Below are 54,844 nucleotides of genomic sequence, written 5' to 3'. Positions count from 1 at the left end.
GGAGCGGCGACTGCCAGCAATACCGCCGGCAGCCAGGCGAAGGCGCTGCGAAGGCTCCTCATGCCACCTTCCTTTCCGGCTCGGGAGCCGGCGGAGCGGACGGAGCGGCGGCCGCAGCGGGCCTGGCCATCTTGTGGTCGACCCTGTTCTCGCTGAGGAAGGCGCTCATCGCGCCATAGGTCCGCGCATAGGCCGCGTTGAAGCGGTCGAAGAGCGTCTGGTCCCAGTACTCTTCCAGCCTGAACGGCTTGTCGCCGAAGACGTCGACGCTCGGGATCTGGAAGGTCTCGGCGAATTCGACGGTGCGGCTGTCATAGGTGAAGTAGATCGAGGGCGTGCCGTTGGCGAGCGCCATCAGATTGCCGTGCAGGCGATAGCCGAGCACGAGATCGAGCTTGCGGACGAGCTGCTCGTAGCCGGCGACGACATCCGAATAGAACATCCGGTCGCGGTAGAGGCCTTCCATCTGCTCATCGAGATACCAGGCCATCGCCCAGCCGTTCTCGCGCAGGGCGGCCATACCCTCCTGCTTCTGCTCGGGCGTGCCGAGAGCGAGCTTTTTCTCCTCGACCTCACCCTGCGACATCAGCGTGACCTCGAAGCGGTCCGCCATCGCCTTCACCAGGTCGCGGTGGAAGGTCAGGTAGCGCTTGATGTCCTTGGCGTAATGCTTGGAGACCTCGCGGCGCAGCGTGACGCCGACCTGTTTCACCGCATCGAGCGCCGGCAGGCGGATGGCGAGGTCCGGCCGGTTGTTGCGGAAGGCGGTCGGGCAGCCGATGATCCGCGCATTCTTGATGCCGAGCTCGTGCATCACCTCGGCCGAATAGGTGCCGCGCACGCCCACCGAAGCGGTCGAATCCGAGATCAGCTTGAGGACGGTCTTGCTGTCCTCGCTGAGCTCGAGCTTGCCGCTGACCGGGGCCTGCGCCCCGATGCCGAAGGCGAGCACCGGCAATTTCAGCCGGCGCAATACCTCGGCGGTGCGGCTCCAGTTCATCCCGGCATGGACATAGTTCGAGCCGCGCAGGAAGACGTAGTCGAACTCGGCGTTGAACCGGTCGATCTGCTGGGGATCGATGCTGGTGATCGGCAATTCCTCAAGCTTCTCGAAGTTGAGCAGCTTCAGCGAGGAATCGAAGACGAAGGCGTCGCCGATATTGTGATAGTGGTTGATGTGGCTCTGCAGGTCGGCGTGCCGGTACCAGCGGACATTGTCGTGGTCGTAAACCTCGCCCGAAGGGCTGATAACGAGGATGCGGGCCATGGTTGCGTTCTCCCTTCTTGTGTCCGCGCGGCTCACGCGATCATCGGCGCGGCGGCGCGATTGGCCGGAGCCGGCATGCCCCGCTCGGCGATCAGGCGCTGGTAGAGCGCAAGATGCTGCTCGGCGCAGTCGACATGGCTGAGCGGCTTCTTGATGCCTGCGCGCAGGCGCTCCCAGAGCCCGGGCTCGCTCAGCGCCCGGGTCATGCAGTCGACGAGGTCTTCCGGGCTGCCGGAGCGGAAATGCAGCCCATCGACCTCGTCGGTGATCTTCTCGGCCATGCCGCCGAGATTGCTGGAGAGGATCGGGCGGCCGTGGAAGAAGGCCTCCTGGATCACGATCGGCGAGTTCTCCCACCAGACCGAGGGCATCACCACCCAGTCGACCGAACGCATCAGGTTCGGCATCTCGTGGTTCTGAAAGGGGCCGCAGAAGCGTACGCGTCGCCCGGCCGCCTCGACCAGATCGGTGAACTTCTTCTTGTAGGCCTCGGGCTGGCGGTCGAGGTTGCCGCCATAGACAAGCAAGACACTGTCCTCGCCCCAGACGGAGTCCGGGATGCGGGTGACGGCGTCGATCAGCACGTCGGCGCCCTTATAAGGCGTGAGCTGGCCGAAATAGGCAAAGCGCGAACGCCGTCCGTTCGCTTCGGGCCCCGGCCGCGGCGGCGCGACCTCGGCGACGTCGATGCCGTTCTCGATCACCGAGAAGCGCTCGGCCGACAGGCCCCATTGCTGGTAGCGCTCGGCCAGGAAACGGCTCGGCGAGATGAAATGGTCGGCGAGGTTGAGGATGCCCTTGATGAAGGTCTCGCGGGCAAGGAAGCGCGACGGCGAGATGTCCGGGAAGCAGGCATTGCAGTCGCTCGGCGAGGCCCGGTAGCAGAGCTTGAAGGCGCCGGTCTTCACCATCTGGCCGTGATGGTGGCAGATCGAGAGATATTCGTGGAAGGTCACCACGATCAGCGCATCCGGCAGCGTGTCGCGCACGGCAAACAGGCATTCGAGGCCGAGGCCGATGAAATGGTGAAAGTGCACCACGTCGGGCTTGAGGTCGCGCAAGACGCGGACGAAGTCGCGCTCGATCTCGTCGGTGGCGCGGTTCGAGAGCAGGAAGTGGTCGTACTCCTCGGCATAATAGAGCAGTTCGCCGCCGCGCTGGCGCAGGCTCATCAGCGCCGTGCCGGCATGGCGCGGCGTCGGCGCGCCGACCCGGGCGAGGTAGTGCGTGTCCACCTCGCTCTTGGCCTGGAAGCCCTTATGCAGGTTGTAGGAGGCGACTTCGGCGCCGCCAAGCGAGAAGGAAGGGTGGCCGTGCGAGACGACGAGGATACGCATGCTCATCCTCTCATGTTGGAAATGGCCAGCGCCCAGCGCCGGTCAAAACTGGTGCGGTCGGCAAGGTTGATCAGCGCGCCGACATGCGGACGGGTCTCGGCGTCCTCGACGACATAGACCTCGACCTCGGGCACCCAGAGCGAGGGGACGCCGTTCATCCGCAGCTTCAGGCAAAGATCGAGGCCCTTCTCACTGGGCGTGAAGTAGCTGCGAGAGAAACCATCGACCTCGAGGAAGGCGTTGCGCGACATCACGCAGCATTCGGTGGCGCCGGCGGCGACCTCCATCGGCCCGAGGCTGCCGATTGCATCCAGGGGATAGCCGACGAAGCGGTTGTAGACGCGCCGGTTGGCGCCTTCGCCTTCGAGCCAGGCGCCGGCCCAGCGGATCGAATTGTCCTCGAACAGCAGGGTCGGGCTGGCGACGCATTGGCCGCCGCGGCCGCGATAGGCGCGTTCGAGCCGTCCGAGCCAGCCGGGCATACGGATCTGGGCCGCGCCGGAGAGCAACGCCACCGTCTGGAAGCGGCTGGCGCGCACGCCCGCCTCCAGCGCGTCGCAGGTATCCTCGACTCCCTCGACCACGATGAGCCGGACCTGGAGCCCGTAGAAGCGCGCAAGCCGGCGCGCTTCGGCACCGAGCCGGTCGAAGCTCTCGCCGGGGGCGGCGACCACGATCGGCAGCGACCTGATTTCCGGGTCGATCGCGAGCAAGGCGAACAGGCTGGAGAGCTCGCGCTGGCGCTGGTCGAGGCCGATCACCAGGCCCATGGCGGCATCGGCATTGAAGCGGCCGATATCGTGCGTCTCGATCGCCTTGGGCGGCGTGATCTCGGCGGCTTGCAGAGCCGGGGCGATCTGCTTCTCGACCACGGCGGTCGCGGTCGAGGAGCGTGGGTCGAGCAGGCCGAAGACCCGCTCCAGTGCGCGCCGCGCCGGGTTGCGTCCAGGCGCCAGCGGCAGGAAGGCCGGGCCGTGACCTTCGACCTCGAATTCGAGATAGAGCGGCTGGCCGGGCTCCGGCAGCAGCTTCGGCGCGAAGACGATGAAGCCGTGGCTGTTGCGCCGGCTCGCCATGGCCGGCCCGAAACGCGGATCCTCGGCAAAGGCGGCGGTGACGTCCGGTCGCACGGCGCGCGTCCAGATCGCGTCGATGGCGCAGGACTGCGTGCCGCTGCGCAGAACGACATTGCCGACCTGGCGTTCGGGGTCGAACAGCCAGCCGATGATCAGGACGCCGCTGCCCTCGACGATGGTGGCGTCGTCGATGCCGGCGCGCACCGGCTGCTCGAGGAAGGAAATGGTATCGCGCCCGTCGAAGCGCTGCGACGCATGTTTCAGCTTCTCGGTCGTCGCCGGCGGCGCGGTGCCACGCTGTAGGCCGTCGCGCAGATGGCCGGGCACGGTGATCTGCTCGAGCAGGACATGGCGGTCATAGACCTCGAGCGCCCGCCAGCCGTCATTGGCGCGAAAGAACAGTCGCTCGATCTCGCTGGGATGGCGGATGGCGCAGTCTTCCAGCAGGCCAAAGAAGCCGCAGGCGCCCTCGCCGAGATCATCGCGCTCGAAGGTTCCGGCCTCCAGCACGGCAGGCGACAGCCCGCCATGGGCGATCAGCAGCTTGGTCCGCCCGGCCGTAAAGTTCGAGGTCCAGCCTTGCAGGAAGATGCCCTCGTCGAGCGGGCCCATCACCTCGACGAAGCCGCCGGGCTTGGCGACGGATTGCAGCAGCATGCCGACGGCACGCAGGCGGCGCGGGTTCGATTTGCCGGCGAGCAGCACCTCCAGCAGCCCGTCGACGACGGTCGGGAAGGCCTGGCCGGCCTCGTCGGCGAGCGCGGCGAGGAAGGCCTGCAACGGCATTGGCTTCGGCGCCAGGATCAGGCGCAAGGGGCGGCCGGGCCGGCCGAGCAGGATCGCGCCGGAGCCGGCACGGTCCGGCGACGGAGCCGGCGCAAGGCAGAGGAAGCCGGTGGCATGCGCAGCATCAGCCTGCGGCCGACGCCAGGTCAGCGCCATGGTCTCGACCCGGTTGCGCGGATTGCCGTCGACCGCGACCGGCACCTTGCCGGGCAGCGCGTCGCAGGCGCTCATCACCAGGATCGCGTTCTCGCCGAGCGGGGTCCAGGCGACGGTCGGCGCCGGGCTGAGCATGGTCCGCTCGGGGATAATGACCTCGTTCATCGCCTCACCTGCCCATCAGCATGACGGTGAGCGTGACGAAGGAGAGCACCGCCGACAGGCCCGAGAGGAAGCCGAGCACGACGGTGACCTGCCGGAGCGGTGCCTTCGCCTCCTTGCGGATCGCGACGAGCCGGTCGTCGAAGGCGCGCAGCGTCTGGTCGAAGCGCATCTGGAAGACGTCGATCTCGCCGAGGCGAGACGCGATCGCGCCATTGCCCTCGACCTCCTCCGATTGCCTCACCTCGGCCTCGCGCTGGCGATGCTGCGCCAGCTGCACGCCGAGCTCGCCGACCTTGTCGAGCAGTTCCTTCTGGGTCAGCTGCGAACGCCGCTGCAGCGCGATCAGCGCCTCGACCCGGTCGAAGAAGCGGGCGAGCGGCACGGCGATCGCCGCTTCCGCCGCGAGCTCCGCCGCCGGCGGCAGGCGCAATTCGAGCTCGGCGCCGGTGCTCGGCGAGATGCCGACGATGGTCAGCGCCTCGCGTGCCGCCGCCGTGCGGTCGTCGAGCTCCATGGCGAAGGCGTGCCGGCCGTCGCCGATGCCGTTGCGTCGCAGGTCGATGCGGCCCTGGTCGGCGACAGCTTCCTGCACCTTGAGCCCGTTGCGCATCAGGCGCACGGTCAACCGTTCCTCGGGACGGGCCTCGTCCCAGATCCAGCCATGCAGCCGGTTGCCGTCGAGCGCGTCGACGCGCCCGTTGAGTTTCGCCGGGGTCTCGCTCGCTTCGCTCACGGTACCGTCCGGACTGTGCATCGTCGTCATGCTGGTCATGCCGCCTCCGCCAGTTTGAGTTGATCGAACAGGACAAGATGCGCCTGCGCGCAGTCATCCATGCCAGGTTGGGAATCGATGCCGTCGACAAGGCGGCGCCAGAGCCCGTCCTCGCTTGCGGCGCGGCGCATCACCTGCGCGAGCTGGCGCGGATCGCCGGGGCGGGCGTGCAAACCGTCGACGCCGTCGCGCACCATCTCGGCCATGCCGCCGATATTGCTGGTGATCACCGGCCGCAGGTGCTGGAAGGCTTCCTGGATGACGAGGGGGGCGTTCTCGTACCAGATCGAGGGCATCACCACCCAGTCGACCTCGGCCATCAGCGCCGGCATCTCGTCGCGGCGATAGGGGCCGCAATGCGTAACTTCCGCGCCCGCTTCTGCGAGCGCCTTGTCGAGCGCGGTGGTGAAGGCTTCGCTCTGGAACGGCGCGCCGCCATGGATGCGCAGTTCGAAGCTGTCAGCGCCCTCGTCACGTAGGAGCTTCGCCGCCTGTAGCAGCGGCAGCGCGCCCTTCCAGGGATTGAGGTTGCCGAAATAGCCGAAGCGGTTGCGTGGGCCGTGAGTATGCCGGTGCGGCACTGGCATCTGCGCCGGCCGGGCATTGGCGACGACCTCGATCTTCTCAGCCGGCAGGCCCCAATCGACATAAAGCTGGCGCAGGAAACGGCTCGGGGCGACGAAGCGGTCGACGGCCGCCAGATGCGTCTTGAGGAATCGCTCGCGCAACAGGAAGCGGTCCGGGCCGATCTCCGGGAAGCAGCCATGGCATTTGGCCGGCGAAGCGCCGGTGCAGCGCTGCCTGTCGCTGGCGCGCACCATCAGCCCGTCATGGTGGCAGATCGAATAGTAGTCGTGCAGCGTCATCACGATCGAGGCCTGCGGCAGCAGCCGCCGCGCCAGCGCCAAGAACTCGGCGCCGATCAGCACGAGATGATGGATGTGGATCACGTCCGGCCGGAACTCGGTCAACAGCGAGCCGAGGTCCTGCAAGGTGCCGTAATGGTCGATCTGGCTGAGATGGAAGCGGTCGAAATGGCCGCTCCACAACAGCAGGTCGCCATCCGCTCCCGTCGCCTGGAAGGCGGTGCCGGGATGTGGCTGGCGATGGATCGCATTGGTCGCACCGAGGAACAGCACCTCGCAGCCTTCGCTGCGATAGGCGCTCGCCAGGTCATGGGCGAAGATCTCGGTGCCCCCCGGATGCAGGTCGGGGTGGTTATGGGCGATGACGAGGATGCGCCGGCTCATCGCTGGACTCCCGGCTTCACCGCGATCAGCAGGTCCTGGTAATGGGCCGCGCTCTGGCCGCGCCAATGGCCGGGGTCGAGCCGCTCGACCGCGAGGCCGGCTTGCGTGGCATGCTCAAGCAGGAAGCCAGCATCGATCCCGGCGGCGGCCAGCGGCGCCTCCTCGATCGCGTACCAGCCGGGTCCCTCCCCCCAGCGCCGGAACTTCAGCCGTTCCTGGCCGGTGCTCTGGCCGTCGAGCGCGAAGGCGGTGAGGAAGAGCCGTCCGCCCGGGGCGAGCAGCCGCGCCGCCTCGCCAAGATAGACCACCAGCTCGTCAGGCGGCAGATGCGTCGCCACCGAGGTCATGGTGATGAAGTCGAAGCTCTGGTTGGCGAAGCCGAAGCGCACCTCGTTGCCCGGCAGCGAGCCCTGCGGGTTGTAGAGGGGGTGGGCGATGTCGAGGCGCTGGAAACGGAAGCGCGGATAGGCCGGCGTGATCGTCTGGGCGCACCAGAGGATGCCGTCCATCACCGGATCGACGCCGTCATAGCTGCCGCGCTCGGGGTCGAGATACTGCGTCAGCGGCACTGCCATGCGGCCGATGCCGCAGCCGATGTCGAAGACGCGCTCATGCGGCTTCAGCCGGCCGATCCGGACGAAATGGCCGAGGAACTCGGCGCCGATGGCGCGATAGTCACCGTCGCCGACGAAGATCGAATCCGGCGGCGGATGCGGCAGGAAGCGATTCGTCTGGACATGGGCCATCAGCCAGGCGAGATCGGGCGTCATCGGCCCGATCGCGGGAGCTGCTTCCAGAGTGGTCTGTCGCAGGGCGAGGGTCGCCGTCATGCCGCTGTCGCCCTTCTGAGATTGGCGCGGGAGAGGAAGAATTCGGGATCGGGGCTCAAGGTCGGCGCCGGCGCAGGCTCCTGCGCCGCCGGCTTGTCGACCGCCGCCATCAGCGCTTCGATCTCACTGTCCCAGCGCCTGGTCTGGAGCCATGAATTGTGCTGCGAGGCGACCCCGCGTGTGTAGTCGAGGCTCTTCGAGATTGACTGGCGCTCGAGATGGTAGAGCTGGACGCTCGGGACATAGACGATGCCGAGCCCGGCCCGGGCAATCTTGAGGCAGAGATCGCTGTCCTCGTAGTCGCCGATCACGTAAGCGTCGTCGAAGCCGCCGATCTCCATGAACAGCGCCCGCGGCATGACGATGCAGGCGCCGGTGACGCCGGGCACCGGCCGCTCGACATTGGCCGGCGCGTAGCCGCTCGGCATGCCCTTGAAGTAATGATGGTTGAGCCAGGTGCCTTTACTGTCGCGCTTGAAGTAGAGCCCGGCATGCTGCAGCGAACCGTCGTCATAGAGCAGCTTGGGACCGACCGCGCCGGTGCGCCGATGCGGTTCGAGCCGCTGCAGAAGCGCCGGCAGCCAGCCCTCGCTGTCGGGAATCACGTCGGAATTGACCAGCGCCAAGGCCTGGCCGCGCGACGCGGCCGCACCGGCATTGCAGGCGGCCGAGAAGCCGCCATTGCGGCCCATGACCACGAGCTGCATCGGCAGCCCGTAGGCGAGGAAGAGCCCGCCGAGCAGATGGGCGACCTCGGCTTCGTGCTCGGGCGAATCGAGCACGTAGACCAGCTCGGCCTTCTCGGCGAACCAGCGATCGGCCGCGAAAGCGCAGATCTGGACGCGCAGGAAATCGTAGACGCGGTAGAGCGGGATCACCACCGAGACGGCAGGGCTTGCCGGTCCCTTGCCGAAGCTCTTGATCCGCGGCTCCGGCAGGCTCACCCGCAGCGCCTCCTGGCAGTCGGCGAGCACGGGCGCGATCGTCCGCTCCAGCATCCGGGCGGTCAGGTGCTGCGGCGGGATTGCGGCCAGCGCCCGGGCGCGGATGGCGACGGCGTCCGCCGGCTGCACATTCGGACGCAGCGACAGCACGGTACCGGATTTCAGCTTGAGCTCGAGCCGCGGCTGCAGCACTGGCGCGCCGGCAGCATAGCCCGGAATGAGTGCCGCAAAGCCGGTGGCGCGCTTGACGTCACCATTGGAGCCGGCCGGCAACAATGCGGGGAAGTGTTCCAGTCGCTCCAGCACCGGCGTCGGCTCGCCCTCGGAGCGATGCAGCAGCATCTCGTCGAGCAGGCCTTCGGCGTCGCGATACCAGCCGCCGAGCAGGAGCCCGGCCGGCGTCGTGACGGCAAGGTCGAGCTCGGCCGAGGGCAGGTCGTCACTGCGGCGCACGGTCTGGACCGCAAGCGGCAGCCGCCGCTGCATCTCGATCGCCAGCAGGCGGCCCTGCTCGGAGAGGCCGGAGAGCTGTTCGACCAGCCAGCTGCGCAGACCATCGCGCTGGCTGGCCTTGCCGGCCCACCAGCGACCGAGCGAGGGGATGTCCTGCCGGGCGGCGACGGAGCGGACGATGAGGCCGGATTCAGCCTGCAGGATCAGCAGGCCGCCGGCCTGCGGCGGAAAGGCGTCGACGATCAGATGCAGCGGCCGGTTGCCGGCACGATCGGCGCGGCCAAGCCGCGGCCGGCCTGGCAGGCGCGCGAGCCCGCCGGTATCGAGCCGATAGGCGGTGCGAATGCCCGAGAGGCGGCCGGGAACCGCCGCTTCCAGCAGGACCTTGCCTTCGGTGAGCCGTGAGACCGGTGTCGCAGCGGAGGGCTTGCGGGCGAGAATCAGCAGGAACTGGCGCAGGAAACCGAGATAGCCGGCGGCCTGGCTGAGCCCGAACAGAGTTGGCCAGTGACCGACCAGGGCGTTGGCGAGCATGCGGCGCGCGTCCGGCGTGGCGTCCCGGACGAGATCCTCCGCATCGGCCATGCCGTGGACGAGATCGGGATCGAAACGCGCTGTGGTGTCGCCGCCCGGGCTGTCGTCGGACAGGGTCGCGACGACCTCGCCGGCACCGCCGTGACGGAAGACGACGACGACGCGCATGCGCCCATCGGCGAGAGGAAGGACGACCGAACCGGAAGCAAGGCGCTTCTCCTGCGCCGCGAGCATGATGCGCGGCCGCGAGAGCACGGGAGCTTCGATGGTCCAGCTCAGCAGGAAGACCGAGCCGCTCAGCCTGGAGAGATGCAGCTGCGGGCTCAGGCCGTCCGCCACCGGCGCGGGCGCGAGAGAGAGCATGAATACCATGTTCCGAAAGAGCAGGAGGGTGGCGCCGGCCAGAACGAGGCCGGCGCCGTAGTTTCGTCAGGCGACCGAGAAGTAGGAGTTCGGGTCGGCCTGGATGTCTTCGGCGGTGACACCGACGATGGTCACGGTGTCGCCATTGCCGAGATCGACGACGGCATTGCCGCCCACGGTGGTGGCACGCGCCGCCACGTCCTCGGCCGAACCGATATCGGTGCCGTTGATGCCGCTGGAGATCTGCAGCAGGTCATGGCCGGCATCGAAGTCGAGCACGACATCGTTGCCGCCGCCGCCGTTGAAGATGAAAACGTCGTCGCCGGCGCCGCCGGAAAGGATGTCGTCACCCGCGCCGGCGAAGAGCAGGTCGTCGCCCGCGCCGCCCTGGAGGACGTCGTTGCCGGCGCCGCCTTCGAGCACGTCGCTGCCAGCGCCGCCCTGCAGGACGTCATTGCCGGCGCCGCCGAGCAGGATGTCGTCGCCCGGTCCGCCCTGGAGCAGGTCGTCGCCGTCACCACCACGCAGCACGTCGTCGCCGGCATTGCCGCGCAGGATGTCGTCGCCGGCGCCGCCGTCGAGAACGTCCTCGCCCTCGCCGCCGAACAGGCTGTCATTGCCTTCGCCGCCGGTGAGCACGTCGTCACCCTGGCCGCCGAAGAGGGCATCATTGCCCTCACCACCGGACAGGAAGTCGTTGCCGCCGTCGCCGTACAGCAGGTCGTCACCCTCTTCGCCGAAGAGAGAGTCAACCTGGTTGCCGCCATGGACGATGTCGTCCCCGGCGCCGGCAAGGATCACGTCACTGAAGCGTGTCCCTATCAAGAAATCGTCGAATGCACTGCCTTCGATCGTGGCCATTCGTCACCTCCTCGGTGATCTAAGAGCACCACCAGATATGCGGAGAACGTCCGCCGCTCGTTCTGGGTCACGGTGCGTTTACAACAGCGATCAAAAGGATCGCCATCGTGCGACGTTCGAGAGAGTAGCCAAGAAGTATAGCGTATCAAGCAATATATTATGACCATTTTGCGATGCAGCAAAGTTTATGGCATTTTATATATTGTTCACGCGAGGATTATACTGAGAACTTGATACGGATTTCGAAGTATATTGTTTCGAGTTGGAATCGGGCGGCGATGCGGCTCGATCCCGGCAGCCGGATCAGCCGAGCTCAATCCTCCCTGAAGGCGCGGTTGAAGCTGTCCCTGATCGGCGAGAGCAAATAATCCGCCGCGAAACGCCGGCCGTTGACGATCAGCACCTCGGCCGCCATGCCGGCATGCAGCGTCACCTTGTTCTCCTTCAGGCTCTGCGGCGTGATCTCGGCACGGACGATGAAGAAGGCGTTTCCGGTCTTGTCGTCGATCAGCTGGTCCGCTGCGACATAGCTGACCTTCGCCAGAAGCGGGGGCATGATCCGGGCGTTGAAGGCCGTGAGCCTGACCTGCGTGTCGGCGCCGACCCGAACCGAATCGATGTCGCGCGGATCGACCTTGGCCTCGACGACCAACGGCTCCTGCTCGGGCACGATGTCGAGGATCGCCTCGCCGGCCGTGACCACGCTGCCGGCGGTGCGCATGCGGATATTGGCGACGATGCCTTCCTGCGGCGCGGTCACCACCAGCCGGCGCAAGATATCCTGCGCCTGGACGATGCGCTCGACCACCTCCGAGAGCTGGAGCTGGCTGTCCTGCAGGTCCTTGGCGATCTCGCTCTGGCGATCGAGGCTGATCGCCTTGATCTCGAGCTCGGCGCCAGCGACGGCCTGCTCGGCCTTGGCCTTGCGCGCCTTCATCTCACCGGCACGGCCGGTGAGCTCGCTCTGGCGGGTCTGCAGTTCGACGAGCTGGGAGCGCTTGGCGTAACGCTTCTCGTAGAGCTCCGCGATCGTCTTCACCTCCTCGTCGATCAGCGTGCGCTGGTTGCGCACGGCATCGATCTGCGCCTGCAGCGCCTCGGACTCGGCCTGGTGCTGCTCGATCACGCGCTGCTGGATGCGGGTCTTGCCGTCATAGACCTGGGCGCGGGCGCGGAAGAGCGCGCGCTCGGCGTTGATCACCTCGCGAGCGATCGGCGTTCGGGCCTTCTCGATATCATCCGGGAAGTCGATCTGCGTCGCATCGCTCTGCTCGGCGCGCAGCCGGGAGAGCCTGGCTTCGAGGCCGACGCGCTTGCCTTCGAGCTGCTGCAGCTCGGCGCGGGCACGGGCGTCCTCCAGCCTGAGCAGCGGCTCGTCCTGGGCGACGCGCTCGCCCTCCGCCTTGAGCAGGGTCTTGAGGATGCCGCCTTCGAGATGGCTGACGGTCTTGCGGCGGCTGTCGACGATCACGGTCGCCTGCGCGACGGCAGCATTGTCGAGCCGCGCCGTCACCGCCCAGGCGCCGAAACCACCGAAACCGATCGTCACCGCGGCGACGCCGGCGAGGACGAGATTGCGCAGCGAGGGCATCCGCTCCTCAGGCTCCGCTTCGACCTTCATCGGTACGAGCGCACGGTCAGGCCGGCGCAGCATCGGAAGCTCGCTCATGCGCTCACCTCACGGGCAGGGGCTGGCTTTACCGGCTCGAGCTCGACCACGCCGCCAGGGGTGATCATGCCGGAAATCGCCGAACGCGGACCGAACTGGGCGACGCGGCCCTCGCGCAGCACCAGGATCTTGTCGACGATCTGCATCACCGAAGGGCGATGCGCGATCAGGATCACGATCGCACCACTCTCGCGGGCAGCCTGGATCGCGCGGATCAGGCTCTGCTCGCCCTCGGTGTCGAGATTGGCGTTGGGCTCGTCGAGCACGACGAGGCGCGGCATGCCGTAGAGCGCCCGCGCCAGGCCGATGCGCTGGCGCTGGCCGCCCGAGAGCTTGAAGTCGCTGTCGGCGACATTGGTGTCGTAGCCCAGCGGCAGGCGGCCGATCAGTTCGTGCACGCCGGCGATGCGCGCCGCCTCGAGGATGGCGTGCGGATCGGGCTTGCGCATGCGGGCGATGTTCTCGGCGATGGTGCCGTCGAGCAGCGAGACCGATTGCGGGAGATAGCCGACCATGTCGCCGAAGGAGCCGCGCTCCCACAGATAGGTGTTGTGGCCGTCGAGATAGACGCCGCCGACATTCGGCTTGAGCACACCGACGATCAGCCGTGCCAGCGTCGATTTGCCGGCCCCGGACGGCCCGACCAGGCCGAGCACATCGCCCGGCTCGAGCGTGAAGGAGACGCCCTTGATCACGGTCTGCTCACCGCCCTTGGGCGCGTAGACCAGCCTGTCGATGACGAGGTCGCCCTCGGTCGCCGGGGTCGGCACGCTCTGGCGCTGCGAGCTCTGCGACTGCAGGAGGTCGCGCACGCGCTTCCAGGCCGCGGCGGCGAGCACCCATTGGCGCCAGTCGGTGATCATCGAATCGAACGGTGCCAGCAGGCGGCCGAGCAGGATGCTCGCCGCCATCAGCGTGCCGGCCGAGACCTCGTGCCGGATGATCAGCACCGCGCCCGTCGCATAGATGGCAAGCTGCATGGTCATGCGGCTGGCGCGAGTGATGGCGGCGATGAACTTGCCGCGGCGCGTGCCGAGGTCGAGATGCTCCAGCATGGCGATCTGCTTGGCCCGCCAGCGACTGGACAGGGCCGGCAGCATGCCCATCGCCTCGATCGTCTCGGCATGGCGCAAGGTGGCGCTGATCTCGTTGATCGAGGCGACGCCCTCCTCGTTGGCCTCCTTGAGCGCCCGCCGGGTCAGCATGTCCGAGACGACGCCGAGCAGCAGCAGGATCAGCAGCGAAGCCAGGCCGACCAGGCCGTAGATCCAGTGGAAGGCGAAGAGCACGGCGAGGAAGATCGGCGACCACATCGCCTCGAGCGGCGTTGCGATCGCCGAGCTCGCGATGAAGTAGCGGAGTTCGTTGAGGTCGCGGATCGCCTGCGTCGCCTGGCCGGACCCCTTTTCCAGCGAGGTCGAGACGGCGGCCTGCAATGCCGGCAGGTTGAGCCGGCGGGCGAGGATGCTCGCCATGGCCTGGAAGGTGAGGGAACGGATGAATTCGATCGTGCCATAGAGCGCCAGCGCCCCGACTGCGATCACCAGCAGCATGGTCAAGGTATCATAGCTGCGGCTGACGATGACGCGGTCCTGAACCTGCAGCATGAACATCGGCACGGTCAGCAGCAGGATGTTGACGCAGAAGCTGAGGAAGGCGGCATAGGCCAACCCGCCGGCAAAACCGCGCTGCAGACCGCGAATCAAGACGTCGGCAGGCTGGGTCGCAACCTTCATGCAAGTCTCCAGACGGGGGTGGCCATCAGATGGCGTCGAACGCGCCAGAGCCAATAAGGCATTTCAAGAGCGTTATTGAAAGGGTGCCATGAAGGTCGTGTCTATATTATGACAGATGATGCCTTGTTAAATAGAGACAATTGCGAGGAATATGGCAGAACGGTGCTATATTTCAAAATTTGAAACAGTTCATGACTATGTCGACTCCGATAAAATCTTAAATTCATCCCGTTTGGGGTGGCATGTGCTTTGCGTATAGGCTATTCGTCAGCCATAGGGGCTCGGAGGGCTGACTGCTCATTTCGAGATCAGGCGGAGTAGGGAATGCATCTAAAACCCCATGACGGCGCTCGATTCCTAGGCAATACCTTCAACGGAGATCACCCTGACGGCGTCCGCCGTCTCGAAGCCGAATCAAGCCCGACGCGGGCACCGGTGTCGCAGCTCGACCTCGCACGCATGGTCGAGCGGATCAGCCGGCGCTTCCTCGACTATCTCAGGCTCGAGCTGACCAAGCTCGGCGTCGACGACATCTCGCCCTCGCAGGTGATGGTGCTGTTCACCATCGGCTCCGGGGAGATCGCGGTGCGCGACCTGCTCGACCGCGGCCACTATGTCGGCTCGAACGCTTCCTACAACCTCAAGCAGCTGGTCGAGAGCGGCTATCTGGAGCGTGGGGCTTCGCCGCGCGACCGCCGCCTCGCCCGGATCTCGCTCTCACCGAAAGGCCAGCTTCTCGTCGAGCGCCTGAAGCTCCTCGACGAGACCAGCCAGTTCAGCCAGGGGCTCGACGGCGATCTCGTCGCCGATCTCCAGGCCACCCACGATACGCTGCGCCGGCTCGAACAATGGTGGGGCGATGCGTTGCGCTATGGAGGGATCCTGCTCGCCTCATGCACGTCCTATTCGTTCATCGTTCAGGATCTGGTCAGTTCGCTCACCTGATCCAGCGCCTCGTCGCCGAGGGCGGCGAGGTCACGCTGGTGACGGAGCGGCCTGAGCCGGAGCGCCCAGGAGTGAGGCAGATCGCCTATTCGGTGGGCGAGCCTGCGACCACACATCCGACGCTGGCCGCCACCGACTACCATGTGCGTACCGGTGAGGCGGTTGCCGCTGAGTTGAGCAGATTGCACCAGCACGACCGGCCGGACGTCATCCTCGGCCATGTCGGCTGGGGCGGCATGCTCTTCGCCAAGGACGCGATGCCGGGCGTGCCGCTGATCGGCTATTGCGAGTATTTCTACAATGCCGCCGGCTCCGATCTCGACTTCGACCCGGCCTTCAGCGTGCCTGAGGCGGAGCGGCGCCGCATCCGCATGCGCAATGCTGCCCAGCTGGTGACACTGCAGACGCTCGACTTCGCCTATGCGCCGACCCGCTGGCAGCAGCAGCAGTACCCGCGCGCTTTGCAGCAGCGCATCGCCGTCTGCCATGACGGCATCGACATCCATTTCTGCCGCCCGGATGCGCAGGCAGCATTCACCTTGCCGGACGGGCGCGTGCTGCGCCCCGGCGATCCCGTCGTCACCTTCGCCGCCCGCGATCTCGATCCCTATCGCGGCTATCCGCAGTTCATGCGGGCGGCGGCGAAGATTGCGCAGGAGCGGCCCGAGGTGGTCTTCGTCGCGGTTGGCGGCGATGGCCCCGGCTATGGCCGGCCGCGTCCGGACGGGCGGTCCTGGCGCGAGGTGATGCTGGAGGAGACTGGGCTCGGCGACCGCATCGTCCACATCCCCTGGCTCGCCCATGCCGACCTCGTCAGGCTGTTCCAGGTCTCGGCCGCCCATGTCTATCTGAGCGTCCCTTTCGTCCTGTCCTGGTCGATGCTGGAGGCGATGGCCTGCGGCGCGCTGGTCGTCGGTTCGGCGACGCCGCCGGTCCAGGAAGTGATCCGCCATGGCGTCAACGGCCTGCTCACGCCCTTCTTCGACGAGACCAGGCTGGCGAGGACCGTGATCGCCGCGCTTGACAGAAGCACGGAGGTGGCGCCGTTGCGGGCGGCCGCGCGCCAGACGGTCATCGCGCGCTATGAGCGCGAGACCTGCGTCGATCGCCAGCTCGGCTTCATCGGCCGGCTGGTTGCCGAGGACGACCTGCTCGCTGCGCAGTAGCCGGCAGCTTCAACCCGCGGCGGACGCATCCGCCGGCAGCGCTCCGAAGAAGCCGATGATCTGGGTGATCCGGCCGTCCTCGCCGATGACAGCGATATCGAGTCCTTCCGGCAGCCTGCTGCCGTCGGCCTCGATCACGCACCAGGCAAAGCGGGCAAAGCCGTGATGCTGCTGGACCGCGCTGGTCCTGACGACACGGGCGCCGGGACGCTGCTCCAGCACGCCGGCAATGTGGTTCAGAAGCGCCTCGGCACCGCGGGTATCGGCCCGCGGATCGGTGTAGCGCGCATCCTTCGCCCAGACGTCCGCGAGAGCCACGGCCCGAGCCGTTGGATCGGGAGCGGACCAGGCCTCGCAATAGCGGTCGATGATCGCCTCGATCGACATGGTCTGTTCCTTCGATGGAGATCAGGCTGCGTCCTGATAATCCCAGCTGCCGTGCGTCTCCAGCGCCGAGCGCACCGAATTGGCCAGGAAGCAGTTCGCGTGCGCGTCATGATGCAGAGCCTCGACGGCGGCCGCGTCCGGCACCTTCGGCCCGCTGAAGACGACATGCGGCTTGAGCGTCACCGTCGCCACCCATTCCTTGCCATCGGCATTGTTGAGCATCGCCCCTTCCGCGGCGTCGGCATAGCTGTCGATCCGAAAACCGCGCAGCGCCGCCAGGTTGAGGAACCAGAGCATATGGCAGCTCGACAAGGCCGCGACATAGGCCTCCTCCGGGTCGACATTGGCGGGATTGGAGAAGGGCACGCGCACGACATGCGGTGAGCTCGAGGCCGGCACCTCCAGCCCGCCGTCGAAACGCCAGAGATGGGCGCGGCTGTAGCGGTTATCGAGGAAGGCTTCCGCCTCGCCGCGCTGCCAGGTGATCGTCGCGCCATGCGTCGCCATCATTTCTCTCCCTGCTCGGAGCAGGCCGCGAGCACGACTGCCCGTGTCGCCTGCAGATGGTGTTCGAGGATCGTCTGGGCCGCAGCCGCGTCACCCGCCGCGACCGCTGCGATCAATCGGCGGTGCTCATCGGCCCAACCCTGCTTGCGCGAGCCTGGGCCGAGGGCCTGCACGCTGAACCGGTCAATCGGAGCACGCAGCTGCCGGAACAGGGCAAGGCTGCGCGGGCGCTGCGCCGGCCCATAGAGCGCATCGTGGAAAGCGATGTCGCCGGCGATCCAGCCGAGCCGGTCGTCGGCGTCCTCCAGAGCATCCTGCCGCCGCTTCAGTTCGCGCAGCGAGCGCTGGTCATGGTGGCGCAGCGCCCGCGCCAGCAGATCGCCTTCGACCAGGAGCCTGAGATCGAAGAGCTCGTCGATCTCCTCCGCCCGCAACCGGCTCACCCGGGCGCCGCGATAATGCACGACCTCGAGCAGACCCTCGTTCTGGAGCTGGGCCAACGCTTCGCGCACCGGAATGCGGCTGACGCCGTATTCCACGGCGATCTGCTCCTGGCGCAACAGCTCGCCGGGCTGCCACCGCCCGGCATCGATCGCCTCGCGCAGACGCTGGGCGAGGGCGGACGCGGTCGTGGCAGCGGTGAGCGAGGCAATTGACATAGGATAATTGTATCCAAAATTTTCCCGACGACAAGGGGCGTTGGCTTCGACACTGTTGTCAGGGGCTCGCCGGCCCAGCTACAAGCACGCCGAACGAGAGGTCGTTCGCGCATGACATTCGAGATCGCCGCCACGCCGCAGGAGGCCGTCGACCGGCTGGAGCTGCTCTACGAGCAGGCGCGGACGGCGCTGCGCAACGACTTGCAGCGTTTCTTCCTGACCGCGCAGCCCCCGACAATCGAAGAGCGGGCGCTCTATCGCTACCCAATGTTGCGCGTCAGCTACGAGCCGTCGAAACTGCCGGCGGCGACGCGGCGCGGCTATGCGAAATTCGCGATGCCGGGCATCTATTCGACCACGGTGACCCAGCCGGCCGAGTTCCGCGCCTATCTGCTCGACCAGCTCCAGCCGCTGGTCGAGGAATATGGCGCGACGATCGAGACCGGCATCAGTAGCCAGGAAATCCCCTACCCCTATGCACTCGACGGCGGCGACGAGCTCGGTCGCGGCACGGTCACGGCGGCCGAGCTTGCCCGGCATTTCCCGACGCCGCTGCTCGCGCTGGTCGGTGACGAGGTCGCCGACGGCACCTTCGAGATCATCGAGGGCGAGCCGCGCCCGCTTTCGCTCTTCGACGCGGTCCGCGTGGATTACTCACTGCGCCGGCTGGTCCACTACACCGGCACCGACTGGCGCGCCGTCCAGCCCTGGGTGCTGCTGACCAATTACCATCGCTATGTCGACCAGTTCGTTCGGCTCGCTCTGGCCGAGATCGAGGCCGGCACGGCGCAGGCGCTGGTCGCGCCGGGCGGCATCCGCATCGATCGCGACGGCATCGACGTCAGCGCCGCCGAGCGGGTTATGTCGGCGCCCTGGCACCGCTTCCAGATGCCGGCCTATCACCTGATCCGCGAGACCGGCGAGGGTGTCACCCTGGTCAATATCGGCGTCGGCCCCTCCAACGCCAAAAACATCACCGACCATCTCGCGGTGCTCAGGCCGAACTGCTGGCTGATGGTCGGCCATTGCGGCGGCCTGCGCCAGACACAGATCATCGGCGACTACGTCCTCGCCCACGCCTATCTGCGGCAGGACGGCATTCTCGACGAACTGGTGCCGCCGGACATTCCGATCCCGGCACTGGCCGAGGTCCAGGTCGCTCTGCAGCAGGCGGCAGCCGAGGTCACCGGCGAGAAGGGCGACCGGCTGAAGCAGCGCCTGCGCACCGGCACCGTGGTGACGCAGGACGACCGCAACTGGGAGCTGCGCTGGACCAAGGAGCGCAAGCGTATCAACCTGTCGCGTGCCATCGCGATCGACATGGAGTCCGGCACGATCGCAGCGCAGGGCTACCGCCTGCGCGTGCCCTACGGCACCTTGCTCTGCGTCTCCGACAAGCCGCTGCATGGCGAGATCAAGCTGCCGGGCGCCGCCAACGCCTTCTATGAGCGGGCGGTCGGGGAACACCTCAAGATCGGCCTCGCCGCGCTTGAGAAGCTGAAAGAAGCCGGCTCATCGATCCATTCGCGCAAGCTCAGGAGCTTCGACGAGCCGCCGTTCCGGTGATGCCGTCATGCTCGCCCTTGTGGCGAGCATCCACGTCTTGAACACCGCGTGTGATCAGCGATGCTAAGACGTGGATGGTCGGGACAAGCCCACCATGACGGTAAAAATCACCGGCTCAGATTACGCCGCCGGGCAGGCCGCCCCGCTGTCAGCCCAGGCCTGCATCAATTCGCCGAACTGCGCATTCGTCCCCGGCACCGGCTGGCGGCCCTTGCCGGGGTTCCAGCCCCAGAGCACCAGCGTGTCGGTGGTGACGTGCTTGACGATCGCCGCGAGGTCGCGGCTGCCGTTGCGGTTCTGGTCCTTGAGCTGTTCGCAGATCTGGCCCAGCGTCTTGCCCTCCCAGGCCATCGAGGCCGGGGCGAGCGCCCAGTGACCGTCGCCGGGAATGCCGGCCGGGTCGAAGTTCTGCTTGCCGTGGCAGGTGGTACAGGCGAGGCCGGGCGCGCCATGCCCGTCCTTGCCGCGCACCACCACCGGCTGATGCAGCCGCCCGGCATCGCTCTGCCGCGGCCGCTCCGTTGCCGGGTGGCAGTTCATGCAGCGCGGATGCTGCAGCACCTTGCCGATCTCGTTGAACAGGGCGACCGAGCGGTCGCGCTGATTGGCGATGTTGGCGAAGCTCGCCGCCGGGCGTAAGCCCGCCCCACCCGGCGCCGGCGCGGTCTGCGCCAGCGTCAAGGCACTGCCGAGCAGCAGGGTGACGGCCGCCACGGCCGAAGCGAGAGCGAGCGACCGCATCACACCGTCCCCCCGACCATCGGCAGCGACAGCGGGCGCTCGCGCCCGAGCCGCGCCAGCGCATTGGCGACTGCCGGTCCGATCGGCGGCACGCCGGGCTCGCCGACGCCGGTCGGCTTCTCGGTCGACGGCACGATCCTGACCTCGACCTCCGGCATCTCGTTGATGCGCAGCGAGCGATAGCTATCGAAATTGGTCTGGACCGGCCGGCCCTGGTCGAGGGTCAATTCGCCATAGAGGACATGGCCGAGGCCGAAGCCGATGCCGCCTTCGATCTGGGCCCGGATGATGTCGGGATTGACCGCGACACCGCAATCGATCGCGCACCAGACCTTGTGCACTTTGGGCTCGCCGCCTTCGCCGAGCGAGACCTCGGCGATCTGCGCGACATAGGATCCGAAGCTCTCGACCACGCCGACGCCGCGGGCCCGGCCGTCGGTCGGGCCCGGGCCGTTCCACTTGGCGAGGTCCGAGACGGCCCTGAGTACATTGGCGAGCCGCTGATGCTTGCCCATCAGGGCAAGCCGCCCGGCGACCGGATCCTGCCCGGCCTCCTGCAGCAGCCGGTCGATGAAGCACTCGACCGCATAGCCGGTATGGGTGTGGCCGACGGAGCGCCACCACAAGGTGGGCACGCCGACATCGACGGTGTGCAGATCGCAGCGGAAGTCGGCGACCTCGTAGGGCAGCTCGTTGGCGCCCTCGACCATCACCGGGTCGACCCCGTCCTTGATCATCGCCTCGAAGGGCGAGCCCTTCAGGAAGGACTGGCCGACGATCGCGGCACTCCAGGCGGTGATCTTGCCGTCCTTCACCGCGCCGCGCATGCGATGCAGGAAGAGCGGGCGGTAATAGCCGCCGGAGAGGTCATCCTCGCGGGTGCGCACCAGCTTGACCGGGCGGTTCGGCCCGATCGCCTTGGCTGCCTCGGCGAGCTCGACCGCGAGCTCGGAACTCGGCTGCGCCCGCCGGCCGAAGCTGCCGCCGCCGAGCATGGTTTCGACCTGGACCTTCTCCGGTCCGAGGCCGAGCACCTTGGCGATGACCTGATGGTCGATGGTCTGGAGCTGGCTGCCGAGGCGGGCAAGCGCGCCCTGGGCGTTCCATTCGAGATAGCCATCGAGCGGCTCCATCGGCGCGTGCGCCAGATAGGGGAAGACGTATTCCGCCTCGATCACCTTGTCGGCCTTGGCGAGAACTGCCTCGGCGTCGCCATGCTTGCCAGCGAGCGTGCCTTGCGTCCGGGCGAGCTTGCGGTACTCGGCGAAGAGCTCGCGGCTGCCGCGCTTCTCGGCGGCGCTCTCGTCCCAGGTCACCTTCAGGGCTTCGCGCCCCTTCAGTGCCGGCCAGGTTCCGGTCGCATAGACGGCGACGCCCGAGGGGATCTGCTGGACGTCGACGACGCCCTTGACCTTTTTCGCCTCGGTCGCGTCGAAGGAGGCGACCTTGCCTCCGAAGCGCGGTGGCCGGGCGACCACCACCGTCAGCATGTTCGGCGTATGGATATCGATGGTGAACTGCGCCTTGCCGGTCGACTTGCCAAGGCTGTCGAGGCGAGGCGTCGTGCCGTCCTTGCCGATCAGCCTGAACTGCGCGGGTTCCTTGAGCTTGACCTCGGCAGGAGCCTGCAGCTTCGAGGCGGCCTCGGCGAATTCGCCGAAGCGACCCTGCTTGCCGGAAGCGTGCTTCAGCACGCCCTTCTCTATGCCGATCTCGGCGGCCGGCGCCTTCCAGGCCTCGGCGGCCGCCTGCACCAGCATGGCGCGCGCCGTCGCGCCGGCCTTGCGCATCTGCTCATAGGAATTGGCGATCGCGGTCGAACCGCCGGTGCCCTGGATGCCGAAGGCGAGGTTGGCATAGAGCTTGGGATCGGAGGCGGAATGCTCCGCCCGCATCTGGGTCCAGTCGGCGTCGAGCTCCTCGGCGGCGAGGGTGGCGAGGCCGGTGAACGGGCCCTGGCCGAACTCGATATGCTTGACCAGCACCGTCACGGTGTCGTCGGCGGCGATGCGGATGAAGGCGTTCGGCGCGAAGGCGGCTGCACCGCCCGGCTTGAACACCTGGGCTGCACCCGATTGCGCCCGGCCGGCCGTCGGCAGGCTCATGCCGATGACGAGCGCACCGGCGCCCTTCAGGAGATTGCGGCGGGAGAGATTGATGTCGTGCGCGGTCATGATCAGCCCTCCAGCGTGCGCGCGGCGTCGTGGATCGCAGCGCGGATGCGGACATAAGTCGCGCAGCGGCAGAGATTGCCGTTCATCGCGAGGTCGATGTCGCGATCGGTCGGCTTGCGGATCTCTTTGAGCAGCGCGATCGCGCTCATCACCTGGCCGGACTGGCAATAGCCGCATTGCGGCACGTCGTGCTTGACCCAGGCCGCCTGCACGGCCTGCGCTTCCTTGCCGGCGAGCGCCTCGATCGTGGTGATCTTCGCGTCCCCGATACCCGACACCGGCATGGAGCAGGAGCGCAGCGGCTGGCCGTCCATGTAGACGGTGCAGGCGCCGCATTGCGCGACGCCGCAGCCGAACTTGGTGCCGGTCAGTCCGAGATTGTCGCGCAGGACCCAGAGCAGTGGGGTGTCGTCGTCGACGTCGACGCGATGCGTCGTGCCGTTGATATTGATCGAGTGGACCATGGCTGCCTCGCGAGATCGCTGGTCATGACGCAGCGCGGCACCATGGCAGCCGGATCGAGGCTCGCTCGCAGGCCCGTTCTGACATATCAGAAGGCGGGCGGTGATCCGTCGTCTTGGGTCGCGCGACTAGACGAGTTAGACGATTTGCGTCTAACTAGAATGGTCGCCGACAGTTTGGATTCTGTCAAGACTGCAAATGAGCGACCGCAGCGAAAGTTCCGTAGCGTCCAGCGAGGACGGCAAGGGCCGCATCGAGCAGATCGCGGAGGCGGCACTGCGCCTCTTCGCCCGCTATGGCTACAAACGCACCTCGATGGACGACATCGCGCGCGAGGCCGGGGTCGCCCGCGCCACGCTCTACCTCCATTTCAAAGGCAAGGACGACGTCTTCCGGGCCATGCTCGCCGGCCTCGGCAGCCAAGTCGAGACACGTTGCCGCGAGGCGCTGGCAGGGCCCGGCCCGTTCGCGCAGCGGCTCGCCGCGCTCATGGCGGCCCATCACGGCACTGCCTTCAGCGCCTTCAGCGCCGGCGAGCATCTCGGCGAGCTCAAGGCGGTGATGGTTGCGATCGCGGGGGCGGAACTCGCTGCGTTCGAGGCGATCTTCGTCGGGTTCGCCCGCCAGCTGTTCGAAGAGGCTGCTGCGCAGGGCGAGATTGCGATTGAGCGCAGCGGCCTTCCGCTGGACACGCTGATCGCGACGATGATGCGCGCCGCCGCCGGCGCCAAATACGGCGAGCAGCCGTCCTGCGAGGATTATCTGCTTCGCCTGCGCGAGATCGCCGCGGTCTTTGCAGCTGCGGTGGCCAGGGATGCGCCGCTTCGAGCCTGAGCGCGATTGAGTTTGGCCTTTCTGTGTAAGTCTTTCGTCTAGAAGCGAGAGCTTCGCTTGCCCAGCATGGGCTTTTGCGCACACCCGCGCCGTTGACATGGGCGATATGCGCGGTGCAGCATGCCGCCCGGGGAAACGAACAATCCAGCAATGACTAAGGTTAAGGGCGGATGTCTGAGGATATTATTCTATCGACCTCAGGCCTCACGAAAGAATTCGCTGGCTTTACAGCCGTCAATGGCGTCGACCTGAAGGTCAGGCGCGGGTCGATCCATGCGCTGATCGGCCCGAACGGTGCAGGCAAGACGACCTGCTTTAATCTGCTGACCAAGTTCCTGCCGCTGACGCGAGGCCAGATCGTCTACAACGGCCGCGATATCTCGCGCGAGAAGCCGGCCGAGATCGCCAGGCTCGGGCTGGTGCGCTCGTTCCAGATCTCGGCGGTGTTCCCGCAGCTCTCGGTCAAGACCAATGTCCGCGTCGCGCTGCAGAGGAAGCGTGGCGACTCGTTCGATTTCTGGCGTTCGGAAAGGGTCCTGTCCTCGCTCGATGCCGAGGCGCTGCGGCTCGTCGACGCCGTCGGCCTGTCGGCCTTCGCCGACCTGCCGGCGGGCGAGCTTTCCTATGGCCGCAAGCGCGCGCTGGAGATCGCGACCACGCTCGCGCTCGAACCCGAGATGCTGCTGCTCGACGAGCCGATGGCCGGCATGGGCCGCGAGGACATCGAGCGCATCGAGGCCCTGATCCGCAAGGTCTCGAAGGACCGCACCATCCTGATGGTCGAGCACAATCTCTCGGTCGTCGCCTCGCTCTGCGACCGTATTACCGTGCTCGCCCGCGGCCAGGTCCTGGCCGAGGGCGACTATGCCACCGTCTCGAAGGATCCACGCGTGGTCGAAGCCTATATCGGATCGGGAGTCGGCCATGGCCACTGAAGCCGTGCTGGAGCGCCCGGCCATGGCGGCCGGCGGCAAGCCGCTGCTGGCGGTGCGCGGGCTCGAGGCCTGGTATGGCGAAAGCCATGTCCTGCATGGCATCGAGCTCGATGTCGGCGAGGGCGAGGTTGTGACGCTGCTCGGCCGCAACGGCGCCGGCAAGACCACGACGCTGAAGTCGATCATGGGTGTGATCGGCAAGCGCAAGGGCTCGGTCAGCTTCGCCGGGCAGGAGACGATCTCGCTGCCCTCGCGCGCGATTGCCCGGCTCGGCATCGGCTATGTGCCGGAGGAGCGCGGCATCTACTCGACCCTCTCGGTCGAGGAGAACCTGATGCTGCCGCCGCAGGTGAAGCCCGGTGGGCTCCCGGTCGAGCAGATCTTCACGCTCTTCCCCAATCTCAAGGAGCGGCTGAAGAGCCAGGGCACCAAGCTCTCGGGCGGCGAGCAGCAGATGCTGGCGATCGGCCGCATCCTGCGTACCGGCGCCAACCTGCTCCTGCTCGACGAGCCGACCGAAGGCCTTGCGCCTGTCATCATCGACCAGATCGGCGCGACCATCCGCATGCTCAAGCAGAAGGGCTTCACCATCGTCCTGGTCGAGCAGAACTTCCGCTTCGCCCAGACGGTGGCCGACCGCCACTATGTCGTCGAGCAGGGCAAGGTCGTCGACATGATCCCGAATGCCGAACTCGACGCCAATATCGACAAGCTCCACACCTATCTCGGAGTCTGACGCAGGGCGTCCAACAAGAACCGTACGGACATCAGACATCTCAGGGAGAGAGAACATGCAGCTCAAGACATTGCTCGCGGCCACGGCGCTGGGCGCGCTGATGGTTTCGCCGGCGCTGGCGCAGCAGATCTCGGTCAAGGCCGGTGTGCTCAACGATCGCTCCGGCCTTTATGCCGACCTTTCGGGTGAAGGCTCGGTGATCGCCGCGCGCCTGGCGGTCGAGGACTTCAAGGCGGCCGAGAAGGGCATCAAGGTCGAGATCGTCTCGGCCGACCACCAGAACAAGCCGGACGTCGGCTCGACCATCGCCCGGCAATGGTACGATCAGGACGGCGTCGACCTGATCCTCGACGTGCCGACCTCCTCGGTCGCGCTGGCGGTCAACCAGATCACCCGCGAGAAGAACAAGGTCCACATCAATTCCGGCGCGGCCTCCTCGGACCTGACCGGCAAGGCCTGCTCGCCGAACACCGTCCACTGGACCTATGACACCTACGCGCTGGCGCAGGGCACCGGCGGCGCCATGACCAAGGCCGGCGGCGACAGCTGGTTCTTCCTCACCGCGGACTACGCCTTCGGCCATGCGCTCGAACGCGATACCTCGGCCGTGGTGACCAAGGCCGGCGGCAAGGTGCTTGGTGCCGTCCGCACGCCGTTCCCCGGCACGGACTTCTCGTCCTTCCTGCTGCAGGCGCAGGCGTCGAAGGCCAAGGTCATCGGCCTCGCCAATGCCGGTGGCGACACCATCAACTCGATCAAGCAGGCGGGCGAGTTCGGCATCGTCGCCGGCGGCCAGAAGCTGGCCGGCCTGCTGGTCTTCGCCACGGACGTGCATGCGCTGGGCCTGCAGACGGCTCAGGGGCTCGTGCTGACCGAGTCCTTCTACTGGGACATGAACGACCAGACCCGCGCCTGGTCCGAGCGCTTCGCCAAGCTCAATGGCGGCAAGAAGCCCTCCATGGTCCAGGCCGGCGTCTACTCCGGCATGCTGCACTATCTGAAGGCGGTCGAGGCGGCCAAGAGCAAGGATTCGGCTGCCGTCATGGCCAAGATGAAGGAACTGCCGACCGACGACCCGCTGTTCGGCAAGGGCTCCGTCCGGGCCGACGGCCGCAAGATGCACGACATGTATCTGTTCGAGGTCAAGAAGCCGTCGGAGTCGAAGGGCCCGTGGGACTATTACAAGCAGATCGCGGTGCTCAAGGCCGACGAGGCCTTCAAGCCGCTCGCCGAGAGCGAGTGCCCGCTCGTCAAGAAGTGACCGGCTGAGCCTGTCCCAACACGTCGCTCCGGGGCCGCAAACGGCCCCGGACCAGCTTACTTAGAACGGTCGATCGCATGTTCGAGCTCCTGGGTGTCCCTCCACAAGCCCTGTTCGGCCAGCTTCTGCTCGGCCTGATCAACGGCTCGTTCTATGCGATCCTGAGCCTCGGCCTGGCGGTGATCTTCGGCCTGCTCAACATCATCAACTTCACCCATGGCGCCCAGTACATGATGGGCGCGTTCGTCGCCTGGATGTGCCTCAACTATCTCGGCATCAACTACTGGGCGGCGCTGCTGCTGGCGCCGATCGCGGTCGGCTTCACCGGCGTGGTGATCGAGCGATTCCTGCTCAAACGCATCGCCCATGTCGACCATCTCTACGGGCTGCTGCTGACCTTCGGCCTGGCGCTGATCATCCAGGGCCTGTTCCGCAACCAATACGGCTCCTCCGGCCTGCCCTACCAGATCCCGGCCGAACTGCGCGGCGGCTACAATCTCGGTTTCATGTTCCTGCCGACCTATCGCGGCTGGGTCGTCATCGCCTCGCTGATCGTCTGCCTCGCCACCTGGTTCATGATCGAGAAGACCAAGCTCGGCTCCTATTTGCGCGCCGCGACCGAGAACCCGACCCTGACCCAGGCCTTCGGCATCAACGTGCCGCTCCTGGTGACGCTGACCTATGGTTTCGGCGTCGCGCTCGCCGCCTTTGCCGGCGTGCTGGCGGCGCCGATCTACTCGGTCAACCCGAACATGGGCGCCGACCTGATCATCGTCGTCTTCGCCGTCGTCGTCATCGGCGGCATGGGCTCGATCATGGGCGCGATCGTCACCGGCTTTTCACTCGGCCTGGTCGAGGGCCTGACCAAGGTGTTCTACCCGGAAGCCTCGGCGACCGTGATCTTCATCATCATGGCGCTCGTGCTTCTGGTGAAGCCGGCCGGCCTGTTCGGCCGCGCTGCGTGAGGAATTGAGATGGCAGACATCGCTTCCACCGACGCTTCCGCCGCCGGCCTCTCCATCGGCGAGACCGACGACAGCACCGCGCGCTTGCACCGCAACCTGATGATCGGCATCGCGGTCGCGCTCGTGATCGCCCCCTTCGTCGCCTATCCCGTCTTCGTCATGAAGGTTCTGTGCTTTGCGCTGTTCGCGCTCGCCTTCAATCTTCTGCTCGGTTACGGCGGGCTCCTGTCCTTCGGACACGCCGCCTATTTCGGCATGGCGAGCTATGTCAGCGCCTACACCGCCAAGCACTGGGGACTGACGCCGGAGCTCGCCATCCTCGCCGGCACGGGGATCGCCGCCCTGCTCGGCCTCGCCTTCGGTGCGCTCGCGATCCGCCGCCAGGGCATCTATTTCGCCATGATCACCCTGGCGCTGGCGCAGATGGCGTTCTTCTTCTCGCTGCAGACGCCGCGCTTCACCGGCGGCGAGGACGGCATCCAGGCGGTGCCGCGCGGCAAGCTCCTCGGCCTCGTCAGCCTCGCCGATGATCGCGCGCTCTACTGGCTCGTCGCCGCGATTTTCTTCGGCGGGCTGCTGCTGATCTACCGCATCATCCACTCGCCCTTCGGCCAGGTCTGCAAGGCGATCCGCGACAACGAGCCGCGCGCGATCTCGCTCGGCTACCGTGCCAGCCAGTACAAGCTCGCCGTCTTCGTGCTCTCGGCCGGGCTGGCGGGGCTCGCCGGCGCGACCAAGGCGATCGTCTTCCAGCTGGCCTCCCTCACCGACGTGCACTGGTCGATGTCGGGCGAGGTCGTGCTGATGACGCTGGTCGGCGGACTCGGCACCGTCTTCGGCCCGATCGTCGGCGCAATCGTCATCGTCTCCATGCAGAATTTCCTGGCGACACTCGGCGCCTGGGTCACGGTGGTGCAGGGCGTCGTCTTCGTGATCTGCGTCCTGCTCTTCCGCGAAGGCATCCTCGGCCTGATCGCCAAATGGATCAAGAAGCCGCTCTGAGAGGCGGCTACCGGCCGAGCAGATAATCCACCACAGCCACCCGGTCCGCTGCGCTCAGGCCGGCGGGCGGGCTCATCCAGCCGCCTTGCACCACCGCATCGGGATCGGCGAGATAGCCGAGCAGCCGCTCGCGATCCCAGATGAGCTCTTGCGCCTTTGCAGCCTTGAACGCCGGCGAATAATCGAAGCCATCGGCTGAGCCGAGCATACGCCCGCTGAGATTGGCCAGATGCGGTCCGGCCATTCCCACCTTGGTGGGGTCGAGGCTGTGACAGGACTGGCAGGCCTTGAACACGGCCGCCCCCGCCTGCTCCTGCGCCCAGGCCGCTTCGGTTGTTACAAGCCCGAGTGCGGCGAGCGCCGCGAGGGCCGCCCTCACGCCGGCTTCACCGTCTGGATGCGCACCAGCCGGTTGGTGCCGCTCTCGCCGCCCCAGGCCTCGCCGCTGCGCCCATCCATCTGGCGGACATTGGCGCCGGGCTTGTCGCTCGGGAAGCTGTTGAACTCCTCGGTGAGGGGGTCGAAGCGGACGATGCTGTTGAGGGCGAAATCGGTGAGCCAGACCTTGTCGGCATCATCGACATAGACCGAATAGGTCCGCGGCTTGTGGCCGGGCAGCTTCCAGCCCTTCCAGCTGCCGCTCTCGGTGTCGAAGGACGAGACCTGTCCGGAGTTCCACTCGCTGACCCAGATCCGGTTCTTCGAATCCGACCAGACCCGGCGTGCGCCCTGCCCTTCCGTCGGCGGGTCGACCACGGTGAAGGCGCCGCTCTGGGTGTTGATCCTGGCGATGTAGTTGCCGGCGAGCGAGGCGAACCAGATCTCACCCGAGGGCGTCCGCGTCATGCCGTAGGGACCGGCGCCGCGCGGTGCGTCGAAGATGTCCATCTTGCCCGACTTGGGCTCGAGGCGGCCGACAATGCCGTTCTGGCCGGTAAACCAGAGCATGCCCGCCTTGTCGAAGACCGGTGTGTTGAGGTTGGCGCGCTCGCGCCCCTCCGGCAGCTTGAACAGCTCGACCTTGTGGGTCTTGTCGTCGACGCGGGCGATGGCGTTCTGGCCACCTTCGGTCACCCAGGCCGCGCCGTCAGGTCCGCGCACCACGCCGTGCGGGGCAGCGCCATCGCCGAGCGGGATCACCTTGGTCTGCCTGGTGCGTGGATCGAAGCGGCCGAGCACGCCGTTGCGCTGGCCGCAGACCCAGATCGTGCCGTCGCCGGCATCGGTGACGTCGCGCGAGCCCTTGATCTCCGGCACCTCGAAATAGGTGACGATGAACGGATTGCCGGGTTGCGGCTGCCCGGTCGCCTCGGCGCTGCGCAGGATCAGATTCGGCGCGGCGAGGCCGGCAAGGCCGAATTTCAGGAACGAACGGCGCAGCATCGGCGTCTCCTTTCGTTGTCGGCCGGCGGATGATCTGCCGATCTAGGTCAGGCGTAAACCGACAACATCGTGAAACTGTGGCTGCGGCCGGGTGGTTCCCTCCTCTCGCGCTAACGCTGCCGCTGGATGCCTTCGGGCAAGGTCGAAACGCGCGCCATCTCGCCGCTGCGGAATGCCGCGGGATCGGCAAGGTAGTCGTGCGCCATCATCATCGCGTCGGCGCCCCAGAAGACCTCGCCATCGACGACGAGACTCGGCACGCCGAAGACCCCGGCGGCGACGGCCTCTTCTGTCGCCTGGCGCAGACGATCCTTGACCTCCTGCGCGCCGATCAGCGCCAGCGCATCGGGGCGGCCGGCGGCATCGGCGACCTGCTGCAGGACCTGCGGATCATTGGCATCGCGCCCCTCGCCCCAGACCAGGCGGAAGGCGCTTGTGACCGCCGCCTCGTTGCCGTCGAGCGCAGTCAGGAGGCGCAGCATGGCGAGCGGGTTGAAGGGATGGGCCGGCGGAAAGCGGAAGGGCACGCCCATCGCCTGCGCCATATGCGTGGCGAGCCTGTAGGTGTGGACGCGCTTCGGCGCGATCTCGGCCGGTCCGAGCTGGCCCCAGGCCTTCAGCACCGCGCCGAAGACGATCGGCTTCAGCATCACCGGCCGATACTCCCGGATCGCGTCGAGTCGCGTCAGCGCGAGGTGCGCAAAGGGTGAGATGATGTCGAAATACCAGAGGGCGGGCTGAGGCATAGGCAGGCTCACTTGATCAGCTTGGCGGCGGCGCGGAACTGCGGGTGCTCGGCCGTGCGCAGCCATTCGAACACCACCATCTCGGTGGTGACGATCTCGGCGCCGTGCCGCTCCAGCCGGCGCAAGCTCACCTCCTTGCTCTCCGGCGCACGCGAGCCGACGGCGTCCTGCACCACGAAGACGCGGCGCTTGTTCTCCAGCAGCGAGAGCGCGGTCTGGCCGACGCAGACATGCGCCTCGCAACCGCAGAGGATGAGGTCGTCGTCGCCGGCGATGGCGTCGATGAAGGCCGGCGCACCGCAGGAATCGAAGCTCATCTTGGCGATCGCGGGCGCAGCGTCAGTCAGCTCCGGCACTGTTGCGCCGAGCCCGGCCGGGTTCTGCTCGGTCATCACGATCGGGACGTCGAGGAGCTTCGCCGCCGCGACCAGCCTGCCGGCATTGGCGACAAGGCGTGGCCCGTCATGGATCGCCGGCATCAATCGGGCCTGGAAATCGATGATGACGAGGCGGGACCGCTTGGCGTTCATCAGATGCATCCGCATCACCTCCGCAGGAGCCGGTCGAGCTCGGTTTCGACATGGCGTTCCACCAGCATGCGCGCCGACGCGCCGAACATGCGGATGCGCCGCGTATGCGCCAGCAGCAGCACGCCGGAAGCATGGGCGAAGGCGTCTGCCATGATCAGCTCGGCCTGCGCGGCATCGGCGCCGAGTTCCTCCGCCGCCTCGCGGATCGGCGCCAGCGTCGCCTCCAGCGCATCGTTCAGTGCCCTGTCGCGCTCGCGGCCGAGGCCGTGCGGGCGCATGCCGCCACGGAACAGATAGAAGCCGAGATCGAGATCGCGCGGATTCTGGGCATAAAAATCGAAAAAGGCGAGTGCGGCAGCAGAAAAGCGCTCCACCGGCGTGGCCGCGGCAGCGACTGCGAGATCGACCGCTGCCTGCAGCGCGGCGATCGAGTGGCCGAGCACCTCGGCATAGAGCGCTTCCTTCGAGTCGAAATGGAAATAGAGCGCCGCCGGCGTGTAACCGGCCTCTGCGGCGATCGCCCGCAGCGAAGCGCCATCCAGCCCCTCGCGCTCGAACACGGTGCGCGCCGCGACGAGGATACCCTCGCGCTTCCCGTCAGTCGCGGCATAGCGACCACGTTTTCGGCTGACTGCTTCCTCGCTCACCCTGGAACGCCTCCAACCCTCTTGACGAAAATCTAACGTCGTTCAATTTTAACGGCAATCATCGTTCGGGAGGAGGCTAGCATGTTGATGGACGCAGCTGGCTATCGTGAATCGCTGCGCGCCTACCGGCCGCGTGTCTTTGTTGGCGGGCAGCGCGTCGAAAGCGTCGCCGACGAGCGACTGCTGCTACCGGGCATCAACGGCATCGGCGTCACCTACGACCTCGCCCATGACGAGGCCCACCGGCCGATCATGACGGCGGTGCAGGGCTCGTCCGGCAACACCGTCAACCGCATGCTCCATATCGATGCTTCGTCCAGCGACCTGCTCGCCAAGCTCGAAGCGGTTCGCCTGGTCTGCAAGATCTCCGGCTGTGCCCAGCGCTATCTGACGCATGATGCCTTCAACGGCATCCTGCAGGCGACGGTCAGGGCCGACGCCAATCACGGCACCGACTACACTCAGCGCTTCCTCGCTTATATGCACCGCATCCAGGACGAGGACCTGACCTGCGGCGTCGCCATGACCGACGCCAAGGGCGACCGCTCGCTGCGGCCGGGCCTGCAGGCCAATCGCGATTCCTATGTTCACATCAAGGAGCGCCGGAAGGACGGTATCGTCATCCGCGGCACCAAGGCGATCGTCACCGGCGCGCCTTACGTCCACGAATTCCTGGTGATGCCCTGCCGCACTCATGTCGAGGGCGACGAGGATTTCGCCGTCTGCTGCGCCGTGCCCTGCGATGCGGAAGGGATCACCATCGTCGCGCGCCCGGCCGGGCGGCCGGGCGATCCCGCCGCGAAATTCTCGGCGAAGTACGGCCAGTCGACCGGCGCGGTGATGTTCGACGACGTCTTCGTGCCCTGGAGCCGTGTGTTCATGGCCGGCGAGGCCGAGGAGGCCGGCTATCTCACCACCAGCTACGCAACCCATCACCGCCATAGTTGTATCGCCGCCCGGGCCGGCTTCGGCGACCTGCTGATCGGCGCCGGCGCGCTGATGATCCACGCCAACGGCCTCGACGCCGACCGGCATTCCCATGTCCGCGAGCAGCTCGTCGAGCTCATCACCATCACCGAGAGCTTCTTCGCCTGCGGCGTCGCGGCCTCCGTCTATTGCAGCAAGGACGCCTCGAGCGTGGCGATGCCGGACGCAGTTTTCGCCAATATCGGCAAGCTGCTGCTCGCTACCAAGATCTACGATATGCACCGCATCGCCCATTACGTCTCCGGCGGCCTCGTCGTCGCCCTCCCCGGCCCGGACGAGGACCACAATCCCGAGACTTCGGCCTCGCTCTCCGCCGTGCTCACCGGACGGCCGGACATCCCTTATGAGCAGCGCGCCGAGGTCGCTCGCTTCATCGAGGACCTCACGGTGTCCAAGGAAGCCGGCTGGTATTCGGTGATCTCGCTGCATGGCGGCGGCTCGCCCGAGGCGATGAAGCGCGAGATCTGGCGGAATTACCCGGTGATGGAGAAGGTCGCGCTGGTCGAGAGCCTGCTCGATCGCGGCGTCCTCGCCGACGGCTCGCGCGTGTCGAAGCAGCCCGGCCGCTGCTGTCTCACCGGCTGCGAGGTGCCTGAGCGCGCGTCGACACAAGAGGCAGCGGAATAGCGTCGCTGTCTTTCCGGGGCGCGCCGCAGGCGCGAGCCCGGAACCCAGAACCGATGCGGTTTGAGATCATGCGCGACGGCGAGGGCTTTATGTTTGAACGACAGCGGTTCTGGGTTCCGGGCCCATCGCTGCGCGATGTCCCGGAATGACGGAGAGAGTTTCATGACCGCTCACGCCACCCATCAGGTCCTCAACCAGGCCCGGCCCGCCACCGGCTGGAACGCCTTCTCCGGCGATACGGTGCTGCAAGGTGTCGTGGCGCGCGGCGCGCCCTGGGTCGTGGAAAAGGCGGCCGCATTGGGTGCCCAGGCCGGTGATGCCGAGGTGCAGGAACTCGCCCGCCTCGCCAATCGCCATGGGCCCGAACTCCGGAGCCACGACCGCTACGGCAATCGCATCGATTGGATCGAGTTTCATCCGGCCTGGCACGAGTTGATGTCGCTCGCCTTCGCCCATGAAGTGCCTTCGCTCGCCTGGACGACGACAGAGCAGAACGGCCATCTCGGCCGCGCCGTGCTGTCCTATCTCTGGAACCAGATCGAGCACGGGACAGGATGTCCGACCGGCATGACCTATGCCGCCTTCCCCGGCCTCGCTCAGCCGGAGTTCGCGCTCTGGCGGCAGAAGATCACTTCGGGCCGTTATGACAAGCGCCCGCTGCCGGTGGCGCAGAAGCAGGGCGCCAGCATCGGCTATGCGATGACCGAGAAGCAGGGCGGCTCCGATCTGCGCCAGACCCAGACCACGGCGCGTTTCCTCGAGGATACGCCCGAGGGCCGGGTCTACCTGATCACCGGCCACAAATGGTTCTTCTCGGTGCCGCAATCGGACGGGTTCTTCACCCTGGCGCGGACCGAGAGCGGCGTCTCCTGCCTGTTCTGCCCGGGTTTCCTGCCCGATGGCAGCCGCAACCGGCTGCAGATCCAACGCCTCAAGGACAAGGCCGGCAACCGCTCCAATGCCTCCTCGGAGGTCGAGTTCCGCGAATGCCTGGGCTGGCTCGTCGGCGAGGAGGGCGCCGGCATCAAGGAGATCCTCAGCCACGCCCACCTCACCCGGCTCGATTTCGCCGTCGGCTCGGCCGGTTTGATGCGCCAAGCGCTGACGCTGGCGCTCAACCACACCCAGTCGCGCCGGGGCTTCGGCTCGAAGCTCGCCGAGCAGCCGATGATGACCAATATCCTCGCCGATCTTGCGATCGACTCGGAAGCCTCAACGCTGATGGCCTTCCGGGTCGCCACAGCGACCGATGCGATGGAAAGCTCAGAGCAGGAGCGTCATCTCGCCCGCGTCACCACCCCGCTGGCGAAGTTCTGGAACTGCAAGCGCGCCGCCGCCTTCGTCGTCGAGGCCCTGGAATGCCATGGCGGCAACGGCTTCATCGAGGAGAACCCGATGGCGCGGCTCTATCGCGAGGCGCCGCTCAACGCGATCTGGGAGGGCACCTCGAACATGATGTGCATGGATGTGCTGCGCGCCTTCAACCGTGACCCGCGCACCAAGGAGGTATTCATGAACGAGGTCGGCCAGGCGCGCGGCGCCAACCGGGCCCTCGACCGCTGGCTTCACCGCCTCGGCGACGAGGCGGTGAAGCCACGCAATGACGACGGCCATGGCCGCCGGCTCGCCAATCTGATGGCCTATGCGCTGCAGGCCTCCGAGCTCAGGAAACATGCCGACGAGGCGGTGTTCGAGAGCTTCTGCCGCTCGCGGCTCGATGCCGATTGGGGCTATGTCTTCGGAACGCTCGATCCCGCGCCGGAACTGGCGGGGATCGTGCAGCGGGCAACTGTCGCGCAGGGGTGAGCCTCAGCCCTGCGCGACCTTGAAAAAACACGCGCCCCAAGCCCAGTCCCTTGCGGAAGCGGGCATCCCACCGACCCTATGCGCGTGGTCTGGCTCGCTGCGCGCTCAGGCGGCGCAGCAGGCGTGAGCCTTCGGCTTGTCCTCGTATTCGTCGTGGCGCTTGACGAAGCTCAGCGTCGAACTCTCGTTGCGGCCCTTGGGCGCGCGATCGAGGATCATCAGCGTCGCCAGCATCTCCTCGCCGCGGGCATAGCCCGAATAGGTGTGGAAGACCTCGCCTGCCTCGTTGCGGATGAAGGAGCTGAGACCGGGCAATTCGTCATGAGCCTGCTCGGACGGCGTGCGCGTGAAATTGTAGAGCACCGCGCCCTCAGCCAACTCCTCCTTGGTGAACGAAACCTGGTAGTCGAAGTTGAACTCGCTGCCGAAGGACGAGACCCAGGGCACGCTCCAGCCCATGCGCGCCTTGTAGGCCTCGATCTTGGCGAGCGGCGCCCGCGAGACCATCACCAGCGTGACGTCGTGGTTGTTGAGATGCGCCAGCGTGCCGCCGAGATGGTCGGCCATGAAAGAGCAGCCGGGGCAGCCCGCCTCCCAGTCCGGCCCGAACATGAAATGGTAGACGACCAGCTGGCTGCGGCCGTCGAACAGCTCGGCCAGCGTGTTCTTCCCTGCGGGCGTGTCGAACACGTAATCCTTGTCGATCTTGACCCAGGGCAAGGCCAGCCGCTCGGCATTGATCTCGTCACGCAAACGGGTGAACTCCTTCTCGCGGGCGAGCAGGGCCTTGCGCGCATCCAGCCAGTCGGAACGGGAAACCACCTGATGCTCCATCATCGCCTCCTTGCAGCATCCAGCTACCCAGCCTAGATTGAGTGCGTTGATATCAACATATCTGAACGATGTCAAAATCACCGGAAGCACCCATCGAATCCCTCGTCCCCTTCGCCACGACGCTGCATGTGCGCGACCATTGCCTGTGCCTGCACGTCCAGCGCGCGGCACGCTCGCTGGCGCGATTGTTCGACGAGGCACTGCGCCCGGTCGACCTGACCAATCAGCAATTCTCCCTCCTGATGTCGCTGAACCGGCCGGAACCGCCGCCGATCGGCCCGGTCGCCAGCCTGCTCGGCATGGACCGAACCACGCTGACCGCGGCGCTGAAGCCGCTGGAGCGCCGCGGCCTCGTCGTCGTGACCGCCGGCGAGAAGGACCGCCGCAGCCGGCTTCTGGCAATTACGCCGGAGGGAGTTGCCCTGCTCGCGCGCGCCCTGCCGATCTGGCAGCGAACGCATGATGCGGTCGATGCCCGCCTCGGCGATTTCGAACCGGCCAGGCTCAGGCAGGCGCTGCAGGCCGTGTCATAGCCCTGCCATATCGTCCCGGCCCAGTTGCCGGCCTTCCCACAGATGATCCGACCCCAGGAGCACGCAATGCCCCAGATGATCTTCGTCAACCTGCCGGTGAAGGACCTCGACAAGTCGAAGGCCTTCTTCGCGGCGCTCGGCTTCTCGTTCAACCCGCAATTCACCGACGACACCGCCGCCTGCATGGTGATCAGCGACACCATCTTCGTGATGCTGCTGACCCATGAGAAGTTCCTGAACTTTTCGCCGAAGCCGATCGCCGACACCAGCCAGGCGCTGCAGGTCCTGCTCACGCTCTCGCGCGACAGCCGCGAGGCAGTCGATGCGATCGTCGCAGCGGCGCTCGCCGCCGGCGGGACGACCACCGACGAGCCGAAGGATTACGGCTTCATGTACGACCACAGCTTCCTGGACCTCGACGGCCACGCCTGGGGCGTGATGTGGATGGACCCTGCGGCCGTGCAGTCGTAGCCGCCGGCCGGTTGACAGTGGCCCAAAAAATCGGGGGCGCGGCATTGCTGCCGCGCCCCTTTCGCGCTGTTGAGCCGGGAGGAGGGGGCTCAGCCGCGCTTGGGCGGAGACGCTGGCCAGCTCTTGATCAGCGTGTCGTAGTCGATCGTCTCGCCTTTCGGCTTCTCGTTCGTGAGCTTGCGCTGCGGCGCCAGCGTGCCGGCCTTCTCGGCCTTGGCGAACCACTCTTCCGCCGTGGTGCGCGGATTGAGCTTCGGCCCGCAATCGCCCTGCACGCCGGAGCGTTCCAGGCGCTCCATCACCGAGTCCTGCGCCGCCGCGAGGGCATCCATCGCCGCCTGCGGGGTCTTGGCGCCGGAGGAGGCGTCGCCGATGTTCTGCCACCAGAGCTGGGCGAGGCGCGGATAGTCCGGGACATTGTTGCCGGTCGGGGTCCACTGCACGCGCGCCGGCGAGCGGTAGAACTCGATCAGCCCGCCGAGCTGCGGGGCGCGCTCGGTGAAGCTCTTGTCCCAGATGTCGCTCTCGCGGATGAAGGTCAGGCCGACATGGCTCTTCTTCAGGCTGACCGTCTTGGAGACGATGAACTGGAGGTAGAGCCAGGCCGCCTTGCGGCGCTCGACCGGGGTCGAGTTCAGCAGGGTCGCCGAGCCGGCGTCCTGGTAGCCGAGCTTCATGCCGTCCTTCCAGTAGGCACCCTTGGGCGAGGGCGCCATCCGCCATTTCGGCTTGCCGTCGGAGCTCATCACCGGCAGGCCGGGCTTGACCATGTCGGCGGTGAAGGCGGTGTACCAGAAGATCTGCTGGGCGATCGTGCCCTGCGCCGGCACCGGGCCGGACTCGCCGAAGGTCATGCCTTGCGCTTGCGGCGGGGCATATTTCTTCAGCCAGTCGACATATTTGACGATCGAGTAGACCGCCGCCGGACCGTTGGTGTCGCCGCCGCGCTCGACCGAGGAGCCGACCGGGCGGCAGCCCTCCATGCGGATGCCCCATTCGTCGACCGGCAGGCCGTTCGGGATGCCCTTGTCACCATTGCCGGCCATGGAGAGCCAGGCGTCGGTGAAGCGCCAGCCGAGCGAGGGATCCTTCTTGCCATAGTCCATATGGCCGAAGACCTTGGTGCCGTCGATCTCCTTGACGTCGTTGGTGAAGAACTCGGCGATGTCCTCATAGGCCGACCAGTTCACGGGCACGCCGAGATCGTAGCCGTATTTGGCCTTGAACTTCTCCTTCAGATCGGCGCGCTGGAACCAGTCGTAGCGGAACCAGTAGAGGTTCGCGAACTGCTGGACGGGGAGCTGGTAGAGCTTGCCGTCCGGCCCGGTGCCGAAGGACTTGCCGATGAAGTCGTCGATGTCGAGGCTGGGATTGGTGACGTCCTTGCCCGGCCCGGCCATCCAATCGGTCAGGTTGGTCGCCTGCTTGTAGCGGAAATGCGTGCCGATCAGGTCGGAATCGTTGATCCAGCCGTCGTAGATGTTCTTGCCGGACTGCATCTGCGTCTGGATCTTCTCGACCACGTCGCCTTCCTGGATCAGGTCGTGCGTCAGCTTGATGCCGGTAATCTCGCTGAAGGCCTTGGCCAGGGTCTTGGCCTCGTATTCATGCGTGGTGATCGTCTCCGAGACGATGTTGATCTCCATGCCGGCGAAGGGCTTCGCCGCGTTGATGAACCATTCCATCTCCTTCTGCTGCTCCTCCTTGGAGAGCGTCGAGGGCTGGAACTCGCTGTCGATCCATTTGCGCGCTTCTTCGGGGCCGGCGAGAGCCGGTCCGGCAGCAAGCGTCAGCGCGAACAAGCTCGCACCGGAAAGGCTGGTAAGGGTCTTGCTGAGCGTCGTCATCGTTGTCCTCCGACGTTTCCCTTGAAATGCCGCCCGTTCTTCCGGGCCGGTCGTTTCTTGTTCTTGGGCCTGGCTCTTCAGACGAAGCGGAACACCGCTGCGGCATAGAGGAGCGCGAGGCCGGATGCCCACCACAGCGGCTGGCCGACGATCCCGAGCCAGGCGAGGTGAATGAAGGCGCTGCCGAGCAGCGAGATGAAGAGCCGGTCGCCGCGGGTGGTGGCGATACCGAGCACGCCGACCCGCTCGGTCTCGGGCCGGAACACCGCGAGCAGCGTCAGGATCAGGAGCAGGCTGGCGATGCCGGCGAAGAAGACGCCGGTCTGCCAGGTCCAGGCCATCCAGGCGAGTTCAGGCATGGGAAATCCCCCCAGCATCAACGTCAGAGGCATTGGCGGTCTCACCGCCCGCCATGAACGCGAGATACTTCATAATGCCGATGAGATGGTGCAGGGCGTGAGGTATGACCATGCCATGCTCTTCGTATCTGTATGCGATCATCTCGCGCTGCAGATCCTTCATGTCATCGGCGAGCGACCCGACAATGAGTTGAGGTTGCCGGGCGAGATTGAACGCATCCTCGAAAAATACGCCCCAGTGCTCATCGTGCTGAAGGTCGATCTTGCTCACACCTTGCCGTTCGAGAGCGTCAAAAACAGTGCTCGCCCACTCCCTCACTTCGGCGATGCTCAAGGTTTCGCCCGTCATCACACCCTCCCCAGGGCGAAGCCCTTGGCGATGTAGTTGCGGACGAACCAGATCACGAGCGCGCCGGGGATCAGCGTCAGCACGCCCGCCGCGGCGAGCACGCCCCAGTCCATGCCGGCGGCCGAGACCGTTCTGGTCATGGTCGCGGCGATCGGCTTGGCGCTGACGCTGGTCAGCGTGCGCGCCAGCAGGAGCTCGACCCAGGAGAACATGAAGCAGAAGAAGGCGGCGACGCCGATGCCCGACGCGATCAGCGGCATGAAGATCTTCACGAAGAAGCGCGGGAATGAGTAGCCGTCGATCGCCGCGGTCTCGTCGATCTCGCGCGGCACGCCGGACATGAAGCCTTCGAGGATCCAGACCGCCAATGGCACGTTGAACAGGCAGTGGGCGAGAGCGACCGCGAGCGGTGTGTCGAACAGGCCGATCGCCGAATAGAGGTTGAAGAAGGGCAAAGCGAACACCGCCGGCGGCGCCATCCGGTTCGAGAGCAGCCAGAAGAACAGGTGCTTGTCACCGAGGAAGCGGTAGCGCGAGAACGCGTAGGCCGCTGGCAGCGCGAAGGCGAGCGAGAGCAGCGTATTCAACGCCACATATTGCAGCGAGTTGATGTAGCCGTTGTACCAGCTCGGGTCAGTGAAGATCTTGGCGTAGTTGTCGAATGTGAAGGTCCGTGGCCAGAGCGTCAGCGCATTGGTGATCTCGGTGTTGGTCTTGAAGCTCATGTTGACGAGCCAATAGATCGGCAACATCAGCGCGATGAGGTAGAGAGCAAGGATCAATCGGCCGCCGCGCATCAGCCCCTCCCCGCTTCGGAATCGGCCCGCGCATCGGCGGTGGTCATCACCGTGTAGAACACCCAGCAGACCGCGAGGATGATCAGGTTGTAGACGATCGAGAGCGCCGCGGCCTTGCCGAGGTCAAACTGGCCCAGCGCCAACTTCACCAGTTCGATCGAGAGGAAGGTCGTCGAATTGCCGGGGCCGCCGCCGGTGACGACGAAAGGCTCGGTATAGATCATGAACGAGTCCATGAAGCGCAGCAGCACGGCGATCAAAAGCACGCGGTTCATCTTCGGCAGCTGGATGGTGCGGAACACCGCCCAACGCGAGGCGCCGTCGATACGCGCCGCCTGGTAATAGGCGTCGGGGATCGACTTCAGGCCGGCATAGCAGAGCAGCGCGACCAGCGAGGTCCAGTGCCAGACATCCATCACGACGATGGTGAACCAGGCGGCGACCGGGTCGGAGACGTAGTTGTAGCGGATGCCGAGGCCGTTCACCGCCGCGCCGAACAGGCCGATGTCGCCGCGCGCGAAGATCTGCCAGATCGTGCCGACAACGTTCCACGGGATCAGCAGCGGCAGCGCCATCAGGACGAGCGTGGCAGAAACCGTCCAGCCCTGGCGCGGCATCGACAGCGCGACCAGGATGCCGAGCGGGATCTCGATCGCCAGGATGATCGCGGAGAAGGCGAGATTGCGCCAGAGCGAGTCGTAGAAGCGCGAGCCGAGATCGCTCTTGGGGTCGAGCAATTCGGCGAACCAGCCGACGCCGTTCCAGAAGAACTGGTTGTTGCCGAAGGAATCCTGGACGGAATAGTTCACCACCGTCATCAGCGGGATCACCGCCGAGAAGGCGACGATCAGCAGCACCGGCAGGACAAGCAGCCAGGCCTTCTGGTTGACCGGCTTCATGGCTGGCCTCCCGGCAGCGCTTCACCCTTCACCAAATGACCGTCATTGTAGATGTGGATCTGGCCAGGCTGCAGTGCGAGCGCGGCCTGATCGCCATCGAAGCTCGCGCCTTCCGGCACGCTCGCGGCTAGCTTGAGGCCGTCGAGCTCGACACGGGCGATGCGGGCGCGGCCGATATCGTCGATCCTGGCGATCCTGACCGGCAGGCCGGCACCGCGCGGCGCGAGCGTCGCATATTCCGGCCGGATGCCAAGCTCGATCTTGCCGGCGAGCGCCGGATAGTGCCTGGTCAGCGCGATCTCCTGCCCGGCGAGGCTCGCCTGTGCGCCTTCGACCTTGCAGGGCAGCACGTTCATGCCGGGCGAGCCGATGAAATGGCCGACGAAGGTGTGCGCCGGGTGCTGGAACAGCTCCTCGGGCGTGCCGGTCTGCACCACCCCACCATCATGCATCACCACCACCGTGTCGGCGAAGGTCAGCGCCTCCGTCTGGTCGTGGGTGACGTAGATCATGGTGAGGTCGAGCTTGCGGTGCAGCTCCTTCAGCATCGAGCGCAACTGCCATTTCAGATGCGGGTCGATGACGGTTAGCGGCTCGTCGAACAGGATCGCGGCGACGTCGGGCCGGACCAACCCGCGCCCGAGCGAGATCTTCTGCTTGGCGTCGGCGCCGAGCCGGCTCGCCTTGCGGTCGAGCGCCGAGGTCAGATCGAGCAGGCCGGCGATCTCGGCGACGCGAGCCTCGATCTGCGCCTTCGGAACGCCGCGGTTCTTCAGGGGGAAGGCGAGGTTCTCGCGCACCGTCATGGTGTCATAGACGACCGGGAACTGGAAGACCTGGGCGATGTTGCGCGCCTCGGTCGGCAACTGCGTCACATCCTTGTCGTCGAACAGAATGCGCCCGCGCGTCGGCACGACCAGGCCGGAGATGATGTTGAGCAGCGTGGTCTTGCCGCAGCCGGACGGGCCGAGCAGCGCATAGGCGCCGCCCTGGCGCCAGACATGGTCGACCTCGCGCAGGGCATAGTCCTGCGGCCCCTGCGGGTCGCTCTTGTAGGAGTGGGCCAACTTGTCGAGCGTGATCCTGGCCATCTCACGCCGCCTTTGCCGGAGCTGCCGCCGCCAGCCTGCCGGCAGCGTCGAACAGGAAGATGCGGGCGGGATCGAGCCAGGCCGTAACGGCGGCACCTGGCTCCAGGCGGCGCACGCCCGGCACCAGCGCGACCAGGCGATGTTCGCCGACATCGAGATGGACATAGGATTCCGAGCCGGTGATCTCGGAGACGGAGACGTTCGCCGGCAGCTCGATCGCCGGTGCCGGCAGCGCGTCGAGCGCGAGATGATGGGCGCGGAAGCCGATCGTGTAGGCGCCATCGGGGACGCTGGCGAAGGCGCCAGTGGCAGGAATCCTCTGGCCGGTGGAGAGCTTGACCTCTCCACCCTGTTTGACCCCTGAGAGCGTATTGAGCGGCGGATCTGAGAAGACCTGCGCGGTGACGAGGTCATCGGGCTGGCGATAGACCTGCGCGGTCGGGCCGAACTGTGTCACCCTGCCCTGGAACAGCGTCGCGGTATTGCCGCCGAGCAGCAGCGCCTCGCTCGGCTCGGTGGTGGCGTAGACGAAGATCGCGCCGGATTCGGCGAAGATGCGCGGCAATTCCTCGCGCAGCTCCTCGCGCAATTTGTAGTCGAGATTGGCGAGCGGCTCGTCGAGCAGCACGAGTTCGGCCCGCTTCACCAGCGCGCGGGCGATCGCGGTGCGCTGCTGCTGACCGCCAGAGAGCTCGAGCGGCTTGCGCTGGAGATAGGGCTCCAGCCGCAGCAATGCGGCGGCGCTCTTCACCCGGGTCTCGATCTCGCTCGCCGGCAGGCCGGCGACGCGCAGCGGCGAGGCGATGTTCTCGTAGACCGACAGCGCCGGGTAGTTGATGAACTGCTGGTAGACCATCGCGACATTGCGCTTCTGCACCGGCAGCCCGGTGACGTCGCGGCCTTCGATCAGGACCTTGCCGCTGCTGGGTGCATCGAGCCCGGCCATCAGGCGCATCAGCGAGGTCTTGCCGGCGAGCGTGGCGCCGAGCAGCACGTTGAGCGAGCCCTTCTCCAGCGTCAGCGAGATGTCGGCGAGCAGGGTCTCGGCGCCGCGCATCAGGCCGATACTGTCCAGCGTCAGGCTCATCCGCGCGCCTCCATCCTGATGGAAGCGGGTGGCGAGGTCTTTGCGGCCATATAGTCGTCGAGCGCCCGGCGCTGCTCGGGCAAAAAGCGCAGGCCGAGCTTGCTGCGCCGGAACAGCACGTCCTCGGCGCTCACAGCCCATTCCTGGTTCATCAGCCAGGCGACCTCGCGCTCGGTCAGATCGGCGCCGAAGACGCGGCCGAGATCGGCCATCGCCTTGGCGCCTTCGAGCAGGGTTTCCGCACGGGTTCCGTAAGCGCGGGCGAGCCGGCGCGCCAGCTTGCGCTCAAGCCAGGGCCGGGCGGCGCAGATGCGCTCGACCAGTGCCTCGAAGCCCTCGACCGGGAAATCGCCGCCGGGCAGATGCGCCGCGGCGGTCCAGGACGGCGCGCGCAACGCCGGAACGGCTGCAGAGAGCTTCTCGACCGCCGCCTCGGCAAGCCGGCGCGCCGTGGTGATCTTGCCACCGAAGACCGAGAGCAGCGGTGCCGAGCCGGCCGGCTCGTCCAGCGTCAGCACATAGTCGCGCGTCGCTTCCTGCGCCTTGCTGGCGCCGTCGTCATAGAGCGGGCGCACGCCAGAATAGGTCCAGACCACGTCCTCACGCTTGATCGGCTTGCGGAAATATTCGCTCGCCGCGGCGCAGAGATAAGCGATCTCATCCTCGCTGGCGGCGACCTTGGCCGGATCGCCGTCATAGTCCTTGTCGGTGGTGCCGATCAGGGTCAGGTCGCCCTCATAGGGGATCGCGAAAATGATGCGGCCGTCGGCGTTCTGGAAGATGTAGCAGCGCTCGTGCTCGAACAGGCGCGGCACGACGATATGGCTGCCCTGGACCAGCCGCACCGAGGCCGGGCGGTTGCTGGCGACGATGCCGTTCAGCACATCCGCAACCCAGGGGCCGGCTGCGTTGACGAGCACGCGCGCGCTGGTCTCGGCCCGGACGCCGTCGGGCCCCTCGGTCGCGACCACCCAGAGATCGCCCTGGCGGCGGGCACCGATCACCTTGGTGCGCGGCAGGATCCTGGCGCCGTGCTCAGCCGCATCGCGGGCGTTGAGCACGACGAGGCGGGCATCCTCGACCCAGCAATCGGAGTATTCGAATGCGCGGTCGAAACGCGGCTGCAGCGGCTCGCCGGCCGCGTCACGCCGAAGGTCGAGCGAGCGCGTCGCCGGCAAGAGCTTCCGGCCGCCGAGATGGTCGTAGAGGAAGAGGCCGAGCCGCAGCATCCACCAGGGCCGCAGGCCCGCATGATGTGGCAGCACGAAGCGCAGGGGCCGGATGATGTGCGGTGCGGCGCGCCACATCACTTCGCGCTCGGTCAATGCCTCGCGCACCAGCCGGAATTCGTAATGCTCGAGATAGCGCAGCCCGCCATGAATCAGCTTGGTCGAGGCCGAGGAGGTGGCGCTGGCGAGGTCTGATTGCTCGAACAGCACGACCGAGGCTCCGCGCCCCGCCGCATCGCGCGCAATGCCGCAGCCGTTCACGCCGCCGCCGATGATGGCGATGTCGAACACTGGAGCCGTCACGCATTCCTCCCGCGGGCGCCCCTGTGGGTGCCCTCTCAACGCACGGTAGAGCGTGGTTTTTTTGCGCGCAATGGCAAAACGAAAGTGAAAGCGAAAATTCTAGGTTTCGTTTTGGCTGTATGCAGCATGCGAGATCAGCGTTTCGGTTTCGACTACCTTGATGCCCTCGCTGCGGCAGAGCTCGCGCAGCGGCGGCGGGCCGAGCCGATCGGTGACGAAGACGTCGACATCGCGCAGATGACCGATGCGCACTGGGGCGGAGCGCTCGAACTTGGTGCTGTCGGCGACGAGCAGGCACTGCCTGGCGTTCTCGATGATCGCCTGCGAGACGCGAACCTCGCGATAGTCGAAATCGAGCAGCGCCCCCTCCTCGTCGATGGCAGAGGTACCGATCACCGCATAATCGACCTTGAACTGGCGGATCAGGTCGACGGCGGCGGCACCGATCACGCCGCCATCCGAGCGCCGGACCGGCCCGCCGGCGACGATCACCTCGATGTTCTGATGCGGGTAGAGCAGCATCGCGACATGCAGGTTGTTGGTGATCACCAGCAGCCCGTGATGGTCCGACAGGGCGCGCGCCACCTCCTCGGTGGTCGTGCCGATATTGATGAAGAGCGAGGCGTCGTTCGGGATCAGTTCCGCCGCGGCCCGGCCGATCGCCGCCTTCTCGTCGCGGGCGATGAAGCGGCGCGCCTCATAGGCGAGGTTCTCGACGCCGGACGCCACCACGGCCCCGCCATGCACCCGTGACATGATGCGTTGATCGCAAAGCTGGTTCAGGTCCTTGCGGATGGTCTGGGCGCTGACCTCGTAGCGCGCTGCCAGTTCCTCGACATTGACGCGTCCCTGTGCCCTGGCCAGCGCCACGATCTCGCGCTGGCGTGGCGTGATGCTCTCCATGTCGGGCTCCTCGTGACGTGGCGCCAAGCTGACCGCGCCGGCCTGCAGCGTCAACCTCAGACAATTCGACGGCTAATGATTTTCGATGCTTTGGGCCCGTCGAGCGGCTGACGACAAGCGACCTGTCAAAAGACATGCGCGTTTGACAGACAACGCGCTAGCGGTCGAACTGTATCGTCTTCACTCCCGACTCGAAGGCCCGCCTGTGCCGACACAGCTCGACAAGGATGCTCGCTTCCTGCGCGCCGTACTGGCGGCGTCGGACGACTGCATCAAGGTGATCGGCCTCGATGGCACGCTGGAGTTCATGAGCGAGGGCGGCCAGCGTGTGATGGAGGTCCAGGATTTCGAGGCGATCCGCGGCTGTCCGTGGATGCAGTTCTGGGAGGGGGCGGCGAAGGCCGAGGTCGAGGCCGCGCTCGTCGCGGCGCGGGCTGGTCACAGCTACCGTTTTCAGGGGCAAGCCAACACCGCCGCCGGCAATCCGCGCTATTGGGATGTGCAGGTCTCGCCCATCCTCGCGCCTGACGGCAAGCCCGAGGCGATCCTCTCGGTCTCGCGCGACATCACGCAGATGCATGCCGGCGAGGAGCGCTATCGCCTGCTGGCGGGCGAGTTGAACCATCGCATCAAGAACCTGCTCGCCATGGTTTCGGGCATCGTCAACCAGTCGCTGCGCGGCTCCAACGAGCCGCTCGACATGGTGAAACGGCGCCTGTCCGACCGTTTGCAGGCATTGGCGGCGGCGCAGGACGTCTTGATGATGGCGAGCCGCCACGGCGCCGATCTCAGGCAACTGGTCGAGGTCGTGCTGTCGCCGCACCGCTCCGGCGAGCGCCTCGCCGTCGACGGCCCCTCGGTGACGCTCTCGTCGAAATGCGCGCTGGCAATGGCGCTCGCTTTGCACGAACTCGGCACCAATGCAGTGAAATACGGCGCACTGTCGCGGGATGGCGGCCATGTCGACGTCTCCTGGAGCAACCAGGGCGGCGAGTTCCATTTCCGCTGGCAGGAAAGCGGCGGGCCGCCGGTGACAGCGCCGCAGCGGCGCGGCTTCGGCTCGCAGATGATCGAGAAGGTGCTCGGCAGCTATCTCGGCGGCACGGCGCAGCTCGATTTCGCGCCTGATGGCATCGTGCTCCTCCTCGACGCGCCGACTGTGGCGCTGGCGGAAGGCTAGCTGCCGACATCCGGCCACTGTATGGCGGCGCGAAACCGGCTAGTCTTGCCGGCAGGTTCCGGCAGGAGGTCGACACGCTGATGTTGAGGAGGTCGCGCCGCGCCGCCATCCTCGTAGCGGGCCTCGTCGCGTTCGGGCTCGCCTGCGCCGCCTATTCGCTGAATCGGCGCAGTCATGACGCCGCCGCGCTGGAGGAGGCCGGGCGGACCCTGCACCGCCTGATCTCGCAGCGGGTCGATCAGCACGATGCCCATCTGACCAGCCTGTCGGCGCTGGTTCAGGCCGCCGAGCCGGCGCCGGTCGCGACCGTCGAGCAGGTCGCGGCCAGCATCATCCGCTTCTATCCGCGCATCGTCGGCATCGATGTCGTCGACCTCGCCCTGAGCCCGCCGCGCTCATTGCTCGACGTGGCCGACCCCGCTGTCGTCGCAGAGGAGGCGCGGCAGGCCGTCGGCTCGAACCTGCGCACGCGTGCCCTCGACGGCGGCAGCAGATTGCTGCTGGTCAAGCGGGCGCTCACCGACGGTGTCGGCCACTATGCACTCGCCCTGATCATCGACATGAACCGGCTCTCGGCGAGCGATACGCCGCTGCCGGACGATGCGCAGGTTCATCTGCGGCTGATTGCGCCGGGCGAGCCAGGCGACCAGCCGCCGGGCGCCTTCAGCGCCGAGATCGCCAGCCGCACCCAGCCCTTGCGCCTGACGCTGACGACCAGCGCGCCGAGCTGGCCGCTGCCACCGCCGGGCTTTCTGGCGCTCGCGGGCCTGCTCGTCGCCCTCGCCACGTTCCTGGTCGACCGTCTGCTTGAAGCCCGCAGTGCCGCGAAGGAGGCGGCGCGCAAGGCCGTTCTCGCCGAGCAGGATGCGCGTCTCGCCCATGCCGGGCGGGTCAATGCGATGGGCGAGCTCGCTTCCGGCATCGCCCATGAACTGACCCAGCCTCTGACCGCGATCCTTGGCCAGGCCCAGGCGGGGCGGCGGCTGCTGGCGCAGCCAGAGGCGGATCAGGCGGTGCTGGCCGGCGCCTTTGAGGCGATTGCGCGCAATGCCCGCCGCGCCGGCGACATCCTTGGGCGGCTGCGCGCCTGGATCAGCAAATCCGAGCCTGTGGTCGAGAACGTCGACCTGACCGAGCTCGCCGGCGAGGTCGTCCACCTCCTTGCGGCGAACGCTCAGAGTGCCGGTGCAACGCTACGGGTCGGCGGCGACGGCAGTCGGCCGCTGGTGCGGGCCGACCGGGTCCAGCTCGAACAGGTCGTCTTCAACCTTGCCCGCAACGGGCTGGAAGCGGTCGAGGGGCAGGACGGCGAGCGCAGTGTCACCATCGAGGTCGGTACGCAAGGCAGCGATGCCGTCCTCGCGGTTCGCGACAGCGGTCCCGGCTTGTCGCCGGAGGCGCAGGCGCGGCTGTTCGAACCCTTCTTCACCACCAAGCCGGCCGGGCTCGGCCTCGGCCTCGCGCTTTGCGTCCGCTTGGTCGAGCGCTTCGACGGAACGCTCGCCGCCGAGAACGCCGCCGGGGGTGGTGCGGTCTTCAGTGTCCGCCTGCCGCGCGCTGCTGCTGAGGCCCGCAAGGAGGCGGCCGAATGAGCCGGCAGCTCGTCCATCTCATCGACGATGATTGGGAGGTGCGCGAGGCGCTGAGCTTCCTGCTGCGCACTGTCGGGCTCGAGGTCCAGCCGCACGCCGACGGCGCCGCCTTCCTGGAGGCGCTGCCTAACCTGCGACCGGGCTGCATCGTCACCGATATCCGCATGCCGCGCCTGACCGGGCTTAAGCTGCAGGAGCGCCTTGCGGCCGCGCGCTGCCGCTGGCCGGTCGTCGTCATCACCGGCCATGGCGATGTCGAGGCCTGCCGTGCCGCCTTCCGCAACGGCGCCGCCGACTTCCTGACCAAGCCGGTCGACGAGCAGGTACTGATCGACACCGTGCAGGCGGCGCTGGCGACGCTCGACGGCATGCTCGCCGCCGAGAGCGGCACGGCCTCGCTCCGGGAACGGCTCGAGCGCCTGTCTCAGCGCGAGGCCGAGATTCTCGCTCTGATCGCCGAGGGGCGCTCGACCAAGGAGATCGCCCGCGTGCTTGCGATCTCGCCGCGCACCGTCGACACGCACCGTGCCCATATCGCCGAGAAGCTGGAGACGACCTCCGTCGCCGATATGGTCCGGCTGCATCTCGTCGGGGTCGATCGGTAGAACTACGTAGGTTCTGCGCGGATCGCCCGGATGCACGCGCCAGACCGGGCTCGGCATTGTTCCCTCACACCAAAACGGTGGTCACCAGAGGGATCGTCATGTCGTTCGCCCGTCTCGCCATCATGTCTGCCGCCATCGCCCTGCCGACGCTCGCCCAGGCCCAGGTTGCGCAGGTCCGCGCTCTGCCGACCGCGCTTGCCGTCGAACTCGCCCAGGCGACCGTCGCCGCCTGCGCCGCCAAGAATTTCAACGTCGCCGCGACCGTGGTCGACCGCGGCGGCGTCGTGCTGACCACCATCCGCGCCGACCGCGCCGGCCCGCACACCATCGACGCCAGCCGCGCCAAGGCTTTCACCTCGGTTTCGGCCAAGAACAACACCGGCGCCATGGCCGAAACTGCCGCCAACAATGCCGGCGCCCGCAACCTCGTCCATATCCAAGGCTTCCTGCTGCTCGGCGGCGGCGTGCCGGTGAAGGTCGGTGACGAGGTCATCGCCGCAGTCGGCGTCGGCGGCGCTCCGGGTGGCCACCTCGATGAAGAATGCGCCAATGCCGGCCTGCAGGCGATCGCCGCCAAGCTGAAGTGACCGGTCTTCAGTGAGGGGGGGGCGTCAGGGCCGCTGCCGCGAGGCAGCGGCCCTGACCGTTTCAGGCGGCAGGCTTCGCCGTCACGGCGCGCGTCGCCTCGACCGGCATCGCCTTCAGCGTCGCGGCCCAGAAGATGAGCGCGACCGCAGCGATCGCCGCGCCGAGCAGGCTGACGCCGGTCCAGCCGGCCTGGGCGTAGACCAGCGTCGAGCTCGATGAGCCCAGCGCGCTGCCGATCGAATAGAACACCATGTACCCGGCGGTCAGCCGGCTCTGCGCCTCCGGTCGGACCCGGTAGATCATCGCCTGATTGGTGACGTGCACCGCCTGCAGGCCGAAATCGAGGATCAGCACGCCGGCGATCAGAAAAAGGATCGACTGCGGCAGCAGCCCGATCGGCAGCCAGGCGAACAGCATCAGCGCGAGCGCGATGCCGGTGAGGCGCTGGCCGTGGCCGCGATCGGTCCAGGCACCGGCCCGCGTCGCGCCGAGAGCGCCCGCCGCCCCGGCGAGGCCGAACAGGCCGATCGCCGTATGCGACAGCGAGAAGGGCGGAGCCGCGAGCGGCAACACCAGCGGCGTCAGCAGCGTGGTGACGTCGGCGAAGATCAGCATCGCGATCACGGCACGGATCCGCAGCACCTTCTCATCGCGGAACAGAGTGAAGAGCGAGCCGATCAAGCTGGGATAGGAGAGCTGCGCCGGCGGCTTGCGCTCGGCCGGCAAGTTCCAGAACAGGACCGCGGCGATGATCAGCGTCGCTCCCGCCGAAAGCAGGTAGACCGTCCGCCAGCCCGAGAGATCGGCCATCGTGCCAGCAACAGCACGGGCGAGCAGGATGCCGAGCACGATCCCGCTGGTGACCGAGCCGACGACCTGGCCGCGCTCCTCCGGCTTTGCCAGGCTGGCGGCATAGGCGACGAAGGCTTGCGTCACCACGGCGAGGAAACCCATGGCCGCCATCGCGGCGAGGAGCATCGCACCCGAAACCGAGAGGGCGACGCAGATCAGCGCGGCGACCGAGAGCAGCGATTGCAGCACGACGAGCTTGCGGCGGTCGACGAGATCGCCGAGCGGCACCAGCAGGATCAGCCCGAGTCCGTAGCCGAGCTGCGTCGCACCGACGACGAGGCCGACCGTCGCCCGCGACAGCCCGAGGTCGTCGGCGATGATGTCGAGCAGGGGGTGGGCGAAATAGGCGTTGGCGACGGCGAGCCCACTCGCCACCGCGAAGAGCAGGATCATGCCGGCTGAGAGCGGCGTTGCCGAGGCAGGCGATAGGCGTGCGTCGGCGCTCACGGCGCCGGTTGGCGCCGCCTCAAGGTCCAGTCGCATGGGCAGGTCTCCGCTAGATGAGTTTCATCATGAAACTCATTGCGGTGTAGCGGTGTCGGTTTTATCTTGCAACTGAAAGTTCAATCACGGAGCCTTGAGGAGAACGCCGCAGCGATGGTCAAGCGCCGCAGCCTGGTCAGCGATTATTGCCCGAGCGCGCGGGCGCTGGACGCGATCGGCGACTGGTGGTCGATGCTGATCGTGCGCGACGCCTTCGACGGCATGACCCGTTTCAGCGAATTCCAGAAAAGCCTCGGCATCGCCCGCAACATCCTCTCCGAGCGGCTGCGCACGCTGACCGCGCGCGGCATCCTCGAAGCCGTCCCGGCTGCGACCGGCGGGGCGCGCCAGGAGTATCGGCTGACCGCCAAGGGCCGCGATCTCTTCCCGGTGATGGTGGCGCTCAGGCAATGGGGCGAGCAGCACCTGTTCGCCCCGGGCGAGCAGCATTCCTCGCTGATCGAGCGCGACAGCGGCCGCAAGGTCACTTTGACCGTGCAGACCGACGACGGCAGGCCGATCAATGCCGACGGCGCGATGATCCTGAAAGTGCCGGAGACCGACGCTTAAGGGCTAGTCGAGCGAGGCCGGCTCCGCCTTGGGCAGCTTGGCGCGATAGAGCAGGCGCCAGGCATCGGCGCCGAGCGCGAAGCCCTTGCATTTGAGGTCGGCGAGCTGGCGGCCATCGCGTGCGACGAGGATGCCGTCGCGCTCGCCCTGCCCTTTCACGATGATCGAATAGAGCGTGTAGCGCGTAGCGCCGCGGCTGAAGCGGACGATGTCGCCGGCAAAGCCGGCATCGCCGACAACTGCCGTGCTGAAGGCCTGGTCCGGCGGCACCGGAGCTTCCGGATGGGTCAATTCGAGCGCGCCCTTACGGCCGAAGCGATAGGTCAGCCTGCCCTGGCCGGGACCGATGTCGCCGGAGGCGCAGAGCGAGGCGATCTTGCCGCCGATCGCACAGGAGAAGATTGCCGTCTCGCCGGGCTGGCATAGAGAGGGCCGCGTATCGGCCACGGCTGGTCCACAGGCGAGAGCGGCGGCAATGGCGGCCAGGCAGCGCAGCTTCGTCATTTCAGCCATAGTCTCAGCGGGATCTTTCCGGCCTTGCCGCAATCGGCGAAGGCGACGCCGTCTTCGGCCAACGTGCCAGCAACCGCACAGCTTTCCTCGCCGATCACCAGCATCGCGGCATAGCGCTGCCCGTCGCGCCGCAGGTTGAGCGTGCCGGACTTCTCCGCCACCTCGCCCGGCCCGCACAGTGCTAGATGTTTCAGGCTGACCGGCCCGGCGAAATCACGCTTGCGCTTGGAGATGGCCGGTTCCGCCTCGGCGAGCGTCGCCGTCACCGCCCATTCGCTGGCATAGCCGTAGCGGCCGGTGAGCTCGAGCGCCTCAGCCGTCATCGGCATTACGAGCAGGGGCAGGAGCAAATGCGCGCGCATGGATCCTCGCAGCGGAGGAGGCCATGCTAGCCGCAAGTCCACGGCGCGGCCAATGCCGGGCTGCGCTCACTTCGCGGCGGCCCTGCGTCCCCGACTCTGGCGCATGACGGGCCCGCGCTCTATCCTTCGACATTCCCCACGCACAGGACGGGCATAGTGCCGATGGACAAGCGGGTCGAGACGCCGCCGGCGCAGGCGGCGCTTTCCCATGCCGATATCCGGTCGATCCTGACCGGGACCATGCTCGCCATGTTCCTGGCGGCGCTCGACCAGACCATCGTCGCGACCGCAATGCCGACGATCGGCCGCGAGCTCGGCGACGTCGCTCATCTGCCCTGGGTGGTCACCGCCTATCTGCTCGCCTCGACCGCGGTGACGCCGCTCTATGGCAAGTTCGCCGATATCCACGGCCGGCGCGTCACCATGCTCGGCGGCATCGCGATCTTCGTGGTCGGCTCCGCCGCCTGCGCGCTCGCGCCCTCGCTCTGGCTGCTGGTCGCCGCCCGCTTCGTGCAGGGGCTCGGCGGCGGCGGGCTGATCGCGATGGCGCAGACCATCGTCGGCGACATGGTCCCACCGAGAGAGCGCGGCAAGTACCAGGTCTATTTCGCCAGCGTCTTCTTCACCTCCTCGCTGCTCGGGCCCGTGCTCGGCGGCCTGATCTCCGAGGCGCTGCACTGGTCGGTGATCTTCTGGATCAACCTGCCGCTCGGGCTCGGCGCCTACTGGATGACCGACAAGGCCCTGCAGCGCCTGCCGCGACATGAACGGCCGCACAAGCTCGACGTGCTCGGCGCGCTGCTGATGACCAGCGCGACCATGACCCTGCTTCTGGCTCTGTCCTGGGGCGGCACGCATTATCCGTGGAAATCCCCGCAGATCTTCGGCCTCGTCGCCGGTTCGGCCCTGCTCTGGCTTTGCTTCGCCTGGCGCCTGCGCAGCGCCGAAGAGCCGCTGATCCCGCTCACCGTCCTGGCCAATCCGGTTGTCCGCAACGGCACGATCGCCGCCGGCTTCGGCATGGGCACTTTCATCGGCCTGACCATCTATCTGCCGCTCTATTTCGAGACGGTGGCGGGCCTGTCGGCGGCCAATTCCGGGCTCGGCCTGATCCCGCTGACCTGCGGCACCGTCCTCGGCGCGACCTCTTCGGGCCGGGCGATGGGCAAGTTGACCCACTACAAGCGTGTACCGGTCGCCGGGCTCGCCGTCGCGCTTGCCGGCACCGCCGTGCTGATCGCCTATGGCGACCAGCTGCCACTCTGGGCGTTCGGGCTCGTGCTGGCCTTTATCAGCGTCGGCTTCGGCACGCTGCTGCCGGTCGCGACCGTCTCGATCCAGAACGCGGTACCGATGCATCAGCTCGGCACCGCCACGGGCACGGCCAACTTCTTCCGCCAGATCGGCGGGGCCCTGATCGTCGCCATCTTCGGCGCGATCGTGCTCGGCGGCCTCGGCGCCAGCGGCGCCGGGCTATCGGCCGAGACGCTGAAGGCCGGCGGCGTCGACCGCGCGACCATGGTCGGGCTGTTCCGCTATGTCTTCGCCGCAAGTTTCGCGGGATTCGCCCTGGCGCTGCTCTTCCTGCTACGCATGCAGGAGCTGCCGCTGCGCGGCTCGGCGCTCGCTGCCGCGAAGGAGGTGGCGGGGGAGTAGCGGAACGCTCGCACCTGTCGCGCGTTTGCCGCAAGCCCGTCACAGAGCGGCGGCAGCTTGACCCGTCGTGTCAGAGGAGTGCGCCATGTCCGATCTCGTCGTCATCGTCTATCCGACCGAGGCCAAGGCCGAGGAAATGCGGCAGAAGATCATCGGCCTGCAGAAGGAATACCTGATCCAGATCAGCGACGCCGCGATCGCGGTGATGCACGAGGGCGGCAAGATCAAGCTCAACCAGCTGCTCAACACCACGGCGCTCGGCGCCGCCTCGGGCGGTTTCTGGGGCCTGCTGATCGGCGCGATCTTCCTGATGCCGGTCTTCGGCGCAGCGATCGGCGCGGCCTCCGGCGCGCTCGGCGGGGCGCTCACCGACTACGGCGTCAATGACGGCTTCATGAAGGAACTCGCCGCCAATCTGCAGCCGGGCAATGCCGCACTCTTCGTGCTGATCCAGAAGATGACGGCCGACAAGGTGC

55 protein-coding genes (2 of these 55 running past the window's edge) are annotated in these 54,844 nt (G+C 66.9%); 20 read left to right on the top strand and 35 right to left on the bottom strand.

From position 1 onward, the window contains the following. From ACWIGM_RS28300 to ACWIGM_RS28250, 11 genes are all read right to left on the bottom strand, one after another. Nucleotides 1–62, bottom strand: partial view of a hypothetical protein gene (locus ACWIGM_RS28300; protein WP_454029299.1) — the beginning only. 1,141 nt of this gene lie to the left of the window's left edge; only the first 62 of its 1,203 coding nucleotides appear in the window; it begins with the start codon at nucleotides 60–62; its stop codon lies beyond the left edge, outside the window. After that, complete coding sequence (locus ACWIGM_RS28295; RefSeq protein WP_454029298.1) at nucleotides 59–1,267, bottom strand: polysaccharide pyruvyl transferase family protein; 1,209 nt, start codon at nucleotides 1,265–1,267, stop codon at nucleotides 59–61. Before ACWIGM_RS28295 ends, ACWIGM_RS28300 begins: the two co-directional genes overlap by 4 nt. Before the next feature lie 32 nt (nucleotides 1,268–1,299). Next, nucleotides 1,300–2,604, bottom strand: coding sequence for a glycosyltransferase family 4 protein (locus tag ACWIGM_RS28290; RefSeq protein WP_454029297.1), 1,305 nt, complete (start codon nucleotides 2,602–2,604; stop codon nucleotides 1,300–1,302). 2 nt (nucleotides 2,605–2,606) lie between these two features. Further along, a complete protein-coding gene (locus tag ACWIGM_RS28285) occupies nucleotides 2,607–4,787 on the bottom strand; it encodes a glycosyltransferase family 2 protein (RefSeq protein WP_454029296.1) in 2,181 nt (726 codons plus the stop codon). 4 nt (nucleotides 4,788–4,791) lie between these two features. Then, nucleotides 4,792–5,559 (bottom strand): hypothetical protein, encoded by a 768-nt coding sequence (locus ACWIGM_RS28280; protein ID WP_454029295.1) that lies wholly within the window; start codon nucleotides 5,557–5,559, stop codon nucleotides 4,792–4,794. After that, entirely contained in the window at nucleotides 5,556–6,809 is a 1,254-nt protein-coding gene (locus ACWIGM_RS28275; RefSeq protein WP_454029294.1) for a glycosyltransferase family 4 protein, read from the bottom strand. Before ACWIGM_RS28275 ends, ACWIGM_RS28280 begins: the two co-directional genes overlap by 4 nt. Continuing rightward, a complete protein-coding gene (locus tag ACWIGM_RS28270; protein WP_454029293.1) occupies nucleotides 6,806–7,639 on the bottom strand; it encodes a class I SAM-dependent methyltransferase in 834 nt (277 codons plus the stop codon). The genes ACWIGM_RS28275 and ACWIGM_RS28270 overlap by 4 nt, the downstream gene beginning before the upstream one ends. After that, nucleotides 7,636–9,933, bottom strand: a complete 2,298-nt coding sequence (locus ACWIGM_RS28265; protein ID WP_454029292.1) for a glycosyltransferase — start codon at nucleotides 9,931–9,933, stop codon at nucleotides 7,636–7,638. Before ACWIGM_RS28265 ends, ACWIGM_RS28270 begins: the two co-directional genes overlap by 4 nt. Nucleotides 9,934–9,999: 66 nt before the next feature. Beyond that, a complete protein-coding gene (locus tag ACWIGM_RS28260) occupies nucleotides 10,000–10,794 on the bottom strand; it encodes a calcium-binding protein (RefSeq protein ID WP_454029291.1) in 795 nt (264 codons plus the stop codon). Nucleotides 10,795–11,107: 313 nt separating this feature from the next. After that, the gene (locus ACWIGM_RS28255; RefSeq protein WP_454029290.1) at nucleotides 11,108–12,463 is read right to left on the bottom strand and encodes an HlyD family type I secretion periplasmic adaptor subunit; all 1,356 of its coding nucleotides are present in this window, start codon (nucleotides 12,461–12,463) and stop codon (nucleotides 11,108–11,110) included. Beyond that, nucleotides 12,460–14,199 (bottom strand): type I secretion system permease/ATPase, encoded by a 1,740-nt coding sequence (locus ACWIGM_RS28250; protein WP_454029289.1) that lies wholly within the window; start codon nucleotides 14,197–14,199, stop codon nucleotides 12,460–12,462. Before ACWIGM_RS28250 ends, ACWIGM_RS28255 begins: the two co-directional genes overlap by 4 nt. 459 nt (nucleotides 14,200–14,658) lie before the next feature. On the opposite strand from ACWIGM_RS28250, the gene ACWIGM_RS28245 reads away from it, so the two are divergent. Together ACWIGM_RS28245 and ACWIGM_RS28240 are read left to right on the top strand one after the other, a co-directional pair. Then, nucleotides 14,659–15,144, top strand: coding sequence for a MarR family transcriptional regulator (locus ACWIGM_RS28245; RefSeq protein ID WP_454029419.1), 486 nt, complete (start codon nucleotides 14,659–14,661; stop codon nucleotides 15,142–15,144). Then, nucleotides 15,093–16,310, top strand: coding sequence for a glycosyltransferase (locus ACWIGM_RS28240; protein ID WP_454029288.1), 1,218 nt, complete (start codon nucleotides 15,093–15,095; stop codon nucleotides 16,308–16,310). The genes ACWIGM_RS28245 and ACWIGM_RS28240 overlap by 52 nt, the downstream gene beginning before the upstream one ends. A 9-nt stretch (nucleotides 16,311–16,319) precedes the next feature. On the opposite strand, the gene ACWIGM_RS28235 is transcribed toward ACWIGM_RS28240, so the two are convergent. From ACWIGM_RS28235 to ACWIGM_RS28225, 3 genes are read right to left on the bottom strand one after another with little or no spacing between them, the layout of a single operon-like run. Next, on the bottom strand, nucleotides 16,320–16,697 hold the full coding sequence (locus tag ACWIGM_RS28235; RefSeq protein WP_454029287.1) for a nuclear transport factor 2 family protein: 378 nt from the start codon (nucleotides 16,695–16,697) through the stop codon (nucleotides 16,320–16,322). 21 nt (nucleotides 16,698–16,718) lie between these two features. Then, nucleotides 16,719–17,204, bottom strand: coding sequence for an OsmC family protein (locus ACWIGM_RS28230; RefSeq protein WP_454029286.1), 486 nt, complete (start codon nucleotides 17,202–17,204; stop codon nucleotides 16,719–16,721). Then, nucleotides 17,204–17,863: a GntR family transcriptional regulator gene (locus ACWIGM_RS28225; protein WP_454029285.1), complete on the bottom strand. Its 660-nt coding sequence runs from the start codon at nucleotides 17,861–17,863 to the stop codon at nucleotides 17,204–17,206. Before ACWIGM_RS28225 ends, ACWIGM_RS28230 begins: the two co-directional genes overlap by 1 nt. Nucleotides 17,864–17,974: 111 nt before the next feature. Here ACWIGM_RS28225 and ACWIGM_RS28220 point away from each other — a divergent pair, with 111 nt between their 5' ends. After that, on the top strand, nucleotides 17,975–19,429 hold the full coding sequence (locus ACWIGM_RS28220) for an AMP nucleosidase (RefSeq protein ID WP_454029284.1): 1,455 nt from the start codon (nucleotides 17,975–17,977) through the stop codon (nucleotides 19,427–19,429). 120 nt (nucleotides 19,430–19,549) lie between these two features. Here the strand turns inward: ACWIGM_RS28220 and ACWIGM_RS28215 are convergent, their stop codons facing one another. The 3 genes from ACWIGM_RS28215 to ACWIGM_RS28205 are packed head-to-tail and all read right to left on the bottom strand — an operon-like array spanning nucleotide 19,550 to nucleotide 22,808. After that, nucleotides 19,550–20,170: an Isoquinoline 1-oxidoreductase subunit gene (locus ACWIGM_RS28215; RefSeq protein ID WP_454029283.1), complete on the bottom strand. Its 621-nt coding sequence runs from the start codon at nucleotides 20,168–20,170 to the stop codon at nucleotides 19,550–19,552. Further along, nucleotides 20,170–22,344: a xanthine dehydrogenase family protein molybdopterin-binding subunit gene (locus ACWIGM_RS28210; protein ID WP_454029282.1), complete on the bottom strand. Its 2,175-nt coding sequence runs from the start codon at nucleotides 22,342–22,344 to the stop codon at nucleotides 20,170–20,172. Before ACWIGM_RS28210 ends, ACWIGM_RS28215 begins: the two co-directional genes overlap by 1 nt. Before the next feature lie 2 nt (nucleotides 22,345–22,346). Continuing rightward, complete coding sequence (locus ACWIGM_RS28205) at nucleotides 22,347–22,808, bottom strand: (2Fe-2S)-binding protein (RefSeq protein WP_454029281.1); 462 nt, start codon at nucleotides 22,806–22,808, stop codon at nucleotides 22,347–22,349. A 196-nt stretch (nucleotides 22,809–23,004) separates the two neighbouring features. Between ACWIGM_RS28205 and ACWIGM_RS28200 the strand changes: the two genes are divergently transcribed. The 6 genes from ACWIGM_RS28200 (at nucleotide 23,005) to ACWIGM_RS28175 (ending at nucleotide 28,539) form a co-directional block, all read left to right on the top strand. Then, nucleotides 23,005–23,640, top strand: coding sequence for a TetR/AcrR family transcriptional regulator (locus ACWIGM_RS28200; protein WP_454029280.1), 636 nt, complete (start codon nucleotides 23,005–23,007; stop codon nucleotides 23,638–23,640). A 170-nt stretch (nucleotides 23,641–23,810) separates the two neighbouring features. After that, a complete protein-coding gene (locus ACWIGM_RS28195; protein WP_110492180.1) occupies nucleotides 23,811–24,575 on the top strand; it encodes an ABC transporter ATP-binding protein in 765 nt (254 codons plus the stop codon). Then, nucleotides 24,565–25,311 carry an ABC transporter ATP-binding protein gene (locus tag ACWIGM_RS28190; RefSeq protein WP_454029279.1) on the top strand — a complete coding sequence of 249 codons (747 nt, stop codon included), beginning with the start codon at nucleotides 24,565–24,567 and terminating at the stop codon, nucleotides 25,309–25,311. Before ACWIGM_RS28195 ends, ACWIGM_RS28190 begins: the two co-directional genes overlap by 11 nt. Before the next feature lie 55 nt (nucleotides 25,312–25,366). Further along, on the top strand, nucleotides 25,367–26,572 hold the full coding sequence (locus tag ACWIGM_RS28185; protein ID WP_454029278.1) for an ABC transporter substrate-binding protein: 1,206 nt from the start codon (nucleotides 25,367–25,369) through the stop codon (nucleotides 26,570–26,572). 77 nt (nucleotides 26,573–26,649) lie between these two features. Continuing rightward, nucleotides 26,650–27,537, top strand: coding sequence for a branched-chain amino acid ABC transporter permease (locus ACWIGM_RS28180; RefSeq protein ID WP_454029277.1), 888 nt, complete (start codon nucleotides 26,650–26,652; stop codon nucleotides 27,535–27,537). Between the two features lie 9 nt (nucleotides 27,538–27,546). Further along, nucleotides 27,547–28,539, top strand: coding sequence for a branched-chain amino acid ABC transporter permease (locus tag ACWIGM_RS28175; RefSeq protein WP_454029276.1), 993 nt, complete (start codon nucleotides 27,547–27,549; stop codon nucleotides 28,537–28,539). Nucleotides 28,540–28,546: 7 nt separating this feature from the next. Here ACWIGM_RS28175 and ACWIGM_RS28170 read toward each other — a convergent pair whose 3' ends face one another. The 5 genes from ACWIGM_RS28170 to ACWIGM_RS28150 form a co-directional block, all read right to left on the bottom strand. Further along, entirely contained in the window at nucleotides 28,547–28,918 is a 372-nt protein-coding gene (locus tag ACWIGM_RS28170; RefSeq protein WP_454029275.1) for a c-type cytochrome, read from the bottom strand. Beyond that, nucleotides 28,915–29,922, bottom strand: a complete 1,008-nt coding sequence (locus ACWIGM_RS28165; RefSeq protein ID WP_454029274.1) for a Vgb family protein — start codon at nucleotides 29,920–29,922, stop codon at nucleotides 28,915–28,917. The genes ACWIGM_RS28170 and ACWIGM_RS28165 overlap by 4 nt, the downstream gene beginning before the upstream one ends. A 110-nt stretch (nucleotides 29,923–30,032) precedes the next feature. Then, the gene (locus tag ACWIGM_RS28160; RefSeq protein ID WP_454029273.1) at nucleotides 30,033–30,668 is read right to left on the bottom strand and encodes a 2-hydroxychromene-2-carboxylate isomerase; all 636 of its coding nucleotides are present in this window, start codon (nucleotides 30,666–30,668) and stop codon (nucleotides 30,033–30,035) included. Nucleotides 30,669–30,676: 8 nt separating this feature from the next. Continuing rightward, on the bottom strand, nucleotides 30,677–31,198 hold the full coding sequence (locus ACWIGM_RS28155) for a hydrolase (protein WP_454029272.1): 522 nt from the start codon (nucleotides 31,196–31,198) through the stop codon (nucleotides 30,677–30,679). Nucleotides 31,199–31,212: 14 nt separating this feature from the next. Beyond that, the gene (locus tag ACWIGM_RS28150; protein ID WP_454029271.1) at nucleotides 31,213–31,845 is read right to left on the bottom strand and encodes a TetR/AcrR family transcriptional regulator; all 633 of its coding nucleotides are present in this window, start codon (nucleotides 31,843–31,845) and stop codon (nucleotides 31,213–31,215) included. A gap of 81 nt (nucleotides 31,846–31,926) precedes the next feature. On the opposite strand from ACWIGM_RS28150, the gene ACWIGM_RS28145 reads away from it, so the two are divergent. After that, entirely contained in the window at nucleotides 31,927–33,459 is a 1,533-nt protein-coding gene (locus tag ACWIGM_RS28145; RefSeq protein WP_454029270.1) for a 4-hydroxyphenylacetate 3-hydroxylase family protein, read from the top strand. Between the two features lie 162 nt (nucleotides 33,460–33,621). Next, the gene (locus ACWIGM_RS28140) at nucleotides 33,622–35,265 is read left to right on the top strand and encodes an acyl-CoA dehydrogenase family protein (RefSeq protein WP_454029269.1); all 1,644 of its coding nucleotides are present in this window, start codon (nucleotides 33,622–33,624) and stop codon (nucleotides 35,263–35,265) included. Between the two features lie 105 nt (nucleotides 35,266–35,370). Here the strand turns inward: ACWIGM_RS28140 and ACWIGM_RS28135 are convergent, their stop codons facing one another. After that, complete coding sequence (locus ACWIGM_RS28135) at nucleotides 35,371–36,099, bottom strand: DUF899 domain-containing protein (protein WP_454029268.1); 729 nt, start codon at nucleotides 36,097–36,099, stop codon at nucleotides 35,371–35,373. 68 nt (nucleotides 36,100–36,167) lie between these two features. Between ACWIGM_RS28135 and ACWIGM_RS28130 the strand changes: the two genes are divergently transcribed. Together ACWIGM_RS28130 and ACWIGM_RS28125 are read left to right on the top strand one after the other, a co-directional pair. Continuing rightward, nucleotides 36,168–36,632, top strand: a complete 465-nt coding sequence (locus ACWIGM_RS28130; protein WP_454029267.1) for a MarR family winged helix-turn-helix transcriptional regulator — start codon at nucleotides 36,168–36,170, stop codon at nucleotides 36,630–36,632. Nucleotides 36,633–36,698: 66 nt separating this feature from the next. Then, complete coding sequence (locus ACWIGM_RS28125; protein WP_454029266.1) at nucleotides 36,699–37,103, top strand: VOC family protein; 405 nt, start codon at nucleotides 36,699–36,701, stop codon at nucleotides 37,101–37,103. An 89-nt stretch (nucleotides 37,104–37,192) separates the two neighbouring features. Here the strand turns inward: ACWIGM_RS28125 and ACWIGM_RS28120 are convergent, their stop codons facing one another. The 9 genes from ACWIGM_RS28120 to ACWIGM_RS28080 form a co-directional block, all read right to left on the bottom strand. Beyond that, entirely contained in the window at nucleotides 37,193–38,950 is a 1,758-nt protein-coding gene (locus ACWIGM_RS28120) for an ABC transporter substrate-binding protein (RefSeq protein ID WP_454029265.1), read from the bottom strand. Between the two features lie 77 nt (nucleotides 38,951–39,027). Next, nucleotides 39,028–39,309: a DUF2160 domain-containing protein gene (locus tag ACWIGM_RS28115; RefSeq protein WP_454029264.1), complete on the bottom strand. Its 282-nt coding sequence runs from the start codon at nucleotides 39,307–39,309 to the stop codon at nucleotides 39,028–39,030. Next, entirely contained in the window at nucleotides 39,302–39,658 is a 357-nt protein-coding gene (locus tag ACWIGM_RS28110) for a hypothetical protein (RefSeq protein ID WP_454029263.1), read from the bottom strand. The genes ACWIGM_RS28115 and ACWIGM_RS28110 overlap by 8 nt, the downstream gene beginning before the upstream one ends. Then, nucleotides 39,658–40,455, bottom strand: a complete 798-nt coding sequence (locus ACWIGM_RS28105; protein WP_454029262.1) for a carbohydrate ABC transporter permease — start codon at nucleotides 40,453–40,455, stop codon at nucleotides 39,658–39,660. Before ACWIGM_RS28105 ends, ACWIGM_RS28110 begins: the two co-directional genes overlap by 1 nt. Continuing rightward, on the bottom strand, nucleotides 40,455–41,354 hold the full coding sequence (locus ACWIGM_RS28100; RefSeq protein WP_377012682.1) for a carbohydrate ABC transporter permease: 900 nt from the start codon (nucleotides 41,352–41,354) through the stop codon (nucleotides 40,455–40,457). The genes ACWIGM_RS28105 and ACWIGM_RS28100 overlap by 1 nt, the downstream gene beginning before the upstream one ends. Beyond that, nucleotides 41,351–42,445, bottom strand: coding sequence for an ABC transporter ATP-binding protein (locus ACWIGM_RS28095; protein ID WP_454029261.1), 1,095 nt, complete (start codon nucleotides 42,443–42,445; stop codon nucleotides 41,351–41,353). The genes ACWIGM_RS28100 and ACWIGM_RS28095 overlap by 4 nt, the downstream gene beginning before the upstream one ends. Before the next feature lies 1 nt (nucleotide 42,446). Next, nucleotides 42,447–43,532, bottom strand: a complete 1,086-nt coding sequence (locus tag ACWIGM_RS28090) for an ABC transporter ATP-binding protein (protein ID WP_454029260.1) — start codon at nucleotides 43,530–43,532, stop codon at nucleotides 42,447–42,449. Continuing rightward, a complete protein-coding gene (gene glpD / locus ACWIGM_RS28085; RefSeq protein WP_454029259.1) occupies nucleotides 43,529–45,064 on the bottom strand; it encodes a glycerol-3-phosphate dehydrogenase in 1,536 nt (511 codons plus the stop codon). The genes ACWIGM_RS28090 and glpD overlap by 4 nt, the downstream gene beginning before the upstream one ends. Before the next feature lie 99 nt (nucleotides 45,065–45,163). Beyond that, on the bottom strand, nucleotides 45,164–45,967 hold the full coding sequence (locus ACWIGM_RS28080) for a DeoR/GlpR family DNA-binding transcription regulator (RefSeq protein WP_454029258.1): 804 nt from the start codon (nucleotides 45,965–45,967) through the stop codon (nucleotides 45,164–45,166). A 205-nt stretch (nucleotides 45,968–46,172) separates the two neighbouring features. Here ACWIGM_RS28080 and ACWIGM_RS28075 point away from each other — a divergent pair, with 205 nt between their 5' ends. The 4 genes from ACWIGM_RS28075 to ACWIGM_RS28060 all read left to right on the top strand — a co-directional run bounded on the left by ACWIGM_RS28075 (nucleotide 46,173) and on the right by ACWIGM_RS28060 (nucleotide 49,931). Further along, entirely contained in the window at nucleotides 46,173–47,147 is a 975-nt protein-coding gene (locus ACWIGM_RS28075; protein ID WP_454029257.1) for a sensor histidine kinase, read from the top strand. An 80-nt stretch (nucleotides 47,148–47,227) separates the two neighbouring features. After that, nucleotides 47,228–48,739: a sensor histidine kinase gene (locus ACWIGM_RS28070; protein ID WP_454029256.1), complete on the top strand. Its 1,512-nt coding sequence runs from the start codon at nucleotides 47,228–47,230 to the stop codon at nucleotides 48,737–48,739. Beyond that, entirely contained in the window at nucleotides 48,736–49,344 is a 609-nt protein-coding gene (locus tag ACWIGM_RS28065) for a response regulator transcription factor (protein WP_454029255.1), read from the top strand. The genes ACWIGM_RS28070 and ACWIGM_RS28065 overlap by 4 nt, the downstream gene beginning before the upstream one ends. A gap of 98 nt (nucleotides 49,345–49,442) precedes the next feature. Beyond that, the gene (locus ACWIGM_RS28060) at nucleotides 49,443–49,931 is read left to right on the top strand and encodes a GlcG/HbpS family heme-binding protein (protein ID WP_454029254.1); all 489 of its coding nucleotides are present in this window, start codon (nucleotides 49,443–49,445) and stop codon (nucleotides 49,929–49,931) included. A gap of 61 nt (nucleotides 49,932–49,992) precedes the next feature. Here ACWIGM_RS28060 and ACWIGM_RS28055 read toward each other — a convergent pair whose 3' ends face one another. After that, nucleotides 49,993–51,267 (bottom strand): MFS transporter, encoded by a 1,275-nt coding sequence (locus ACWIGM_RS28055; RefSeq protein WP_454029253.1) that lies wholly within the window; start codon nucleotides 51,265–51,267, stop codon nucleotides 49,993–49,995. Between the two features lie 114 nt (nucleotides 51,268–51,381). On the opposite strand from ACWIGM_RS28055, the gene ACWIGM_RS28050 reads away from it, so the two are divergent. Then, nucleotides 51,382–51,837 carry a winged helix-turn-helix transcriptional regulator gene (locus ACWIGM_RS28050; RefSeq protein ID WP_454029252.1) on the top strand — a complete coding sequence of 152 codons (456 nt, stop codon included), beginning with the start codon at nucleotides 51,382–51,384 and terminating at the stop codon, nucleotides 51,835–51,837. A gap of 3 nt (nucleotides 51,838–51,840) precedes the next feature. Here ACWIGM_RS28050 and ACWIGM_RS28045 read toward each other — a convergent pair whose 3' ends face one another. Next, nucleotides 51,841–52,341, bottom strand: a complete 501-nt coding sequence (locus tag ACWIGM_RS28045; RefSeq protein ID WP_454029251.1) for a hypothetical protein — start codon at nucleotides 52,339–52,341, stop codon at nucleotides 51,841–51,843. Beyond that, nucleotides 52,338–52,712, bottom strand: a complete 375-nt coding sequence (locus ACWIGM_RS28040; protein ID WP_454029250.1) for a hypothetical protein — start codon at nucleotides 52,710–52,712, stop codon at nucleotides 52,338–52,340. The genes ACWIGM_RS28045 and ACWIGM_RS28040 overlap by 4 nt, the downstream gene beginning before the upstream one ends. A 162-nt stretch (nucleotides 52,713–52,874) precedes the next feature. Between ACWIGM_RS28040 and ACWIGM_RS28035 the strand changes: the two genes are divergently transcribed. Both ACWIGM_RS28035 and ACWIGM_RS28030 read left to right on the top strand, forming a co-directional pair. Further along, complete coding sequence (locus ACWIGM_RS28035; protein ID WP_454029249.1) at nucleotides 52,875–54,368, top strand: MDR family MFS transporter; 1,494 nt, start codon at nucleotides 52,875–52,877, stop codon at nucleotides 54,366–54,368. A gap of 85 nt (nucleotides 54,369–54,453) precedes the next feature. Continuing rightward, nucleotides 54,454–54,844, top strand: partial view of a DUF1269 domain-containing protein gene (locus ACWIGM_RS28030; RefSeq protein WP_454029248.1) — the 5' portion only. Its footprint extends 164 nt past the window's final position; 391 of the gene's 555 nt are visible here — the first part of the coding sequence; it begins with the start codon at nucleotides 54,454–54,456; its stop codon lies off the right edge, out of view.

This window comes from Allobosea sp. NPDC055332, from assembly GCF_053645455.1.
This window is presented reverse-complemented; position numbering and strand designations above follow the sequence as displayed.

Coding starts and splice junctions, on each gene's coding strand:
- ACWIGM_RS28245 (WP_454029419.1), top strand. CDS start 14,659: ATGGTCGAGCGGATCAGCCGGCGCTTCCTCGACTATCTCAGGCTCGAG.
- ACWIGM_RS28055 (WP_454029253.1), bottom strand. CDS start 51,267: ATGCGACTGGACCTTGAGGCGGCGCCAACCGGCGCCGTGAGCGCCGAC.
- ACWIGM_RS28185 (WP_454029278.1), top strand. CDS start 25,367: ATGCAGCTCAAGACATTGCTCGCGGCCACGGCGCTGGGCGCGCTGATG.
- ACWIGM_RS28120 (WP_454029265.1), bottom strand. CDS start 38,950: ATGACGACGCTCAGCAAGACCCTTACCAGCCTTTCCGGTGCGAGCTTG.
- ACWIGM_RS28095 (WP_454029261.1), bottom strand. CDS start 42,445: ATGGCCAGGATCACGCTCGACAAGTTGGCCCACTCCTACAAGAGCGAC.
- ACWIGM_RS28215 (WP_454029283.1), bottom strand. CDS start 20,170: ATGCGGTCGCTCGCTCTCGCTTCGGCCGTGGCGGCCGTCACCCTGCTG.
- ACWIGM_RS28230 (WP_454029286.1), bottom strand. CDS start 17,204: ATGGCGACGCATGGCGCGACGATCACCTGGCAGCGCGGCGAGGCGGAA.
- ACWIGM_RS28265 (WP_454029292.1), bottom strand. CDS start 9,933: ATGCTCTCTCTCGCGCCCGCGCCGGTGGCGGACGGCCTGAGCCCGCAG.
- ACWIGM_RS28295 (WP_454029298.1), bottom strand. CDS start 1,267: ATGGCCCGCATCCTCGTTATCAGCCCTTCGGGCGAGGTTTACGACCAC.
- ACWIGM_RS28270 (WP_454029293.1), bottom strand. CDS start 7,639: ATGACGGCGACCCTCGCCCTGCGACAGACCACTCTGGAAGCAGCTCCC.
- ACWIGM_RS28035 (WP_454029249.1), top strand. CDS start 52,875: ATGGACAAGCGGGTCGAGACGCCGCCGGCGCAGGCGGCGCTTTCCCAT.
- ACWIGM_RS28275 (WP_454029294.1), bottom strand. CDS start 6,809: ATGAGCCGGCGCATCCTCGTCATCGCCCATAACCACCCCGACCTGCAT.
- ACWIGM_RS28210 (WP_454029282.1), bottom strand. CDS start 22,344: ATGACCGCGCACGACATCAATCTCTCCCGCCGCAATCTCCTGAAGGGC.
- ACWIGM_RS28130 (WP_454029267.1), top strand. CDS start 36,168: ATGTCAAAATCACCGGAAGCACCCATCGAATCCCTCGTCCCCTTCGCC.
- ACWIGM_RS28125 (WP_454029266.1), top strand. CDS start 36,699: ATGCCCCAGATGATCTTCGTCAACCTGCCGGTGAAGGACCTCGACAAG.
- ACWIGM_RS28140 (WP_454029269.1), top strand. CDS start 33,622: ATGACCGCTCACGCCACCCATCAGGTCCTCAACCAGGCCCGGCCCGCC.
- ACWIGM_RS28240 (WP_454029288.1), top strand. CDS start 15,093: ATGCACGTCCTATTCGTTCATCGTTCAGGATCTGGTCAGTTCGCTCAC.
- ACWIGM_RS28195 (WP_110492180.1), top strand. CDS start 23,811: ATGTCTGAGGATATTATTCTATCGACCTCAGGCCTCACGAAAGAATTC.
- ACWIGM_RS28110 (WP_454029263.1), bottom strand. CDS start 39,658: ATGACGGGCGAAACCTTGAGCATCGCCGAAGTGAGGGAGTGGGCGAGC.
- ACWIGM_RS28105 (WP_454029262.1), bottom strand. CDS start 40,455: ATGCGCGGCGGCCGATTGATCCTTGCTCTCTACCTCATCGCGCTGATG.
- ACWIGM_RS28255 (WP_454029290.1), bottom strand. CDS start 12,463: ATGAGCGAGCTTCCGATGCTGCGCCGGCCTGACCGTGCGCTCGTACCG.
- ACWIGM_RS28060 (WP_454029254.1), top strand. CDS start 49,443: ATGTCGTTCGCCCGTCTCGCCATCATGTCTGCCGCCATCGCCCTGCCG.
- ACWIGM_RS28290 (WP_454029297.1), bottom strand. CDS start 2,604: ATGCGTATCCTCGTCGTCTCGCACGGCCACCCTTCCTTCTCGCTTGGC.
- ACWIGM_RS28260 (WP_454029291.1), bottom strand. CDS start 10,794: ATGGCCACGATCGAAGGCAGTGCATTCGACGATTTCTTGATAGGGACA.
- ACWIGM_RS28135 (WP_454029268.1), bottom strand. CDS start 36,099: ATGGAGCATCAGGTGGTTTCCCGTTCCGACTGGCTGGATGCGCGCAAG.
- ACWIGM_RS28280 (WP_454029295.1), bottom strand. CDS start 5,559: ATGACCAGCATGACGACGATGCACAGTCCGGACGGTACCGTGAGCGAA.
- ACWIGM_RS28175 (WP_454029276.1), top strand. CDS start 27,547: ATGGCAGACATCGCTTCCACCGACGCTTCCGCCGCCGGCCTCTCCATC.
- ACWIGM_RS28155 (WP_454029272.1), bottom strand. CDS start 31,198: ATGAACGCCAAGCGGTCCCGCCTCGTCATCATCGATTTCCAGGCCCGA.
- ACWIGM_RS28190 (WP_454029279.1), top strand. CDS start 24,565: ATGGCCACTGAAGCCGTGCTGGAGCGCCCGGCCATGGCGGCCGGCGGC.
- ACWIGM_RS28045 (WP_454029251.1), bottom strand. CDS start 52,341: ATGACGAAGCTGCGCTGCCTGGCCGCCATTGCCGCCGCTCTCGCCTGT.
- ACWIGM_RS28200 (WP_454029280.1), top strand. CDS start 23,005: ATGAGCGACCGCAGCGAAAGTTCCGTAGCGTCCAGCGAGGACGGCAAG.
- ACWIGM_RS28080 (WP_454029258.1), bottom strand. CDS start 45,967: ATGGAGAGCATCACGCCACGCCAGCGCGAGATCGTGGCGCTGGCCAGG.
- ACWIGM_RS28040 (WP_454029250.1), bottom strand. CDS start 52,712: ATGCGCGCGCATTTGCTCCTGCCCCTGCTCGTAATGCCGATGACGGCT.
- ACWIGM_RS28090 (WP_454029260.1), bottom strand. CDS start 43,532: ATGAGCCTGACGCTGGACAGTATCGGCCTGATGCGCGGCGCCGAGACC.
- ACWIGM_RS28050 (WP_454029252.1), top strand. CDS start 51,382: ATGGTCAAGCGCCGCAGCCTGGTCAGCGATTATTGCCCGAGCGCGCGG.
- ACWIGM_RS28180 (WP_454029277.1), top strand. CDS start 26,650: ATGTTCGAGCTCCTGGGTGTCCCTCCACAAGCCCTGTTCGGCCAGCTT.
- ACWIGM_RS28225 (WP_454029285.1), bottom strand. CDS start 17,863: ATGTCAATTGCCTCGCTCACCGCTGCCACGACCGCGTCCGCCCTCGCC.
- ACWIGM_RS28205 (WP_454029281.1), bottom strand. CDS start 22,808: ATGGTCCACTCGATCAATATCAACGGCACGACGCATCGCGTCGACGTC.
- ACWIGM_RS28235 (WP_454029287.1), bottom strand. CDS start 16,697: ATGTCGATCGAGGCGATCATCGACCGCTATTGCGAGGCCTGGTCCGCT.
- ACWIGM_RS28220 (WP_454029284.1), top strand. CDS start 17,975: ATGACATTCGAGATCGCCGCCACGCCGCAGGAGGCCGTCGACCGGCTG.
- ACWIGM_RS28065 (WP_454029255.1), top strand. CDS start 48,736: ATGAGCCGGCAGCTCGTCCATCTCATCGACGATGATTGGGAGGTGCGC.
- ACWIGM_RS28250 (WP_454029289.1), bottom strand. CDS start 14,199: ATGAAGGTTGCGACCCAGCCTGCCGACGTCTTGATTCGCGGTCTGCAG.
- ACWIGM_RS28160 (WP_454029273.1), bottom strand. CDS start 30,668: ATGCCTCAGCCCGCCCTCTGGTATTTCGACATCATCTCACCCTTTGCG.
- ACWIGM_RS28115 (WP_454029264.1), bottom strand. CDS start 39,309: ATGCCTGAACTCGCCTGGATGGCCTGGACCTGGCAGACCGGCGTCTTC.
- ACWIGM_RS28165 (WP_454029274.1), bottom strand. CDS start 29,922: ATGCTGCGCCGTTCGTTCCTGAAATTCGGCCTTGCCGGCCTCGCCGCG.
- ACWIGM_RS28285 (WP_454029296.1), bottom strand. CDS start 4,787: ATGAACGAGGTCATTATCCCCGAGCGGACCATGCTCAGCCCGGCGCCG.
- ACWIGM_RS28100 (WP_377012682.1), bottom strand. CDS start 41,354: ATGAAGCCGGTCAACCAGAAGGCCTGGCTGCTTGTCCTGCCGGTGCTG.
- ACWIGM_RS28070 (WP_454029256.1), top strand. CDS start 47,228: ATGTTGAGGAGGTCGCGCCGCGCCGCCATCCTCGTAGCGGGCCTCGTC.
- ACWIGM_RS28145 (WP_454029270.1), top strand. CDS start 31,927: ATGTTGATGGACGCAGCTGGCTATCGTGAATCGCTGCGCGCCTACCGG.